The organism is Amycolatopsis sp. PSD-21, assembly GCF_055561455.1.
This window is the reverse complement of the sequence record NZ_CM145712.1, coordinates 9375205-9432875: the sequence shown is the minus strand read 5'-3', so window position 1 is coordinate 9432875 and position 57671 is coordinate 9375205. Positions and strand designations below refer to the sequence as shown.

Annotated in this window: 44 protein-coding genes (2 of these 44 only partly in view); 17 read left to right on the top strand and 27 right to left on the bottom strand. The window is 69.4% G+C overall.

The window, feature by feature from the left end; genetic code table 11:
• On the top strand, positions 1 to 600 hold the 3' portion of the coding sequence (locus ACZ1DY_RS44485; RefSeq protein ID WP_465483237.1) for an HAD family hydrolase. Its footprint begins 72 nt before the window's first position; 600 of the gene's 672 nt are visible here — the last part of the coding sequence; its start codon lies off the left edge, out of view; its stop codon occupies positions 598 to 600.
• A gap of 377 nt (positions 601 to 977) precedes the next feature.
• On the opposite strand, the gene ACZ1DY_RS44480 is transcribed toward ACZ1DY_RS44485, so the two are convergent.
• Both ACZ1DY_RS44480 and ACZ1DY_RS44475 read right to left on the bottom strand, forming a co-directional pair.
• Positions 978 to 1928: a D-alanine--D-alanine ligase family protein gene (locus ACZ1DY_RS44480; RefSeq protein ID WP_126734752.1), complete on the bottom strand. Its 951-nt coding sequence runs from the start codon at positions 1926 to 1928 to the stop codon at positions 978 to 980.
• 36 nt (positions 1929 to 1964) lie between these two features.
• The gene (locus ACZ1DY_RS44475) at positions 1965 to 3284 is read right to left on the bottom strand and encodes an aminotransferase-like domain-containing protein (RefSeq protein ID WP_126734751.1); all 1320 of its coding nucleotides are present in this window, start codon (positions 3282 to 3284) and stop codon (positions 1965 to 1967) included.
• A 195-nt stretch (positions 3285 to 3479) separates the two neighbouring features.
• On the opposite strand from ACZ1DY_RS44475, the gene ACZ1DY_RS44470 reads away from it, so the two are divergent.
• Complete coding sequence (locus tag ACZ1DY_RS44470; RefSeq protein WP_125679353.1) at positions 3480 to 4124, top strand: GNAT family N-acetyltransferase; 645 nt, start codon at positions 3480 to 3482, stop codon at positions 4122 to 4124.
• Positions 4125 to 4418: 294 nt separating this feature from the next.
• Here ACZ1DY_RS44470 and ACZ1DY_RS44465 read toward each other — a convergent pair whose 3' ends face one another.
• The 9 genes from ACZ1DY_RS44465 to ACZ1DY_RS44425 all read right to left on the bottom strand — a co-directional run bounded on the left by ACZ1DY_RS44465 (position 4419) and on the right by ACZ1DY_RS44425 (position 15592).
• Positions 4419 to 5567, bottom strand: a complete 1149-nt coding sequence (locus ACZ1DY_RS44465) for an N-acetylmuramoyl-L-alanine amidase (RefSeq protein ID WP_465483236.1) — start codon at positions 5565 to 5567, stop codon at positions 4419 to 4421.
• Between the two features lie 251 nt (positions 5568 to 5818).
• Positions 5819 to 6142: a thioredoxin gene (gene trxA / locus ACZ1DY_RS44460; protein WP_101611569.1), complete on the bottom strand. Its 324-nt coding sequence runs from the start codon at positions 6140 to 6142 to the stop codon at positions 5819 to 5821.
• 42 nt (positions 6143 to 6184) lie between these two features.
• A complete protein-coding gene (gene trxB, locus ACZ1DY_RS44455) occupies positions 6185 to 7180 on the bottom strand; it encodes a thioredoxin-disulfide reductase (RefSeq protein ID WP_465328516.1) in 996 nt (331 codons plus the stop codon).
• A 215-nt stretch (positions 7181 to 7395) separates the two neighbouring features.
• Positions 7396 to 8184, bottom strand: a complete 789-nt coding sequence (locus tag ACZ1DY_RS44450) for a hypothetical protein (RefSeq protein ID WP_465483235.1) — start codon at positions 8182 to 8184, stop codon at positions 7396 to 7398.
• Complete coding sequence (gene sigM, locus ACZ1DY_RS44445; protein ID WP_126734747.1) at positions 8181 to 8840, bottom strand: RNA polymerase sigma factor SigM; 660 nt, start codon at positions 8838 to 8840, stop codon at positions 8181 to 8183. The genes ACZ1DY_RS44450 and sigM overlap by 4 nt, the downstream gene beginning before the upstream one ends.
• 31 nt (positions 8841 to 8871) lie before the next feature.
• Positions 8872 to 10428, bottom strand: coding sequence for a protein kinase family protein (locus ACZ1DY_RS44440; protein ID WP_257489845.1), 1557 nt, complete (start codon positions 10426 to 10428; stop codon positions 8872 to 8874).
• 120 nt (positions 10429 to 10548) lie between these two features.
• On the bottom strand, positions 10549 to 12285 hold the full coding sequence (gene murJ, locus ACZ1DY_RS44435; protein WP_257489844.1) for a murein biosynthesis integral membrane protein MurJ: 1737 nt from the start codon (positions 12283 to 12285) through the stop codon (positions 10549 to 10551).
• A gap of 638 nt (positions 12286 to 12923) precedes the next feature.
• A complete protein-coding gene (locus ACZ1DY_RS44430) occupies positions 12924 to 15071 on the bottom strand; it encodes a DUF6049 family protein (RefSeq protein WP_465483234.1) in 2148 nt (715 codons plus the stop codon).
• On the bottom strand, positions 15068 to 15592 hold the full coding sequence (locus tag ACZ1DY_RS44425; RefSeq protein WP_126734742.1) for an NUDIX hydrolase: 525 nt from the start codon (positions 15590 to 15592) through the stop codon (positions 15068 to 15070). The genes ACZ1DY_RS44430 and ACZ1DY_RS44425 overlap by 4 nt, the downstream gene beginning before the upstream one ends.
• Positions 15593 to 15740: 148 nt before the next feature.
• Between ACZ1DY_RS44425 and ACZ1DY_RS44420 the strand changes: the two genes are divergently transcribed.
• The 3 genes from ACZ1DY_RS44420 to ACZ1DY_RS44410 all read left to right on the top strand — a co-directional run bounded on the left by ACZ1DY_RS44420 (position 15741) and on the right by ACZ1DY_RS44410 (position 19414).
• Entirely contained in the window at positions 15741 to 17159 is a 1419-nt protein-coding gene (locus ACZ1DY_RS44420; protein WP_257489843.1) for a CCA tRNA nucleotidyltransferase, read from the top strand.
• A gap of 79 nt (positions 17160 to 17238) precedes the next feature.
• Positions 17239 to 18546 (top strand): sensor histidine kinase, encoded by a 1308-nt coding sequence (locus ACZ1DY_RS44415; RefSeq protein ID WP_192747292.1) that lies wholly within the window; start codon positions 17239 to 17241, stop codon positions 18544 to 18546.
• 16 nt (positions 18547 to 18562) lie between these two features.
• Entirely contained in the window at positions 18563 to 19414 is an 852-nt protein-coding gene (locus tag ACZ1DY_RS44410; RefSeq protein ID WP_465483233.1) for a class I SAM-dependent methyltransferase, read from the top strand.
• Positions 19415 to 19737: 323 nt separating this feature from the next.
• Here the strand turns inward: ACZ1DY_RS44410 and ACZ1DY_RS44405 are convergent, their stop codons facing one another.
• The 10 genes from ACZ1DY_RS44405 to ACZ1DY_RS44360 are packed head-to-tail and all read right to left on the bottom strand — an operon-like array spanning position 19738 to position 38493.
• Positions 19738 to 21666 carry a TNT domain-containing protein gene (locus tag ACZ1DY_RS44405; protein WP_257483537.1) on the bottom strand — a complete coding sequence of 643 codons (1929 nt, stop codon included), beginning with the start codon at positions 21664 to 21666 and terminating at the stop codon, positions 19738 to 19740.
• A gap of 40 nt (positions 21667 to 21706) precedes the next feature.
• Entirely contained in the window at positions 21707 to 22795 is a 1089-nt protein-coding gene (locus tag ACZ1DY_RS44400; protein ID WP_465483232.1) for an ADP-ribosylglycohydrolase family protein, read from the bottom strand.
• Positions 22796 to 22799: 4 nt separating this feature from the next.
• The gene (locus tag ACZ1DY_RS44395; protein WP_465483231.1) at positions 22800 to 24824 is read right to left on the bottom strand and encodes a YrhB domain-containing protein; all 2025 of its coding nucleotides are present in this window, start codon (positions 24822 to 24824) and stop codon (positions 22800 to 22802) included.
• 17 nt (positions 24825 to 24841) lie between these two features.
• Positions 24842 to 27088 carry an ADP-ribosylglycohydrolase family protein gene (locus ACZ1DY_RS44390; protein WP_126734736.1) on the bottom strand — a complete coding sequence of 749 codons (2247 nt, stop codon included), beginning with the start codon at positions 27086 to 27088 and terminating at the stop codon, positions 24842 to 24844.
• On the bottom strand, positions 27089 to 28558 hold the full coding sequence (locus ACZ1DY_RS44385; protein WP_465483230.1) for a TNT domain-containing protein: 1470 nt from the start codon (positions 28556 to 28558) through the stop codon (positions 27089 to 27091). It abuts the gene before it with no gap.
• A gap of 5 nt (positions 28559 to 28563) precedes the next feature.
• Entirely contained in the window at positions 28564 to 29010 is a 447-nt protein-coding gene (locus tag ACZ1DY_RS44380; RefSeq protein ID WP_465483229.1) for a hypothetical protein, read from the bottom strand.
• Positions 29007 to 36170: a WXG100-like domain-containing protein gene (locus ACZ1DY_RS44375; protein ID WP_465483228.1), complete on the bottom strand. Its 7164-nt coding sequence runs from the start codon at positions 36168 to 36170 to the stop codon at positions 29007 to 29009. Before ACZ1DY_RS44375 ends, ACZ1DY_RS44380 begins: the two co-directional genes overlap by 4 nt.
• Positions 36171 to 36180: 10 nt before the next feature.
• Positions 36181 to 36510 (bottom strand): WXG100 family type VII secretion target, encoded by a 330-nt coding sequence (locus tag ACZ1DY_RS44370; RefSeq protein WP_126734733.1) that lies wholly within the window; start codon positions 36508 to 36510, stop codon positions 36181 to 36183.
• Positions 36510 to 37130, bottom strand: a complete 621-nt coding sequence (locus ACZ1DY_RS44365; protein ID WP_465483227.1) for a YbaB/EbfC family nucleoid-associated protein — start codon at positions 37128 to 37130, stop codon at positions 36510 to 36512. Before ACZ1DY_RS44365 ends, ACZ1DY_RS44370 begins: the two co-directional genes overlap by 1 nt.
• A 55-nt stretch (positions 37131 to 37185) precedes the next feature.
• Positions 37186 to 38493, bottom strand: a complete 1308-nt coding sequence (locus tag ACZ1DY_RS44360; protein WP_465483226.1) for an MFS transporter — start codon at positions 38491 to 38493, stop codon at positions 37186 to 37188.
• Positions 38494 to 38702: 209 nt separating this feature from the next.
• Between ACZ1DY_RS44360 and ACZ1DY_RS44355 the strand changes: the two genes are divergently transcribed.
• A complete protein-coding gene (locus tag ACZ1DY_RS44355) occupies positions 38703 to 39284 on the top strand; it encodes a YqgE/AlgH family protein (protein WP_007032276.1) in 582 nt (193 codons plus the stop codon).
• Here the strand turns inward: ACZ1DY_RS44355 and ACZ1DY_RS44350 are convergent.
• The gene (locus ACZ1DY_RS44350; RefSeq protein ID WP_126734731.1) at positions 39281 to 39703 is read right to left on the bottom strand and encodes an SdpI family protein; all 423 of its coding nucleotides are present in this window, start codon (positions 39701 to 39703) and stop codon (positions 39281 to 39283) included. The genes ACZ1DY_RS44355 and ACZ1DY_RS44350 overlap by 4 nt on opposite strands.
• A 65-nt stretch (positions 39704 to 39768) precedes the next feature.
• Between ACZ1DY_RS44350 and ACZ1DY_RS44345 the strand changes: the two genes are divergently transcribed.
• From ACZ1DY_RS44345 to ACZ1DY_RS44335, 3 genes are all read left to right on the top strand, one after another.
• The gene (locus ACZ1DY_RS44345) at positions 39769 to 40920 is read left to right on the top strand and encodes an esterase-like activity of phytase family protein (protein ID WP_465483225.1); all 1152 of its coding nucleotides are present in this window, start codon (positions 39769 to 39771) and stop codon (positions 40918 to 40920) included.
• 170 nt (positions 40921 to 41090) lie between these two features.
• Entirely contained in the window at positions 41091 to 43937 is a 2847-nt protein-coding gene (gene leuS, locus ACZ1DY_RS44340; protein WP_465483224.1) for a leucine--tRNA ligase, read from the top strand.
• A 90-nt stretch (positions 43938 to 44027) separates the two neighbouring features.
• Positions 44028 to 44765, top strand: a complete 738-nt coding sequence (locus tag ACZ1DY_RS44335) for an SDR family oxidoreductase (protein ID WP_457959013.1) — start codon at positions 44028 to 44030, stop codon at positions 44763 to 44765.
• Here the strand turns inward: ACZ1DY_RS44335 and ACZ1DY_RS44330 are convergent, their stop codons facing one another.
• Positions 44766 to 45485: a TetR/AcrR family transcriptional regulator gene (locus tag ACZ1DY_RS44330; protein ID WP_257483527.1), complete on the bottom strand. Its 720-nt coding sequence runs from the start codon at positions 45483 to 45485 to the stop codon at positions 44766 to 44768.
• A gap of 29 nt (positions 45486 to 45514) precedes the next feature.
• Positions 45515 to 45886 carry a hypothetical protein gene (locus ACZ1DY_RS44325; protein WP_126734726.1) on the bottom strand — a complete coding sequence of 124 codons (372 nt, stop codon included), beginning with the start codon at positions 45884 to 45886 and terminating at the stop codon, positions 45515 to 45517.
• Positions 45887 to 46076: 190 nt separating this feature from the next.
• Here ACZ1DY_RS44325 and ACZ1DY_RS44320 point away from each other — a divergent pair, with 190 nt between their 5' ends.
• The 7 genes from ACZ1DY_RS44320 to ACZ1DY_RS44290 all read left to right on the top strand — a co-directional run bounded on the left by ACZ1DY_RS44320 (position 46077) and on the right by ACZ1DY_RS44290 (position 54125).
• Positions 46077 to 46625 carry a YbaB/EbfC family nucleoid-associated protein gene (locus ACZ1DY_RS44320; protein ID WP_257483525.1) on the top strand — a complete coding sequence of 183 codons (549 nt, stop codon included), beginning with the start codon at positions 46077 to 46079 and terminating at the stop codon, positions 46623 to 46625.
• A 24-nt stretch (positions 46626 to 46649) separates the two neighbouring features.
• Entirely contained in the window at positions 46650 to 46991 is a 342-nt protein-coding gene (locus tag ACZ1DY_RS44315; protein ID WP_126734724.1) for a hypothetical protein, read from the top strand.
• Positions 46984 to 48060 (top strand): WXG100 family type VII secretion target, encoded by a 1077-nt coding sequence (locus ACZ1DY_RS44310; protein ID WP_465483223.1) that lies wholly within the window; start codon positions 46984 to 46986, stop codon positions 48058 to 48060. Before ACZ1DY_RS44315 ends, ACZ1DY_RS44310 begins: the two co-directional genes overlap by 8 nt.
• A complete protein-coding gene (locus ACZ1DY_RS44305) occupies positions 48060 to 49748 on the top strand; it encodes a DUF6346 domain-containing protein (RefSeq protein WP_465483222.1) in 1689 nt (562 codons plus the stop codon). Before ACZ1DY_RS44310 ends, ACZ1DY_RS44305 begins: the two co-directional genes overlap by 1 nt.
• A 306-nt stretch (positions 49749 to 50054) precedes the next feature.
• Positions 50055 to 50915, top strand: a complete 861-nt coding sequence (locus ACZ1DY_RS44300; protein WP_465483221.1) for a ribokinase — start codon at positions 50055 to 50057, stop codon at positions 50913 to 50915.
• Between the two features lie 68 nt (positions 50916 to 50983).
• Positions 50984 to 52618: a phosphoenolpyruvate--protein phosphotransferase gene (gene ptsP / locus ACZ1DY_RS44295; protein ID WP_465483220.1), complete on the top strand. Its 1635-nt coding sequence runs from the start codon at positions 50984 to 50986 to the stop codon at positions 52616 to 52618.
• 103 nt (positions 52619 to 52721) lie between these two features.
• The gene (locus tag ACZ1DY_RS44290; protein ID WP_465483219.1) at positions 52722 to 54125 is read left to right on the top strand and encodes an MFS transporter; all 1404 of its coding nucleotides are present in this window, start codon (positions 52722 to 52724) and stop codon (positions 54123 to 54125) included.
• Here the strand turns inward: ACZ1DY_RS44290 and ACZ1DY_RS44285 are convergent.
• Positions 54122 to 54784, bottom strand: a complete 663-nt coding sequence (locus ACZ1DY_RS44285) for a DUF1707 SHOCT-like domain-containing protein (protein ID WP_465483218.1) — start codon at positions 54782 to 54784, stop codon at positions 54122 to 54124. The two genes, ACZ1DY_RS44290 and ACZ1DY_RS44285, sit on opposite strands and share 4 nt — an antisense overlap.
• Before the next feature lie 84 nt (positions 54785 to 54868).
• On the opposite strand from ACZ1DY_RS44285, the gene ACZ1DY_RS44280 reads away from it, so the two are divergent.
• A complete protein-coding gene (locus ACZ1DY_RS44280; protein ID WP_465483217.1) occupies positions 54869 to 55900 on the top strand; it encodes a hypothetical protein in 1032 nt (343 codons plus the stop codon).
• A 1-nt stretch (position 55901) separates the two neighbouring features.
• Here the strand turns inward: ACZ1DY_RS44280 and ACZ1DY_RS44275 are convergent, their stop codons facing one another.
• Positions 55902 to 56561 (bottom strand): response regulator, encoded by a 660-nt coding sequence (locus tag ACZ1DY_RS44275; RefSeq protein ID WP_126734717.1) that lies wholly within the window; start codon positions 56559 to 56561, stop codon positions 55902 to 55904.
• A protein-coding gene (gene macS, locus ACZ1DY_RS44270) for a MacS family sensor histidine kinase (RefSeq protein ID WP_465483216.1) crosses the window boundary here: on the bottom strand, positions 56558 to 57671 show its 3' portion. It continues 53 nt past the right edge of the window; 1114 of the gene's 1167 nt are visible here — the last part of the coding sequence; the start codon falls outside the window, past its right edge; its stop codon occupies positions 56558 to 56560. The genes ACZ1DY_RS44275 and macS overlap by 4 nt, the downstream gene beginning before the upstream one ends.

Genomic DNA, 57671 nt, shown 5'->3' with positions numbered 1-57671 from the left:
GAGCCGTGTTGGTCGGTCGCCGAGACCGAGCTGTTCGCTCGGCGAGGTCTGCCCTTCGGCCCGGACGAGAAGGCGTTGGTGATCGGCAAGTCGCTCCCGGCCGCCGCCGGCGCGATGGCGGAGGCGTTCGGCGAACCCGAGGGCGGCGCGGAGATCGCGGACGAGTTGCTGAGGTTGGTGACCGAAGTCGTCACCGCGAAAGCGGAGGCGATGCCGGGCGCGCGTGAGTTGGTCGAACTGACCGCCGCCGCCGTTCCGGTCGCCGTCGCGAGCAACTCGCCCCGGGCACTGCTGGACGCCGCGCTTGTCCGCGGCGGTCTGGCGGAAATGTTTCCCGTGAAACTGGCCGCCGACGAGGTGGCCGCGCCGAAGCCCGATCCGGAGATGTACCTGACCGCTTGCGCTCTGCTCGACGTCGATCCCGCCGACGCGTTGGCGTTCGAGGACTCGATGACCGGTCTTCGGTCGGCGCGAGCGGCTGGGATGACCGTCATCGGGGTTCCCACGTTGAAGCAGCAGGACTTCCCCGCCGATGTCGTGATGGGCTCCCTGCGTGATGAAGAACTGCTCGCCTGGATCGGCGGATGGCCACGGCGGTGACCGGTCTCCCCTTCGTCCGCTTCCAGAGCCCGACCCGCGATGAGCGGGGAAACTTCACCGGCGTCTTCGGTCTCGTCAACGGGCCGGGCGCCTGACCTCCGAGCAGGAAGCCTTCCGCCGGGCGAACAACGACTGGTACGACGCGAACTTCACCAACCCGGCGAGCACCGATCCGAGCGTCTACGACGCCGAGGTCAATCCCGGGGCCGCGGCATGGTTCAAGACCGCCGCTCGTGTCTTCGTCGAGCGGGTCGACGGCTACCTGGCGATTCTCGAGACGCACGAGATCCCGTGCGTGACCGTCCGGTCGGCGGATCCGGGACGGATCGTCTACGAAGACGAATACCAGGTAGTCGTCGTCCAGAACTGAAAGAGACTCAGCTCTTGCGGGAAATCGCCCGCCCCACGAGGCCGGCGAAGACCGATCCGAGAGTGGCTCCGGACGCCTCGATCGCCACCGGGACGATCGACGTCTCGGTCAAGCCCGGCGACAGGTTCACCGCGAGGAAGTAGACCCTGCCGTCTTCGCCGACCACGGCGTCGGTGCGGGAGATGTCGCGAAGCCCGAGTTGCCGGTGTACGGCGACGGCCAGCTCGCTGACCGCCTTGGCGGCGTCGTCGGGGATCCGCGCGGGGGTGAAGAAGTCGGTCAGCCCGGCGGTGTAACGGGCGGTGTAGTCGTACACGCCGCTCTCCGGCACGATCTCGACCGCGGGCAGTGCCTCGGGGCCTTCTTCGCCTTCGATGACCGTCACGGCCACCTCGACGCCGGAAACGAACTTCTCCGCGAGAACGGTGTCGCCGTAAGCGAAGCAGCCGACCATCGCGCCGGGCATTTCGGCGGCCTCCTTGACGACCTGGGCGCCCAGCGCCGAACCGCCCTGGTCCGGCTTGAGGATCATGGGCAGGCCCAGCGTGTCGACCATCGAGTCGAGCACGGCCTGCGCGCCGAGTTCGCGGAAGGTGCTGTGCGGCAGCACGACCCAGTCCGGCGTGGTGAAACCCGCGTCGGCGACGAGCGCCTTGGCCGTCGGCTTGTCCCACGCGCGGCGGCAGCCCTGCGAACTGGTGCCGACGTAAGGCACGTCGAGCATCTCCAGCACCGTCTGCACCGCGCCGTTCTCCCCCTCACCACCGTGAAGGGCGACGATGGCCGCGTCCGGCCGCTGGGTGCGAAGGCGTTCGAGCAGGCCGGCGTCGGTGTCCCACTCCTCGACTATGAGACCTTCCGCCCGCAACGCGACCGACAGCCGGCGCCCGGAGCGGAGTGAGACATCGCGTTCGTGGGAAAGTCCGCCTGCGAGTACGGCAACGGTGCGGTCGACCACCGAGGACTCCTTTTGTGCTTGGGGACGTCCGGCCGATCAGACCGTGTCCGGAGAGGGGTTCTGTGGCCCCGAGATCGAGCGTGGGCTCACGTTACCGAAGGTACGCGCCAAGTCCATTTCGGACTCGAGCACCGCGGCGAGCCGCCGGACGCCTTCGCGGATCCGCTCGGGTGTCGGGTAACAGTAGGAAAGCCGAAGCTGTCTGCTGCCGAAACCGTCGGCGTAGAAACCGGTTCCGGAGGCGTATGCGACGCGGGCCGTGACCGCCCTCGGCAGCATCGCCTTCGTGTCCACGCCTTCGGGCACGGTCATCCAGACGTAGAAACCGCCATCGGGTTTGGTCCAGCTGCAGCCGGCGGGCATGTGCTGATCGAGCGCGGACAGGATCGCGTCCCGGCGCTCCCGATAGTTCTCGCGGAAGGTCTTGATCTGACCCATCCAGTCGTGCGTCGCGAGGTATCGCGACACGATCAACTGGTTAAGCGTCGGCGGACAAAGCGTCGCGGACTCGGCCGCGAGCACGAGTTTCTCCCGGACGGCGTGCGGCGCGAGCACCCAGCCGACCCGCAGGCCGGAAGCGAAGGTCTTCGAGAAAGAGCCCAGGTAAACGACGTTGTCGGGGTCGATCGAGCGGAGCGCCGGATACGTCTGCCCGCTGAAACCGAGCAGCCCGTACGGGTTGTCCTCGACGATGAGGATGTCGTTCTCGCGGCAGATCTCCACGATCTCCGCGCGCCGCTCGACGGCCAGCGTGACGCCGCCGGGGTTGTGGAAGTTCGGGATCGTGTAAAGGAACTTGACCCGGCGGCCCGCTTTCCGCGTTTCCGCGAGCGCGGCACGGAGCCCTTCGGGGACCAGGCCGTGGTCGTCCATCGCGACGTGGACGACGTCCGCCTGGTACGCGGCGAACGAGCCGAGCGCGCCGACGTACGACGGTCCCTCGGCGATGATGACGTCACCCGGATCGCAGAACAGCCGGGTGACCATGTCGAGCCCCATCTGGGAGCCGACCGTCACGACGACGTCGTCCGGGTGGGCCTTGATGCCTTCGAGCGCCATGATCTCGCAGATCTGCTCGCGCAGCGCCGGGACGCCGTGCGCGGAGCCGTACTGGAGCGCGACCAGGCCTTCCTTGGTGATGAGCTCGCCGACCTGCGCGGACAGCGTGTCCAACGGGAGCGCGGCGAGGTTCGGCATGCCGCCGGCGAGCGACACCACCTCGGGGCGACTGGCCACCGCGAACAAGGCCCTGATCTCGGAAGCAGTCATCCCGGCCGTACGCGCGGCGTAGCGGTCGAGATGAGGGTCGAGGTTGTGTCGGCCGGGTTCCGGCCGGACAGGGCGGTTCTCGGTCATCAGGCGCTTCACCCGGCTTCGAAGTGGACATAGTCGCTACCGACTGGTAGTTCCATCGAGTGTAACCACCCTCCCTTGAGGGGCCCTGGCCTTTCGGTGTTCATCACATCGGCCTATCCTCGGACCGGACCCCTTCGGTGAGCCCTGCTCGGGACAAGGCCGCGTCGGGTGATCTTCATTCAGGGAGGTTTGTCTGTGTCGCGTCGCGTCGTGGGCGTAACCCTGGACAACCTCGAGCACCTGCCGAAGAGCTGCCGCCGCTGCGTGTACTGGGAGCTGGCGCCGCATATGAAGGCGCAGGCCGAGGAATACGGCGCGACAGAGGTCGAGAAGGAAGCCTGGGTCTCCAGCGTGCTGCTGGAGTGGGGTTCCTGCGGCCGGATCGTCTACAGCGACACCCTCCCCGTCGGTTTCGTGCTCTACGCGCCGCCGAACGCCGTGCCGCGCTCGCTGGCCTTCCCGACGTCGCCCCCTGGTCCCGACGCGGTCCTGCTGACCGCCTTCCAGGTGCTTCCCGAATTCCAGGGCGGCGGCCTCGGCCGGATGCTGGTGCAGGCCGTCGCGAAGGACCTCACCAAACGCGGGGTCCGCGCGATCGAAGCCTTCGGGGACGCCAAGCCCGACGAGACCGATCCGGACGGCGGGCACAGTTGTGTCCTGCCCGCCGCGTTCCTGCAGAGCGTCGGGTTCAAGACCGTGCGGCCGCATCCGCGGTGGCCGCGGCTGCGACTGGAACTGCGCTCGGCGATCTCGTGGAAGGAAGACGTGGAGGCGGCCCTCGAGCGGCTGCTCGGCCAGGTCTCCATCACGACGGCCGAGCCGAGCATGGGTCGCGCCTGACCTTCTTCACCCCTTCACCGCCCGCGCTAGCAGAGTTCCAGAGCGCGCGCAGCAGCCATCCCCCGGCCTGGGGACAGCTGTGGGTAACCCGCCGAGTTATCCACAGATCGCTGATAGGAGCGGTGGAAAATCTGTGGATGGGTAGGCTGGACCTGGGGACGCCCCCCGGGAAGGGTGGGGGCTGCGCGCCGGGTGGAGCTAGGGGTGGCGTGCTCGGGCGAGGGGGCACACAACCGGTTGTGCCGACGGCGTCGGCAGTGGGATGTGCGCCCGCGTGCGGCTGTGGAGGACTGGCTACTCCGCTTTGGCGAGCTCGTGGGCCAGGACGTCCGCGAAGGTGAACGTGCCGGTCGGCTGGTCCCCTTCACCGAGGAGGTACAGGCGCTTCACGGCGACCAGGATCCCTTCGGCGACGACGTCGCGGAAAGCCGGGTCCGCCAGTTTGCGGCTGTCCTCCGGGTTGGTCAGGTAGCCGATCTCGATCCGCACCGCGGGGCAGCGGGTGCGGGTGAAGATCTCCCAGGTCTTGTAGTGCGTGCGGCAGTCGAGCATGCCGGTTCGGGCGGCCAGCTCGCGCTGGATGAAACCCGCCAGCAGCTCACCGACGGTCGACGTGGTGCCGTTGCCGGTGCCGAAGTGGAAGCTCGCGACCCCCTGCGCCTTGGGCGAGGAGTTCTTGTCGTTGTGCAGCGAAAGGAACAGGTCGGCGCCCGCCTCGTTCGCGAACTTCGCCCGCTCGCCCTCGCTCGGGCTCTGGTTCGGGCCGCGCGAGATCAGCGCCTCCATGCCCGTGGCCTGCATCCGGCCTTCGAGCCGCCGAGCCAGGTCCCAGGCGATGTCCGCCTCGCGCAGACCGCTCGCGACGACCCCGAGGTCGTCGCCGCCGTGGCCAGGGTCGATCACGATGCGCTTGCCGCGCAGCCGGGGACCCGCCTGCCGCACCTGCTCCTGCTCGCGCAGGAAGACGGGGCGGCCGCCGCGGGCGCGCGGCGAAGAGAGCCGGTGCAGCTCCCGGATGGTGGCCGGGCCGCACATACCGTCGGCAACCAGGCGCATGTCACGCTGGAAGGTCTTGAGCGCCCGCTCGGTCTGGGGACCGAAGTGCCCGTCCGGGCGGCCGGCGTCGAAGCCGAGCTCGGTCAGCCGCTCCTGGAGCGCGAAAACGTCGTCACCCTGCATGGGCGCGGAGAACATGTAGGTCAGCGGCCGGCTGCCGAGATGGAAGCCGGCGCCGCGAAGCGCCTGATAGGTGGCCGGACCCACCAGACCGTCGGTGATGAGCCCACGGCGCTGCTGGAACGCCCGCACGGCATGTTCCATCGCCGTGTCGAAGACCTCGTACTCCCCGGATTCGGTCACCGGCGGGAGCAGCTCCATCGCCGCCAGCGTGGACCTGATCTCGGCGACGTCCGGTCCGGCGTCACCGCGGCGGAGTACCCGCATGCACTCCTCGCTCTTCCCTTTGGGGCACCGATCGAGCTCGATGCACGACTATGAAAACCCTGCGGGGCGAACCCCGGTGCTCTATTGTGCCCTGTGAACTCTCGGTGAGCGCGGAGGCCCGGTCGGTGCGTCAAGTGCCCGTTCGTGGAACTCGTCCAGGCGTTCCCGTAACGGAGAGATCTACCCATTCCCCGTGACGACGAAACCCGGAGCCTGGGCAGGCCCCGGGTTTCGGCAGGTGAAACGCGAGATCAGAGGACGTCGGCGAGGTCCGACAGCAGCGCGGCCTTCGGCTTGGCGCCGACGATCTGCTTCACGGGCTTGCCGCCCTGGAACAGGATCAGCGTCGGGATCGACATCACCTGGTAGTCACGCGCAGTGTTCGGGTTGGCGTCGATGTCGAGCTTCGCGACGGTCAGCTTTTCGCCGTTCTCCGCCGCGATCTCCTCGAGCACCGGGGCGACCATCTTGCACGGACCGCACCAGGTCGCCCAGAAGTCGACCAGGACGGGCTTCTCGCTCGTCAGCACGTCGTCGACGAACGTCTTGTCGGTCACCGTCACGGTGTTGGCCATGGTGTCTCCTTCTGGGTGGTGAAACTCCGGTGATGGGATAAGTCAGTTAGTGGTGGCGCCGTAGCCGCCACCGACCAGCTCAGGGGTCTCCTGGGCGGCCTCGACACCGGCGTGCTCCGCCAGCCATCGTTCCGCGTCGATCGCCGCGGCGCAGCCCGAACCCGCGGCGGTGATCGCCTGCCGGTACGTGCGGTCGACCAGGTCGCCCGCGGCGAAAACGCCGGGAAGGTTCGTGTACGAGGTGCGGCCCTTGGTGAGCACGTAACCGTCCTCGTCGAGGTCCACCTGACCGCGCACCAGCTCGCTGCGCGGGTCGTGACCGATCGCGACGAAGAACCCGGTCACGTCCAGCTTGGACTCCTCGCCGGTGACCGTGTCCTTGAGCTTCAGGCCCTCGACCTTGCCTTCACCCTCGACCGCGGTGATCTGCTTGTTGAGCGCCCACTTGATCTTCTCGTTCTCGCGGGCGCGCTCCAGCATGATCTTGGACGCGCGGAACTCCTCGCGGCGGTGGACGATCGTGACGGACTTGGCGAACTTCGTCAGGAAGGTCGCCTCCTCCATCGCCGAGTCGCCGCCGCCGGCGACCACGATGTCGTGGTCGCGGAAGAAGAAACCGTCGCAGGTGGCACAGGCCGAAACACCGCGGCCGAGCAGCTCCTGCTCGCCGGGCACGTTCAGATAGCGGGCCGCGGCGCCCATCGAGAGCACGACCGCGCGGGCCGCGTAGCGCTTGCCGTTCGCGAAGACGTACTTGACGTCACCGGTCAGCTCGACGGACTCGACGTCCTCCTGGCGCAGGTCGGCGCCGAACCGCTTGGCCTGCTCACGCATCTCTTCCATGAGGTCGGGACCCTGGATGCCTTCGCGGAAACCGGGGAAGTTCTCGACCTCCGTCGTCGTCATCAGCGCACCGCCGAACTGAGTGCCCTCGAACACCAGCGGTTCGAGCTGCGCTCGTGCCGCGTACACAGCGGCGGTGTAACCCGCAGGACCCGATCCAATGACGATCAGGTTCCTGATCTCCTCGGCAGCCACCCGTGACCTCCGCTCGTAGTGACCTGTTCACCAGGCTCAACACGATCGTAAGGGCCGGTGTTCCCGTGGTGACCGGCGCTACTTTCTCCTGCGCTGCGCCTCGGCGGAGATCCGACCTCTAGCACTGCTAGGAAAGCTAGCGCGGTAGCAAAGGTCCCTCGCTCCCCCCGAAATGGGGCTGGTGGGGAGCGAGGGACCAGTGAGGTTTCGGCCGGCTACTTCTGTCCGATGATTTTGTCGAAGAGCACCGCCGGGTTGCCCGGGCCGCAGTCGGCACCGAAGGCGACGATGCGGAACTGGGCGAGTTTGCCTGTGGTGTAGATCACCATAACGCCGTCCTTGCCCGCGACGTTCACCGGCCGGATGCCCTCCGGTCGCACGTCGGCGTCCATTCCGGCAGCGGCGACGCAGGCGTCGAGGCGTTCTTCGGTCTTCAGTGAGCCGAAGTCCCGGACGCCGATCGCCTTGCCGACGAGGGCTTCGGCCCCGCCGCCGTCTCCGCCGACCGAAGGCCCGGAAGGAGCCGACGGCGCGGGCTGTGCGATACCGCCCGAATCGGGCTCCCGGGTGGTCGGGACGACGATCGCCACGGCGGCGATGGCCGCCGCCGCCACGGTCGCTATCCCGGCGCCCCAGCCGATCCGCTTGTTCCGCCGCCGCCGTGCGGCCGCGAGGTCCACCACCGGGGCGACCTGCTCCTGCGGCCGTTCAGATGCGCCTTGAAACGCAGGCGTCGCCCGCATTTCGGCGGCCAGCGCGGCGTCGATCCGGGCCGCGTACTCGGCCGGCATCGGCGCGACCGGCTCGTTCGCGAGTCCCGCGAGGTCGGCCGTGGTCGCTTCGAGTGCTTCGATGATCGCCAGTGCTTCGGGGTCGGCGTTCACCCGCGGCCACAGCTCGGCCGCTTCTCGCTCGTCCAGCACACCTGCGTGCAGGTCGGCGAGCACATCGACAGACCACGGCGGACCGACGGTCCCACCGATCCCCCTGCTCTCGTCTGTCATCGTCCCTCCCCGTCACCCGGCGTGCCCTGAGGACGCCTGGCACCCCGTTGCGGGGTAGCGCGCTCTCGTTTGCTTTCGTGAGTTGGGACGTTCGCAATCGCATCGGGGTTCCGTAGATGTCCGAGAACCTTCGCGAGCTTTCCGCGACCTCGGGCACATCGGCTCTTGACCGTGCCCTCGGCGATGCCGAGCATCTTCGCCGTCTCGGCGACGGAGTATCCCTCGACGTCGACCAACACGATCGGGGCACGCTGGTCTTCGGGGAGCTGGTCGAGGGCTTCCTTGACGACCAGGCTCGTCTCGCGTTCCGACATCGAGTCACGCGGCGACGCGGGCTCGTTGAACTGCCCGGTCTCGGGCAGCGGAACGGTCGGTCTTGCCTTGCCCCGCCGGATGCGGTCGAGGCACGCGTTCACGACGATACGGTGCAACCACGTCGTGACCTGCGATTCCGCTCTGAAGTTGCCCGCTGCTCGGAACGCGGAGATGAAGGCGTCCTGCAGGGCGTCCGCGGCTTCTTCCGGATCCCGCAAGGTGCGCAGGGCTACCGCCCACATGCGGTCTCGATGTCGCTGGACCAGTTCACTGAACGCGTGCGGGTCTCCGGCGGCATGCGCCGCTATGAGATCCGCGTCCGTGGGAGCTGCAGCTGTCACCCGGGAGAGCCTACTGACCCGGTGTCCGTCGTCACCCCGCAGGCAGGAACGTCAGCTCTTTCAGTTCGGTGACGAACTTTCCCTTGTCATCTTCACCCAGCTGAGTGATCCAGATGATGAAGTACTGCCCCTGCTGAGGCTGCTGCAACGCGATGGTCGACTCGCCCGCCGCGAGGTCTCCCGCCCCGACGACCTTCGTCTCGTCGAGCTTCGGGTTCTTCTTGTCGGCGGAGCGGATTTCGACCTTCGAGCCGGGGCTCGCCGCGTCGAGTTTGACCTGGGTGAGGTTGATCGGGTCCTTGAAGGTCACGACCAGCCCGACGCCGTCCTTGAGCACCGGGAACTGCTCGTCGTACTGGTCGGTCTTCCACGAGGTGACCGTGTCGCCGTCGGTGGCGTTCCTGGCCTTGCCGGGGCTGTCGCCCTTGCTGCCCGGGTTGTAGACGGCCACGGCCGACGGCTTCACCGCGGCACCCACGGCGGGAGACGGCTTCTGCTGAGCGGGCGGTGGCTGCTCACCAGAGGGCGGGGCGACCTGTGAAGAGGACGCGGCGACGTTGATCTTCGGGCCGCTGGACTTCGACTCGCCCTGGAACAGGTTGATCAGCATCATCCCGCCCCAGGCGAGGATGACCACGGTCGCGACGACCAGCACGGTCACGCCGAACGCCAGCTTCTTGCGCCGCGCGACGTCCTTGACCGGCTTCTTCGTCGTCCAGACCGTGCCGTCCGATTCGGCCACGGCCTCTTCCTCGCCGACGGCCTTGATCAGCTGGGTGCGCTCTTCGGCTTCGGCGACCTGATCCAGCACGCGCAGGATGGCCGCGCTGGTCCGGATACCGCCGTGGCCGCCGTCCTCGATGGTGCGGACGGCGAGCGAGGACAGCTCGACCGGCACCGTCGGGACCAGCGAACGCGGCGGGATGACGCGGCCGGTCGGCGCGTGCGGCGCCGCCGGGATCGCGGCCGGGCCGCCGGGAAGGGCCCAACGGCCGGTCAGCAGCAGGTACAGGACGGCGCCGAGTGCCTTGACGTCGTCGCGAAGGGTCGCTTCGGGCAAGGGGCCCGGGAAGGCGAGCTTCAGCGCGCCGTCCGGGGTGAGCCGGAGACGCTGCGGATGATCGAGGCCGAGGACGAGACCGTTCTGATGGGCGTGGTCGACGGCTTCCGCCAGCGCCTGCACCATCCTGGCCGCCGCGGCGGGCGCCACCGGGCGCTGCGCCACCAGGTCGACCAGGTCGCTGCCCTTGGTCCATTCCGCGACGACGACACCGAGCAGACCTTCGCTCGAGGTGACGCCGCTGCCGAGACTGAGCACGTCGAGGACGCGCGCGACCCCGCCGTGGCCGAACTTCGAGGCGTGCGCGGCACGCTCCAGCGTCCGGCGCGCCAGCCGGGCGGCTTCCGCGTCCGCGGGGTCGCCGACCAGCAGCGTCAGCGCCACGTCCCGCTTCAGCTGCCCGTCGCGGGCACGCCAAAGATGCGCGGCGGCCCGCTCGTCCACCCCGAACTGTGCGAGCAGGCGATACCGGCCGTCACCGACGACCCGGCCAGGGGCCAGCGACCCGCCTTGGGCCCGGATGCCCATCTGGCTGGCCTCCCCTGCCTGTTCGCTCCGTCTCGTATCCACCGCACTCTCCCGCGTAGCTCCCGCCCCGAGGGTACCCAGAATACGACCCGTGAACGCGCGCCATCCGTACGTGAATCGTTATCCGCGCTTGATCAACCGGGTGATCCTCGCCGTGGCGGGCTTCAATTCCTCGACCTTCAAGGCCATGAGCACGCCGAACGAGACCACGATCCCGACCGCCGTCTGCAGCAGAAGTTTCACCCAGGCATGGAAAGTAGGCCCGAACGAGTCGGGGACGATCTGCCCGGCGAGCCACGCCGCGCCGACCCCGAGCACACTCGCGACGACCGTGAAGAGGATCACCCCGAGAACCCGCTTGCTCCGGAGATTTCCGAGGGTCACCCACAGCCAGACCTGACCGAGGATCGCGCCGACGACGAACGTGAGGCCGTTGACCATCATCACGCCGAGCACGATGTTGTCCGGCGAGAGCAGCGCGGGGCACAGGTACAGCAGCGGCACCTTCACCACGGTCATCACGATCATGATCAGCACAGGCGTCCGCGCGTCCTTCATCGCGTAGAACACCCGCATCTGCAGCATGACCAGCGCGTACGGCAGCAGCGCGAACGCGGAGATGGCCAGCGCCTCGCCCATCCGCGACGCGTCCTCGACCGTGCCCTTGCCCAAGGTGAACAGGGCGATACCGACCGAACCGCCCACCACGGTCATCACGGCGGAAATCGGTACGAGCATCACCGTCGAGATGCGGGACGCGTACGAGAGGTCGCCGATCAGCTTCTTGTGGTCGCCGTCCGCGGCCGCGCGGCTCATCCTCGGCATGATCGCGGTCAGCAGCGACACGCCGATCACGCCGTACGGCAGCTGGAACAGCAGCCACGCGTTGCTGTACGCGGTCACACCACCCTGCGAACCGCTGGTCAGCACCCGGGTCGTGATCGTGTAACCGACCTGGCTGACCGCGACGTAGCCGACGGTCCACAGTGCCAGCCCGCCGAACTCCTTCATGCGCTTGTCGATGCCCCAGCGCCATTTGAACTTGAACCCGGACCGCAGCAGCGGCGGGATCAGCAGCACCGACTGCGCCACGATGCCCGACGTCACGCCGATGCCCAGGGTCAGCAGCTTCGGGTCGGTGATCGACACCGGATCGGTGGAGATGTTCCCCGGCATGATCCACACGACGAGGATCGTGAAGATGACGACGAGGTTGTTGATCACCGGCGCCCACGCCGTCGGGCCGAAGATGTTCTTCGCGTTCAGCACCGCGGAGAGCAGGGCGAACACGCCATAGAAGAAGATCTGCGGCAGCAGCAGGTACGCGAACGCGGTGACCAGCTCGGGATTCGCCTGGCCCTTGTCGTCGACGTAGAGCTTGGTGATCAACGGCGCCGCGAAGACGGCGATCGTCGTCCCGACCACGAGCAGCGTGCCAGCCACCGTGACCAGCCGCTGCGTGTACGCCTCGCCGCCGTCCTTGTCGTCCTGCGACCGCACGAGCAGCGGGACCACGAGGCTCGACAGCACGCCGCCCATCAGCAGCTCGAAGATGATGTTCGGCATCGTGTTGGCGACGTTGAACGAGTCGTTCTCCACCTGGGCGCCGATGGCCGCGACCAGCAGCAGCTTCCACGCGAAACCGGTGATGCGGCTGATCAGCGAGGCGATCGCCATCCGGCCGCTGGACTTCGCGATCGACGGCGCCTTCGCCGGAGCGGCGACATCCTGCTCGCCGGTGTCCCCCGGCCGCGGTTTGACCAGCGGCGCGTCCTTGATCGCCGGCATGACCTGCGTGGCGAGCTGGTCGTACGGGCGGAGGACGTCAGGGTCGGCGACCGGCCAGCGCGATCCCATCGGGACACCGGGGGTGCGCGGGATGAACCGGGTCGCGTCGGGTTCGTCGCGCCGGTCGACCTGCCACGGGCGGACCGGTGGCGGCTGACGGCGCCCGCGATGCGGCGGCGGCGGTGTCTGGTGGAGCGCCTGAGGCGGCTGGGCCGGAGGTGCCGCCGGACGCCGCGGCGGCGGGTTCTGTGACGGCTGCGGCAGCGGCGGCCCCTGCGGCGGCGGAACCGGCTGACGGCGGGTCGGCGGCGGAGGCGTCCCCTGGGCAGGGGGCGCCTTCCGCGGCGGTGCCTGGTTCGGCGGCGGGGTCTGCGGTGGCCTCAGCCGCCGTGTCTCGTCGTCGGGACGGCCCGCCACCCGCTGGCGGCGGCCGTCGACCGGCGGCGGGGGCGGCGGCGTGGCCCGCCGCGGCCGCTCACCGCGTTCGGGCGGGGGCTGCTGCGGGGGCGGCTGACGACGCTCCGGACGGCGTGCTGGTCCATCGGTGCGGCGGGGCGGTGGCGGAGTACCTTCGCGCCGGGGACGGCCTGCACGCTCGGGCGGTACACCCGGCTCTCTTTCCAACGCGTGCCCAATCCTCGGTGCTCGGCTACGTGATGCCCGGCGGCATCGTTCGACCCAGGGTAATCGGCAACGGCCGGAAACACTTAAACCTGTGCGTCCTCGGTCACACGCGGGGCGGTTTCGTTCGCCCGATCGGCTCGCGAGTCCTTGATCCTCCGGTAGATCCGCCGGGACGACAGGAGCAGCAGCGCACCGGCCGCGGTGATGGTGATGATGATGGTGATCGCGCCGTATTCCGTGGACGTCAGCTCGAAGCGCGCGGCCGAACCGAGCGGGGTGCCGTCGGGCGTGGTCAGCGAGACGTCGACGCTGAACCGGCCCGCCCGCAGCGCCTCGACCGGGAGCAGCCGGTTACGGGCGCTGTTGGCCGGGACCATCTGCGCCTGCAACAGGGTGTCGTCGGTCGGGCGCAGGCCGACGTTGTTCTTCAGGGCGACCTTGACGGCGACGCCGACCGGCAGGTTGTTGGTGATGAACACCGGCAGTGGCGCCGCGCCGGAAGCCAGCGCGATCGTCTGCTTCGGCCGCTCGACGGTGACCTGGCTGCGGATCGCCTCCAGATCGCCGCGGGCGTTGCCGGTGACGGTCGAGGCGTCCGCGCCGCGCCACGACGTCGACGCGGCCCGGATGAGGGCGAGCCGCACCGGGGCGATCACGTCGGCCGGATTCACTCGTTTGGTGGCGTCCATCGTCATCGCGGACGACAGGCCCAGGGTCTCGTTGTCCAGCTGGGACATCTTCGCGGTGACGTCGCCGCTGGTCGCGGCCGTCAGATCCCGCGGGTCGTAGTTGACGGACGCCGTCCCGGACGGGCTTTCGCCGAGCAGCTCGGGCAACGGCGCCGACTTGAGGAGACCGGCGTCGTAGAAGTCGCCCATCCTCTCCAGGAACGTGGTGAGTTCGGTGCCGCTCGCGGCCCAGTGCCGCGGGGGCGCGATCAGCAGCCGTGAACGGCCCGGCCCCTCGTTCTGCCCGCCGAGCCCGGCACGGAAGGCGATGGCGCCGAGCCCGTTCTGGGTCGACTCCGAGCCGTTCAGCGCGGACGAGATCAGCGCGTCGATCGGCTGGGCGCGCAGGTCCGTCCCCTCGATCGACACCCCGCTCGAAAGCGGCGTACGGGACTGGAGCTTGCCGGAATCGGTTAGCACGGTCTTGACGCCGGCCTTGCCGATCGCTTCGAGGGTCTGCGAGTCGAGGGCGCCGCCGGGCCACAGGACGCCGTCCTGCGGCTGGATGCCGAGCAGGTTCTTGATCGTCCCCGCGCCGCCGAGCGCGGTGGTCATGAGCGCGGTGTCGGTGGCGTCACCGGCGCGGACCTTCGTCAGCGCGGTGAGGTCGGCGTCGGCGAACGGGAGGGTGACCACGCACCGCCCCGCGACCAGCGCCTTCAGCCTGCCGAGCCAGTTCTTCGCGGTCTCGACGCCCTTGCCGGGGGCGCCGCCGGCGATCTGGTAGCCGCGGGTCATCCCGTCGACGGTCGCGACCAGGTCGGGGTCGATGGCCAGGCACAACGACGACGAGACCTTCGTGTCGGCCTCGGCCGCGCGCGCCGCCTCGACCAGCGAGTCCAGCCGTCCACCGGCGGCCAGCTCGTCGGCCAGCCGTTCGTCCGCCAGGGTCAGCGGGCCGCCGAGCGGGGCGGAGACGACGTGCACGGCGCTGTTCGCGATCGGCCAGAGCAGGCTCGTGGAAGGCGCGGACGGCGGACGTGACCCGGGGGCCTTGCCTGGAACACCCAGCACCGGCATCAGCAGGGTGACCGCGGCCAGCCGTTCCGGACCGCCGAAATCCGGGGTGCCGTTGACGTTGACCAGCAGCGGGTACACGCCGGGCCTGGGGAACTGCAGCTTGGCGGACTGACCGAGCGGGACGGACAGGTTCAGCGCCGCGCTCTGTCCTGGCTCCAGTTGGTCCGGTTCGAGGTCGACGAACTCGGTCGCGGCGAGATCCTTGAACTTGTCGCCGGCGAGGACGTCACCGATCTGCTGCTCGGTCTGGAGCCGGGTGCCCAGCTGCAGCCGGACGCCCAGTTTGCTGATCCGCCGGTCGCCGATGTTGGTGACCCGGCCGGTGACGGCGAGCGAAGCGGAGGTCGAGGTGATCGCGCGGGGGTTCAGCTGGTCGAGGTCCACGCGCAGCCGGGGCTGCTCCTGGGCCTGCGCGCCCGCGACGGGCAACACGGTGAAGACCAGGAACAGGATCGACAGGACAGTGGCGGCAAGCCGCTTCACTCAGGTGCTCCCTCGGCGGTGTGCTGTTGCTGCGCGAAGAGTTCTTTGGCCTTCCGGACCAGCTTGCGCTCGTCGGAGTAGGCGAGTTTGGTCTCCAGGTCGGCGAGCGGGACCCAGGCGACCTCGGTCACCTCTACATCCTCGTCCGAAAGTTCGCCGCCGGTGGATTCCAGGATGAAATGGTGCACCGTCTTGTGCACGCGCCGTCGCTCGGCCACGAACCAGTAGTCGATGGTGCCGAGGGGCTGCAGGACCTGCGCGGAGATGCCCGTCTCCTCTTTCACCTCGCGCACAGCCGTCTGCTCCACCGTCTCACCGTCCTCGATGTGGCCCTTCGGCAGCGACCACAGCAGTCTGCCGTGCCGGTCGAGCCGCCCGATCAGCGCGGCGTTCGCCCGTTCGGCGTCGACGACGAGTCCGCCGGCCGAGGTTTCGTCGACCGTGGTCAGCCGCCTTCCCCGCCTGCGCCTCCGCCGGCGGCCCGGCTTCGAAGCGCCGGAGCGCCCGGCTGATCCAGACATGCTGCGATGCTAGAGCAAACGGCGGTACAGGTACGCTGGCTCTCCGTGCCCATGGTGGGCCGGGCCGTAGTAAGTACATCCAAATCGTGGTGGGATTGTCGTGAACAAGGTGGTCGCCGGGCAGGCGATTGCGGGGAAGAGCACTGCGATGCAGAACGCCGTGACCGAGCTGATGCGCATCTCCCCGCTGGCGGACGAGCTCGCGAAGCTCTTCGCGAAGGCGGGACACAGCCTGTACCTGGTCGGCGGCAGCGTCCGGGACATGATGCTCCGCCGGCTGTCGAACGACCTCGACTTCACCACCGACGCCCGTCCGGACCAGGTGCTCAAGATCGTCAGCGCCTGGGGCGACGCGGTGTGGGACGTCGGTATCGCGTTCGGCACCGTCGGCGTGACCAAACAGGGCATGACCCTCGAGATCACCACGTTCCGCGCCGACAGCTACGACCGCGTCGGCCGCAACCCCGAGGTCACCTTCGGCGACAGCATCGAGGGAGATCTGCTCCGCCGCGACTTCACGGTCAACGCGATGGCGATCGACCTCGCCAACAAGACCTTCGTCGACCCGCACGACGGGCTCCAGGCACTGCAGGACAAGGTGCTCGACACGCCCGCGACCCCGCAGGAGTCCTTCGCCGACGACCCGCTGCGCATGCTGCGGGCCGCGCGGTTCTCCGCGCAGCTCGGGTTCACCGCGGCTCCGCGCGTGGTCGACGCGATGTCGTCGATGGCCGAGGAGATCGACCGGATCACCGCCGAGCGCGTGCAGGCCGAGCTGTCGAAGCTGCTGCTGGCGGACGACCCCCGGCCCGGTATCGAGCTGCTCGTCGACACCCGCCTCGCCGACCGCGTGCTGCCCGAGGTGCCGGGGATGCGGCTGGCGATCGACGAGCACCACCAGCACAAGGACGTCTACCAGCACTCGCTGACCGTGCTCGCGCAGGCGATCGACCTGGAGAAAACGCACGAGCCGACCTCCGAGCCGGATCTGATCCTGCGGCTCGCGGCGCTCCTGCACGACATCGGCAAGCCCGCGACGCGCGAGTTCCAGCCCGGGGGCGGTGTGAGCTTCCACCACCACGAGGTCGTCGGCGCGAAAATGGCACGCAAGCGTTTGCGCGCGCTGAAGTTCTCGAAGGAGATCGTCCAGGACGTCAGCCAGCTCGTGTTCCTCCACCTGCGGTTCCACGGCTACGGTAAGGGCGAGTGGACGGATTCGGCGGTGCGGCGCTACGTCACCGACGCCGGAGATCTGCTGCCCCGGCTGCACAAGCTGGTGCGCGCCGACTGCACCACGCGTAACCGCAAGAAGGCGGCCGCGCTGCAGGCGACCTACGACGACCTCGAGCGGAGGATCGAAGCCATCCAGGCGCAGGAGGACCTCGACCGGGTCCGCCCGGACCTCAACGGCGAGGAGATCATGCGGATCCTCGGCCTCCAGCCCGGGCCGGACGTCGGCAAGGCGTGGAAGCATCTGAAGGAACTGCGGCTCGACCGCGGTCCGCTGGAGCACGACGAGGCGGTGGCCGAACTGCGGAAATGGGCCGCCGAGAACGGCATAGGCTGAGATAAACCCCGTTGGTCTCTGGATCCACGTGGCGTAACCCGAGATACTCCTGCCGGTGCTCCGGGCAGGGGGAAGATCCATGGCGAAGCGGCCGCCCAGTTTTCTGGTGACGTTGCTGCGTCGGGGCGCGCCCGCGCTGGCGACGGCGACGAGCGAGCTGTCGGACGAGGTCGGCGACCCGACGCCGATGCGCGCGCTCCGGCGGATCCAGCACATGTCGGGTCCCATCGACACGGCCCATCGCGACAACCTGCTGCTCAGAGCCGCCCGCTACGTCGCCCTCGTCCCGCTGGTGTACCGGCTCTTCGCGGTGCCCGGCGCGTTCGGCGTGTACGTCTCCACCCACGGCATGATCGGGATCGGGCCGGTCGGGCTGGTGGCCCTCGGCTCGGCTGCGCTCTCGCTGTACGGCATCCGGTGGATGCTGCGTTCGGCACCGTTCCGCCCCCAGCACGCCGTCCGGCTGCTGGCGATCGACCTCGTGTTCACGCTGCTCGCGCCGCTCGCGGTCGGGGCGCTGGTGCCGGCTTCGGTGTTCACCGAGGCGATGGCGATCCCCGGCAAGCACCTGCTCGGCGAGGTCGCCCTGCTGGCGCTCGCGCTGGGCATGCCCGCCGCGGCGGCGCTCGCCGTCGGCAGCTTCCCGGTGCGGATGCTCGCGTCCCTGCTCGGCACCGGCCAAGCCGCGCCCGGCGACGCCATGGCCACCTTCCCGTCGATCCTCGGCGTCCTCTTCACCGCCAGCGGCGCCCTGGTCCTGATCGGGCTCGGCACGCGGCTCGCCCTCGCGTACGGCATCCGCAACGGCCGCATCGCCGAACGCGCCCGCCAGCACCGGATGCTCCACGACTCCGTGCTGCAGACCCTCGAAGCGATCGCGCTGGCCAACAAGGGCGACCCGGCCACGCGCCTCGACGAGGTACAGCGGCTGGCGCGGGCGCAGTCGCTGGAGCTGCGGCGGACGATCGAGACCGAGGCTTCGGAACGGTCGGAGGCCGGTTCGCGGCCGCTGGGCGAGAAGCTCGCGTCGCTGGCGGCGGAGATGGCGCGGGACGGGTTACGCGCCCAGCTGGTGATCGCCGAACTCGACGACGACACGCTTTCGGAGGTCCGGCAGATCGCCATCCGCGACGCCGTCCGCGAGTCACTCCGCAACACCCTCAAACACGCCGGGACGGACAAAGTCGTCGTCCGGGTCGAGGAGCAGGAAGGCGGCGTCGCGGTGATCACCCGCGATCACGGCGCCGGGTTCAGCCCCGACTCCCGGCCCGCCGGTTTCGGGATCAGCGAGTCCATCACCGCCCGGCTGAACGAGGTCGGCGGGACCGCGAGGGTGGAGTCGGCTCCGGGCAATGGCACCAGAGTCACCCTTTGGGTGCCTTTCTGACGGTAAACAGGAGAACATGAAGAAAACGGACGTCCTGGCCGAAGCGCTCACCGCGTACCGCGACGGTGACCGGGCCACGGCAGCGGACCTCGCCGAGCGTGCCGGATCCACGCTCGGCATCGAACTGCACCGGTACCTGACCGAGGGCGGCGGCGGTGACGTGTACGACCAGCCCGCCGCGTTCACGGCGTTCATCCGCGGTGGCGGGAACGTCAAGCTCTACCGGCAGCTCAGCGCCATGCTCGCCCGGCGCTACGGCAGTGTCGGTTCGCTGCTCGACCTCGGCTGCGGCGACGGGCTCGCCGTCGTCCCCGCGCTCGAACAGGCGGACCGGCAGCCGGGCCGGATCGACCTGGTCGAGCCGTCGAGCGCGCTGCTCGCGGAAACGCGGAAACATCTCGCCGGCACGCACGGCCTGCACACCTGGGACGCCACCGCGCAGGAGTTCCTCGCCCGCGACGACGACCGGCAGTGGCAGCTGACGCAGTCGACCTTCGCGCTCCAGTCGATCCCGACCGGCGAGCGCACCGAGGTCCTGCGTGCGCTCCGGCCGCGTACGTCGTGTCTGGTGCTCGCCGAGTTCGACGTGCCCGAATACGACGAGGGCTCCCCCGAGTACCTGCTTTCGCTGGTCACCCGCTACGAACGCGGGATCGCGGAGTACGGCAAGGAGGCGTCGCTGGTGGCGCAGGGGTTCCTGCTGCCGATCCTGCTCGGCCTGGTCAAACCCGGCGCGGACCGCACGAACTGGGAGCAGCCCGCCACCGATTGGGCTTCGCAGCTGAAGGAAGCGGGCTTCACCGGCATCCGGATCGAGCCGCTCGCGGACTACTGGTGGTCGCCCGCGGTGCTGATCACGGCTTCCTGAGCCGGATCACGCCGGATCTCGCGAGTTACGCCCCCAAACACGCGAGTTACGCCTCCAGTCACGTGAGTTCCGGCTTCAGTCACGTGCGTCTCAGGTACCCACCGCGGTGCGTGGACGGCGGTCACGCGTGATCAGACGGACGGCTCGCGTGACGGGATGGACGACACGCGTGATCAGACGGACGGCTCGTCCTGGAACCCCGGATCACACGTGATCGAAGGCGACACACGCGTGATTGAAGGCGTAACTCGCGTGATCAGAGCCGGATCACCTTCAAGCACGCGAGTTACGCCTCCGGACACGCATGTTCCGCCTCGGCGCGGCTACTGGACGCGGGAAAGCGCACCGGTTTCGAGGTGCTGGGCGAGCGGCCGGGGCAGCACGTAGGCCACGGCCCCGCCCGGCGTCCCGTTCCACGGCGCGGTGATGCCGGTGACCACGCGCAGCGGCCGCACGACGCGGTAGAGCCGGCGTTCCCGCTCGCGGTCCGCGGCCAGCGACGTCTCGATGAACCGCGCCGATTCGGCGTGCACGAGGTTGCCGGTCTCGTTGCCGAACCGCTGCACCGTGGTGCCCGACGGCAGGACGACGATCCGCTTGCGGCGGAAGAAGTTCAGCGGCGGTTCGCCGCGCAGCGGCAGGATCGGCCAGTCGGCCGGGTTGTCGGACTCCTCGTTCGCGCCCACCGCGCCCCGCGCCGGGTACAGCAGCAGGGTGCCGAGGAAGAAGCGCGCCGCCTCTTCGAGTTTCGCGAACACCACCGGCTCGTCCGTCGGCGGACGCGAGACCTCCCAGCCGCTCTCGGTGCGGCGCAGGGTCCACAGCCCCGGCTCCGGTACCGCGTTCGCGCCGATCCGGTACGACGTCGGCGCCACCCCGTGCTCGGCCAGCCGCTGGTACAGGACGTCCAGCACCTCGACGGCCCGGATGTCGCGTGTGGGTTCGCCGTCGCGTTCGACGCGGGTGCGGGCACTTTCGTCCGGCAGGTCCGCGGCGGTCTGCGGCGGCCGCGGCTTGCCGACGATCTCCGCCTCCGCGGTCGCCCGCACCAGCTCGCCGATCAGCGGCGGCCGGAATCCGGCGGCCCGGATGTGCTCGATCAGCTCCGGCTCCGGCGGCACCCCGTACTTGCGCAGGTAGTGCGGGACCGCCGCGGGCCAGATCCACACGCCGTCGGTGTGGAAGGCGTTCGGCACGTCCGGCGGGCCGTTCGGGGTGAAGATGTCGGGCTGCGGACCCGGCCGGGTGAGCGCCACCGGCGAGCGGAAGAGGTAGTCGAGGACGCCGCGCATCATCTCCGGCGGCACTGGCGGCCGGTTGACGACCGGGCGTTCGCCCTCGTTGTGCGCGTCGACGACCTTCGCGTGCCGGAACACGACGTCCAGCGGCAGTCCCGCCTTGGCGGAAAGCCAGGCCGGGACGTGTTTGGTGTCGCGCGGGAAGATCGCGAGCTCGGTCGCGTACGCGCGCGGCGACGGCTTCCCGCCCTCGTTCGGCGCGAGCCGCCAGGTCGGTTCCTGCTCGGCGTCGAAGTCGAAGTCGAAATGCGATTCCGAGTCGAGCGTGAAGGTGCCCTGGAACCAGGTGCCGGTCTCGGGCTGGTGCATCGCCGCACGCAGCCGCGCGAAGAGCGAACCGAGCTCCGGCGGGGCCGCGATCGACACCGACACCGGGCCGTTGCCCTCGTCGCCGACCGAGCGGACCTCGAGTTCGGAGTAGTCGCCGACCTGCCGGAACTGGGCGCCGACGCGCTGCCAGCCCGGCGGCAGCACCCGCAGCAGGGTCCGGCCGATGGCCCGCAGCAGCGCGCCCTGGTCACCCGTGCCGATCGCCGGACGGGCGTCCGGCGTCTCGACGAAGTCGTGCCTGGTCTGCCACAACGCCGTCAGCCGCGACGGCGAGACGGTGGTCGAGAAATCCGTCAGGCCCAGTTCGGCCGCGCGGGCCGCGTCCTCGCCCGCCCAGCGCAAGGTCAGGTCGCCGCCGCCGGTGTTCGGCGCGATCTGGAAGTGCTCGTCGTCGAACCGGCCGTACGACTGGAGGCTGAAGGTCGCGCCGACCTCGCCGTTCAGCACGACCCGGGCCGGGCGGCCGTTCCAGTCGCGATCGAAACCCTCGGGCGCCGCTTCCCCCGGCGGCGCGATGAGCAGCAGCGTGCCGTCTTCGGTCGACCGCTGGGCCGCGAAGACGGTGTCCCCCCAGACGGCGTACAGGCCATCCGGCCGCTCCGCCGCTTGAACCCGGTAACGCACTGTTTGTCCCCTCCCCGAATACCCCAAACCGGAGGTAAATCTAGTGGGCCGGATAGCGGGCGTACCACCGGTCGTCACCCGGTGCGTTCCCGCCGAACTCCGCGAGCGCGTCGTCCGCCAGCCGTCCGATCACCTCGGCCAGTTCCAGCTTCTCGAGCCAGTCCGTCCGCAAGGCCTGTTCGCCGTACATCGCGCCGACGAGGTTCCCGCAGACCGACCCCGTCGAGTCGCTGTCGCCGCTGTGGTTCACCGACGCGAGCAGGGCGGTGTTCGCGTCCGTGGTGGTCAGGGCGACGTAAACCGACATGGAGAGCGCGGTTTCGCCGATGTTCCCCTGCCCGAGCGATTCGAGCTTCTCCGGCGTCGGGGCGCCTTGTCCGGCCAGCGCGAGCGCCTGGTCCAGCGCGACGCTCTGCTCTTCGTGCCCCTGGTACTTCTCCAGCTCGGCGCGAGCGGTCGCGACGGCGTCGAGCAGCGGTTTCCCGACCAGCAGTTCGCGCACGATCACCGCGAAAGCACCCGACGAGAGATACCCACTCGGGTGACCGTGCGTCAGGGCCGCGCTCTCGGCGCCGAGGCGGAACACCTCGGCCAGGTCGTCCGACCACAACGCGACCGGCGCGGCGCGCATGATGCCGCCGCAGCCCTTCGAGTTGTTGACCGGCTTGGCCATGCCGGCGCGTACTCCGGTCTTTCCGTACGCCTCCAGCTCGCTGAAGCAGGTGAGGCCGGGCGCGCGGCGGCTGAACAGCTCACGGTTCGTGATCAGCCAGCCGTCCGGCTCCGCGCTCGTGTCCTTCGGACCGCGGGCGCGCTCCCACGAGACGCCCTGGGTGTGCAGCCAGCGCTGGTAGGCCAGCTGCAAGGACTGCTCGACCGGTTCGGTGCCATGGTGGGCCCTGATCAGGCCTTCCAGGGTGAACAGCGTCATCTGGGTGTCGTCGGTGATCCGGCCGACCCCGCCGTACGCGGGGATGAGGTCGGTGATCCCGGCTGGTCCGGCGATCTCCCGGATACGGTCGATCGAGTCGAACTCGGTCTTCGCGCCGAGCGCGTCGCCGATCGCGCCGGCGAACAGGCTGCCGCGCAACCGCGACCTGGTCGCCGGATCTTGAAGCCACTCGCGCATTTCTCTACTGATCTCCTCGTGGATACCGGTTCGCTTCCCAGCGCCGCCGCTCTTCGGGCTCGCGGGGCAGGCCGAAGCGGTTGAAGTAGTAATACGCGTCGCCCGCCATGGCGTCGACGACGCCGAGATCGGCGAACGCGGCGAGCCAGGACTCCGGCAGTCCGGGCACGGTGAGCCTGGCGCCCACCATCGCCCCGGTCAGCGCCGCGGTCACGGTGCCCCCGCGCGCGGCCAGCGCCAGCGCCGCTTCGGCGTCGTAACCCCGTTTCGCGGCGGCGAACAGCGCCCGGCCGAGCACCGAAAGCGGCGTCCGGCCGTCGCCGATGCTGTCGAACTGCTCGACGTCAGCGGCGCTGCTCCCGTCGATGTCGTTCCGGAGGTCGAGCACGGTCTTGACCAGCTCACCGACCTCGCCGCTGTACTCGTCGAAGCCTTCGAGGAAGTTCGCGACCGCCGGTTCACCGTTCTGGGCGGCGAGCTGGGCGCGGAAGACGTTCACCAGCAGTTCCGCGCCGTGGACGACCTCGTGACCCGCGGCGGATCCGACCAGCTCGCGGACGACCTTCATCGCGTAGAACGTGCTGTCGGCGGGACCCTGCACGCCGCCGGTCACCGTGGCGGCGAGCGCGGTCGCCAGCATGGCCGAGAACTCCGCGGGGGCCGGTCCGGCGGCCGCGGTGGCCTTGGCGACCCAGCCGTCCGGCCGTCCGCCCGCGGGCAGCGACGCCGGGATCTCGGGCTTGTCCGGCGTCGGATCCAGGCCGCGGATCACCGACTCGGTGTGGAACAGCAGCTGCCGGGTCAGCCCGCCGAGCGGCAAACCGTCGGCGGGATCGGCACCCGAGCCCAGGGCGTCTCCGAGCGCGAAGCCGACGTACGCGCCGAGAAGCCGCGGGTACGCGAAGCTGCCGACAGGGAGCGTCGGGTCGTAGAACTTCCCGAAGGTCCAGGCGCTCGGGCGCGGTTCGCCGTTGTCGTAGAAGTGCGTCACGAGGCCGTTGGCGAACAGATCCTCGGGCAGTTCCGGCAGCGGGCGGCCGTCGTACTTCGCCCGGGAGCGCTCGAACGACAGCGTCGAGGCGCGGACGAAGCGGGTGAGCTCGTCGCTGCTCAGCGGGTAGCCGTTGTCCCTGGCCTGGTCGACGAGGCTCCGCAGGTTCGCGACGGCGGGCCCGTCGTACTCACCACTGAAGTACGCGGGACGCTCGACGGACTCGGGGCGTTCGGTGCCCGACGGAAGGCCGAGATCGGCGACCTGCCGCAGCGTCTCCGGATAGACGTTGAAGGTCTCCGGACGCCCGGGGTTGACCAGCAGGCCGACCCCGGGATTGTCCTTGGCCCGGCGAAGGAGCACACGGGGCTGCACCCGCTGCCATGCCGTGTACTCCGACGGCACCTGCGCTTCGGAGGTGTAGACGACGAACCGCGCACCCGCGTCACCGAAGTCGCGGGCCTGCAGGTGGCCGTCCTTGATCGGGGCGAGGACGTCGAGGTCGAGCATCCAGTGGACGAACTCCTCCGGCGTGATCCACTCGACGCGCAGGTAGCCGAGCAGCGTCTCGACCGGGCTTTCCGGTGCCGGGCGGCCGGAGAACCGGGGCCCCGGCCGGTGGTCGGGGTTCGCGCGGACCGCGCCGGTCGGCTCGCCGTACAGCGTGTGCTGCTCCCAGCGCAGGATCGCCGCCTTCGGCACGGGAAGGCCGGGCACCGCGTCCGGGTCGAACTCGGGGTCGACGATCTCCGCCCACCGGGTGAAGGCGTCGGTGTCTTCGCCTGCCGCCGAAACGGCCATCAGCTCCAGGTCGAGGCGGATCTCGCCGCCGTCGTCCGGGACGAAGGCGACCGGGCTGGGGAACAGACCGGCGCCGGGATCGGTCCCGTCGAGCCAGCCGACGGTGTTGTACGTGACGTTCCAGCCGTCGGTCGCGCGCACGACGTAGTCTCGGCGCACCCGCAGCGCGCCGGTGCCCTCCCCGCCTCGGCCCGCCAGCCACTCCTCGACGCGGCTGACGGCTTCCTCTTCGTTCATCGTCCCCATTCCCGATTTCACCAGCGCGGATACCGCTGGGCCCAGCCGTCGACCTCGTGCAGCGCCGAGTGGCGGTCGAAATGCCAGAACGCGTCCGTGGCGATGTTCTCCACCAGGTAGCGCAGTTCCAGCTGCTCGACCCACTTCTGCGGCAGGCCCGGGATGCCGGTGCGGGCGCCGAGCAGGGCGCCGGCGATGGCACCGGTGATCGCGCTGCGGCCGGAGTGGTTGACCGCCCGCAGCAGCGCCTGCTCCGGGTAGTTCTCGAACCCGGACAGCGCCGCGAACGCGCGGCCCAGCACCGAAAGCGTGCCCTTGCCGTCGCCGATCAGCTCCGGGACCCGCAGATCGGGCAGGCCGTGCTTGCCGAAGAACGGCACCGATTCCGCGACCATCGCCTTGAGATCCGCCCAGACCGGCCCGCGCTGGTGCGGGTTCTGGTCGCTGAAGATCTCCCGGGAGGTGTTCCAGACCGGGTAGCTGAACGCCTCCGCGGTCAGCGCGGGTTCGAACAGCCACGTCAGGTAGGTGGCCGCTTCGACGTCGACCTCACCCGGATGGGTCACCGCGACGAGGTCGCGCACCGCCTGGCGGACGCCGCCGCTCATCGCGGTCCCGGGCCCGGCCGCGGTCATCGCCGCGGGCAGCGCCGCGACCAGCGCGTCCGGTCCGCTCATCGGCATCGCGGTCGGCGAGATGGTCGCCAGCGCGTGATAGGCGTTCAGTTCGGCGTCGTCGGGGGTGCGGCGGACGCGGAGCTCCGGCACCTTCACGAGCCAGCCGTCGGCGTTGTCCAGCGGCGCGCCCTGGGTGTGCAGCCAGCGCATCAGCGAGTTGCGCGCGACCGTCCCGAGCGCCTTTTCGGCGTCGCGGTTCTCCGGCTGCTCGCGATGCGGGCTGCGGATCACGGCCTCGGTGTAGAACAGCAGCCGCTGGGTGAGCGGCCCGATCCGGCCGGGCAGGTCGAACGCGACCGGCAGATCGGTGACGCCGTCCGGGCCGTAGGTGCTGTGGATCTCGTCGAGCCGCATCCGGTCCACGGCCGCGCCGAGCGCCTCGCCGAGCGCGAAGCCGACGTACGCGCCCGTGACACGCTGCCAGCCGTAACGCGAGCTGGAGCGGTCTCGCTCGAAGTACTTGCCGAAGGTGTCCAGGCGCGGCTGGATCTGGCCTTCGTTGTCGTAGCCCGGCGCCAGCCCGTTGGCCCGCAGGTCGTTCGGACGGCTACGGGGTGGTTCCGGCTGCCGCAGCCGCGCCAGCCACGACTGCCCGAGGACGGTCTTCTGGCATTCCTCGGCGCTCAGCTCGAACCCGCGGCGGCGGGCCCGTTCGGCGGCGGCCAGCGGCGGCTTGACCGGCTCGGACAGACCCATCTTCGCGGCGGTGTCGACGGCGAGCGCCTCGAGCTCCGGGTCGGCCTCCGGGCAGCGCTCGTTGACGTCGACGCCGGGGCCCCGGCGCGGGAACCGGAGCGCGGTCTCGGCGAGTTCGGCGCCGCTGACGTCCTCGAACGTCGCGGGACCGCCGTTGATCACCAGGTTCGGCGGGCTCTCGTAACCCGCGAGGGTGGCGATGTCGACCTTCCAGTACCCGTGCTCACGGGACGGGAGGTTCCTGGTCGAGCTGAACACCCGCAGCTCGGCGCGTTCCTCGTTGAAGTAGAACCGTTCCGTCTTGCCCGACGCCAGGTCGAGCGGGACGTAGACCTCGCAGCGCAGCAGCCCGATGAGCAGCTGTTCCCTGGTCAGCCAGCCGACGCTGGCGAACGACAGCAGCGTTTCGAGCTTGTTCTCCGGCTTGGGGTAGCCACGGCGGATCGGACCGGCCTTGTACTCCGGGTTCTCCCGTTCCTCCCCGGTCTGCACGCCTTCCGCGTTGACCTTGACCCAGCCCGCGACGACCGGCGGCGGGACACCGAGGTCACCGAGCCCGGCCTTGGCGTACTCCGGGTCGACGACCTCGCGCCACGCCTCCTGTCCAGGGAACGCGACCGGGACGCTGAGGCCGCCGGGCTGCGGATGCGCCTGGCGCAGCTCGCCGTCCGGTTCGCGGACGATCACCGACGGCGGCGGGAAGATCTCCTTCTCGGCATGACCCTCGTCGAGGAAGGCGATCGTGTTGTAGGGGACCGACCAGCCCTCGGGGATGCGCAGGACCTTCTCGTGGTCGACGCGCAGGCCGGCGCCGCCCGGTTCGGACACGTCCGGACCGTGGACCGCGCGCAGCCACTCTTCGACCTTGGCTACCGCTTCCGCCGATTCCACCTACTCGATCCTCTCCAGGCTGCCGTCGGACACGTGCTCGGCGATGGTCCTCGGGAGCACGTAGGCCACCGCCCCGCCGGGCATGTTCGCCCAGGGGACGGTGACACCGATGATCACGTGGAGCGGGCGGCGCAGCCGGTAGGTCCCACCGACGCGCTCCCGTTCCAGCGGCAGGGACGTCGTGGCGAACCGTACCCCTCCGTGATGAACCAGATTGCCGGTCTCCTCGCCGAACCGCAGTACGACCGTACCGGCGACCATCCGGCTCACGCGCTTGTTGCGGAGCAAGGTGAGGGGAGGCTCACCCGGCGCCGCTTGCACCGGCCAGTCGGCGAGTTCCTTCGCCGTCTCCAGTGGTGTCTCGTGTCCGGCGGTCATCCTCGCCGGATGCAGGAGGAGCGCGCCGAGAAGCTGATGCGACGCGTCTTCGAGCTTGTCGAAGTACTTCGGCGACACCGGGGCGCCGTCCGAATAGGCCGCGACCTCCCAGCCCTTCTCGGTGAAGTTGAGGCACCAGGCGCCGTCCGCGCGGTCGCCGATGCGGTAGGCCTCCGGCCAGACGGCGTGCTCGCCGAGCCTGCTCACCAGCACGACCAGGAGTTCTTCGTCGGTCAGCACCGGATTCGGCGACGTCTCCAGCTCCGCGGCGATGTCGCCCTCGGTCTTCTTGACGTCGGAGCGGCCCGGCTTCGGCCGCGGTTTGCCGAGCAGGTCCGCTTCCGCGGTCCGCCGCACGAGGTGCTCGACGTACGGCGGCTGGAACCGTTGGCCGCGGATGTGCGCGACCAGGTCCGGCTCCGGCGGGATCCCGTATTTCCGCAGGTAGTGCGGCACGGACGCGTGCCAGATCCAGGTGCCGTCGGTGTGGTAGCTCTCCGGGACGTCGCCGTCGGCCTCCGGATCGAAGATGTCCTTCCCGAGCCCGCTGCCGGAGAGGATCGCCGGTTCACGCTCCAGGTACTGCGCGATCAGCGGAGCTTCGGACTCGTCGAGCTCCGGTCTGTCCACCACGGGCGGCTCGCCCTCGGTGTACGCGTCGACGATCCGGGCGTGCCGGAACTCGACGCGCAACGGCAGCTGCGCGCGCAGGCGCCACCAGTCGGGGACGTGCTCGTCGTCGCGCGGGAACGCGGCCAGCTCGTCCGGGTACGCCGAAGCCCCCGGAGGCCGGGTCCACGACGGTTCGTCGTCGAGGGTGAAGTCGAAGTCGAAGGTGCCGTCGGGTTTCAGCGTGAACCGCGACTGGAGCCACGTCCCCCGGCCGATCGCGTACATGCCGGTGCGCAGCCTGCCGAAGAGTTCGGTCAGCTCGGGCGCGGGCGTGCAGTTGTGGCCCTCTAGTTCGGTGTGGTCCCCGGCCTGCCGGAAATCGGCGACGGCCGGATGCGCCGCGTCGGCGGCACCCGAGCGGATGAGCTTGCCGATCTCGACCAGCAGCCCGCGTTGCTGTCCCGGAGTGAGTTGTTCCACGTGAATCATCGCGCCCGGTTCGGGAAACGTGGTTCCGCCCGGAAGGTCGGCGGCTCCCCGGCGGCGCGGCGGGCCAGCTCGTCCTCCCACATCTTGAAGGTGCGTTTGCGCAGCGACTGGATCAGCGCCGATTCCTGCGGTTCCACGCGGCGGTTCTCCCGCTTCGCCTGCGCGTACAAGCCGTCGATGGTCTCGTAGAGCGCGAAGATCGGTCCGCCGCCCTTGAGCTCGTACGCCCGGGCGCGCTCGGTCTCCTGGACGAACTTCTCTTCGGACACCTTGCTGATGTCCGAACTCGCCATCGCCCACATGACCTCACGCACGTGCTCCGGCTTTTCGTCGAACTCGCCGGTGCTCAGGTTGAGGAGGAAACCGGTCAGGCCCCCGTCGGGGGTCGGCTCGACGCGGTAGGTCTTCCCGAAGTACGTGTAGAAGGACGGCGTCTGGCTCACGTGTTCTCCTCAGGAGGCAGGCCCTTGCGGAGACCGGCCATGAACTTCTCCCGGACCCGGTCCATCAACGCGGCTTCCAGCAGGGCCTGTTCCGGGGACAACCTCTTCTTGTTGTTCTCGTCCAGTGTCCGGTTGTACGTCGGGAAGTCGCGGCGGACCTCGTACAAGGCGTGCTCGTAGGCCGACACGGTGTCGATGTGTTTCAGGTGCAGCCGCAGTTCGGCGACGTGCCCGTTCGGCAGCCGGACGTTCATCTGCAGATCGCGGTACCCGCTGTCCTGCGGATTCGCGAAGCGGTCGTCGAAGCTGACGATCTCCAGGTCCGGATCGTCCATCACCGCGTTCAGCGCGTTGTAGACGTCGGCCAGCGTGTCGAACTGGATCTTCACGCCGACCAGGTCGGTCAGTTTCGACGCGTCGCCGTCGTAGCCCGCGATCTTCGCCTTGGCGCGGTCGTCGTCCTTCGGACCGGGCCTGCCCGACGCGTCGCCGTTGTTCTCGTCCGCGATCCGTTCCGCGATCCGGTTCAGGTCGCCCTGGTTCTGGGGCCACGCCTGCCGCTCGGCGTCCAGGAACTCCTGGATCTTCGCGTCGTCGCCCTTGTCCGCGCGGTCGAAGCCGGCGTGGTACTGATCGCCGGGCTCCACGTCGGCGGCGATGGCCGCCGCCGCGTTCGCGAGGTCCCGCTGCTCCTGCGTCAGCGGAGTGTCGCCGGGACCGTCCTCACGGACGTCGTCGATCATCTGGTAGCCGCGTTCCTCGACGTCGCGCAGGGCGTCTTCGAGGATCGGGATGGCTTCCGGGTGCAGCAGCAGGCTGCCGATGGTCATCGGGTTGTTCAGCAGCGAAGCCCGCAGGTACGCGTTGTCCGGGTGCTCCATCAGCCGGACGAGTTCCGGATGCGCGGGCAGATGCTCGCGGATGAAGTCCCGCATGGGACCGACGTCGTGCTTGACCCCGTTCTCGTCCTCGTGGACGGCCCGCTTCTTGTCCGGGTCCAGCCCGTCCACCGCGGCCGCGACCTCGGGATCGTTCAGGAACCGCTCGCCATCGGCCCGGTCACCCTGGGCCGGCTCGTCGTGAGCCATGCCGTAACCCGCGTCTTGCGGCGGCGTCACGATCGGACGGCCGTCCGGCCCGATCCGCGACGGCTGCACGTCGGGTGTGTCTTCCATGGCGTAAGCGATCCGCGGGTCGACGTGCTGCGCGGCCGGGCCCTCCGGGACACCGACGTGCATCAGCTTCACGCCCAGCGGCGGATGCGGCAGGTTCATCAGCGCGCCGGACTGCGGGTCGATGAACGCGACGCCGTCCCGCGTGTTCGCCACCATCGCGACGTGCCCGCGCTCGACCCCGTTCTCGTCGAGGTACTTCACCGCGACCACCGCGTGGTGATCGGTCGGCATCCCCCGCATCTCGCGGATGACGGTGTCGTAGTCGGCGCGGTCGGAGAACTGCCCGCCGAACCGCCCCTCGACGTGCTCCAGCGTGCCGCGGCTGTCCATCTCGTGCACGAGCAGCGGGTCGGCGGTCGAGTCGATGCCGTTCAGCCGGTCCATGTACGCGCCCGGTGTGCGGGTGCAGTTGGAGCGGTAGCCGTTCGCCAGCGCGTCGGGGTCGTTGAAATGCGGGTTGACCTCGCCGAGCCGCGGATGCCGGTCGGCGATGTACGCGGCCTGCTGCGCGGGGCTCGCCGAACCGGCGTGGATCGCCGGTTCGCTCGGCGGGTTCGTCGCGACCGCCATCGACGAGTAGTCCCGCTCGGGCGTGGGCAGCTCGATCGTGTCGTCGGTGACGGGCTGCTCGCCGTACTCGGGTCCCTTTTCGACGTCCGCGACGCCGTGGTCCGCCGGGTTCTCCGTCGTGACGTGCGGAGTCTGCGGCTCGTCGAAGCCGCCGAGGCGCGCCATCGACTGCGCCTGGGCCAGACGCGCGAGTTCCGGCGCCTCCGCGGCGTGCCGGGCCCGCCGCTCGTCCATCTTCTGCTTGGCGGTCTCGGGGTCGAGGTAGCGCGGGTCGCCGGGAGTGACCTCTTCGGCGTGGATGACCCACTTCGGCCGGTCGACCAGCGGCGGAGTCTTGAACTCCTTGCTGTGCACGTAAAGCTGGGTGGCAGGCTTGTTGATGGCCTCGTTCTCGCGCGGGTTCTCGGCGAGCGACGAGACGTCCTTGCCCGTCTTCGAGACGATGTGGATCTCGACGTCTTCGCCGAACTTCGACTTCGTGTCCGGCGAGGTCTTGATGGTCGAGCTGGTCATCGTCGGCTCGGGGACGGTCTGGCCGGGTTCGTAGTGCGCCGCCATGATCGCCGCGGCCCGCATGTCGCCCTTGGTGTCGATGCCGCGGATGGCCTCGCCGTGGAAGTCCGGCAGCTCGTTGAGCGCGCCGACGATCGCCCGGGTGCTGCGCTGGGCGTTCTCGAAGTCGGGGTGCGCTTCACCCTTGCGGTTGGCTTCGTTGATCGCGTAGGCGTGTTCGCGCGAGTACGAGTAGATCGCTTCGGCGGCTTCGGGCGAGACGCGGTCCTTCAGCGGGCTGGCTTCGAGCCGCTTGAGCGCCTTCTCGCGAGCCTGCTCGGCGAGTTCGGCGCTGTCGTAGCGGTCCCGGAGGCTCTTGTGATCCTCGGGCGTGCCACGGAATCCGTCGTCGGAGAGGTAGCTCTCGTCGATTCGCGCGGGGGTTTCCTCCGGGCCCTTGAGCCGGTCGGCGATGTCGAGTTCGGTCTTGGGCGCCTCCTGGACCGGCGTTTCGGTCTCGGGGGTCCTGTCGACGTGCGGAGCGTCGCCGCCGCCCATCGGCATCGCCTTGATCGACGTCGGATCGTCGGGCAGCGTCGCGAGCCGCCCGGTCATCGGGTCGGCGAAGACCACGCCGTGCGGCGTGTTCACCGCGGCGACGATCCGGGTCTCGATCCGGTCCTTGGACCGCGGCGAGCCTTCCGGCGCGTTCGGATCGCCGGCGGCGTGATGCTCGAACGCCACCGCGGTCCGCGCGCCGACCGGACGTTCGCCCAGCTCACGGGCGATGTCGGCGAAACCGTTGCGGTCGGACCACTGCCCGCCGAGCCGGTCGCTGACGTGCTGCAGCGGTGAACCGCCCGCCGACGGCGAGGCGACCGAGTCGCCGCCGTTCATCCGGTCTTCGAACGCGACCAGCGCCTCGGCCGAGTTCGTCTGGTAGCCGTTCTTCCACGATTCGGGCGCGTAGTAGTTGCGGGTGTTGGCCTCGCCGATCGCGGGGACCTCGTCCATGAGCAGCCGGACCTGCTGGTGCGGCGTCTCGGTCGAACCGGCGTGGATGACCGGCGTCCCGCCCTCTTCGAGCGGCTTCGCCAGCTCGGACCAGCCACCGTCGGGAACGTGTTCTCTCGGCGGCTTCGGAAGCTCCCGGACCGGGGCGTCGGTGACGTCGATCCAGCCGCCCTTGCCGTCGGCCACCTTGGTTTCGAGCCCCGCGAGGCCCTGGCCCTGGAACAGCTCCGGGTGATCACGGCGGAGCTGGGCCTCCTGGTCGGCGGCCTCCTGCGCCAGCCGCTCCTGCACGGCGTTGTTGTAGTCGCGCCGCTCGGCGACCTTCTGGTGGACCTCGTCCGGGCTCAGGTGGCCGTCGTCACCGGCGACGACCTCTTCGCATTCGACGATCCACTTCGGCAGGTCGTTGGGCGACCCGTCGGCGAGGCGCTTCTGGTAGTCCGGGTGGTCGGGATGACCCGGGCCCATCTTGACGTCGGTGACGCGCAGCTGCGTCGCCGACTTCATCAGCACCTCGCGTTCTTCCTTCTTCGAAGCGAGGTCTTCGATGTGGCGTCCGGTCTTCGACTGGATGCGCATCTCGACTTCGCCGGGGAAGGTGCTGCGCGGATGCTCCGGCGTGACCCGCGACGTGCTCAGCATCTGCGGGTCGACGATGACCTGGCCCTTGGCGTGCGCTTCGAGGAAGGCCCGGATCGCGCTCTCGTTGCCGCCGAAGTTCACCCGCCGCGAGACGAGACCCTCGTAGGCGGGCATCTCGTTGAGGCCGGAGGTGATCGCCTCGATATGCGGGCGCAGCGCCTCCAGCTCCGCGCCACCGTGACGCTGGGCGTGCGTGATCCGCTCGGCCATGTCGGTGCGCGTGTAGCTGTGCACCGCGTAGGCGCCCTGATCCGACATCTCCCTGACGCGCGGATCTTCGTGGGCGTCGCGTTTGGCGAGACCTTCGCGGCGGACCTGTTCGCTCCGCGCTTCCCCGGTGTCCTTGTCGAAACCGCGCTTGTCGATCTGCGTCTCGGCGAGCGCGCGGTAGGCGGCGGGATCGTCCGTGTGGAAGTCCGGATCCGTCAGGTACGGCTCGTCGACCGTGGTCCGGTCGTCGGACGTGACGTCCTGGGGCGCCTCGGCGTCCTTGGGGACGTCCGTGTCCTTGGGGGTCTCGGTGTCCTTGGGAGCTTCGACGTCCTTGGGGGTCTCGGCGTCCTTGGGAGCTTCGGTGTCTTTCGGAGCCTCGGTGTCCTTGGGAGCTTCGACGTCCTTGGGAGCCTCGGTGTCCTTCGGGACCCCGGTGTCCTTCGGGAGCTCGGTGTCCTTGGGCAGGTTGCTCTGGCCGCGGTCCTGAGGTGCCTGCTGCGGCGCGTGCTCCACCGGCCGCACCGGCGGCGGCTGCTGCTGCGGCGGACGCTGCGGTTGCTGAGGGCCCGCGTTCGGGTCGTGGCCAGGACGCGGTGCAGGCACCTGCGGCGGACGCTGCGGACCACCGAACCGCGGCGGCTCGGCACCAGGCGGCATCGGCCTGCCGGGCTGTCCCGGATGCCCCGGCTGTCCGGGGTGGTGACCGGGTGGCGGCGGCATGGGGCCGCGGTTGCCCGGGAACGGACCGTTGCCCGGGTGCTGGGGCCGCGGCGGAGGTGGCGGATAGCCGGCCGGACCGCGGTTGCCCGGAGGCGGACCGGGCGGAGGCGTCTGCGGACGCGGCGGGACCCCGCCGTTCGGGCCCGGACCAGGTCCAGGCCTGCCCTGATAGCCCTGAGGCGGCCTCGGCGGACCCTGCGGTCCGGGCGGCTGCGGCGGTTGCTGAGGACGCTGACGCGGCCCGCGGTCCTGCGGATACCCACCCTGACCGGGGTGCTGCTGCGGCGGGCGAGGGCCCATCGGACCGGGCTGACCCTGCGGTCCTCGCGGTGGCATGGGGCCACCACCACCGGGAGGCGGCGGAGGCGGCGGCGCGAAACCACCCGGAGGTGGCGGCTGCATCGGCTGCTGGCCCTGGAAGGGCATCGGGGCAGGCGGCTGGTCGAACCGCGGCTGCTGGGGCCCGCCGTTGCCCGCGAAACCCGCGGCCTGGACGCTGTCGTTCGGGCGGACCGGGCGAGCCGGATCATGCCCGGGAGGCGGGAAACCGCCGCCGGGAGTGGGCCCGTTGCCGCCGGGTGCCATGCCGTAGCCACCCGACGGAGCGGGCGAGCCCGAACCCGGGTTCGACGCCATGCCGTACCCACCCGAACTCGACGGCGCACCCGTGGAAGCGGCGGGCGGCATCGCGCTGGACTGCGAAGGACTCGGCGACGGGCCCGGTGCCGGACCGGGCGCGGGGCCCTGTGACGGGCTCGGCGCTGGGCCCGAAGCGGGCGCCGGACCACCCGCCGGTGTCTGGGCCGGTGCCTGCTGCTGACCGGCAGCGGCTTGCTGCTGCTGACCGGAACCGTTGTCGGCGGCGGCCGCCGGAGCGTTCTGGTGGGTCTGCGCCGCACGCTGACCGTCACCGGTGTTCGCCGGGGTGTCGGCCGGACGTTCCGGGGCCTGCGTCGAGGACTGGCTGATCCGGTCGCTGTCCGCCGCCCGCTGCGGGCCGCTTTCGGAGCGCGGCTGCGGGTCGGCGGAGCCGTCCGAACCGCGGCTCGAAGCCGCCTGACCGTCCGAAGTGGACCGTGGCGCCGGATCCGGCGAAGAGTCCGACCGCGAAGAGGAACCGGAATCCGAAGAAGAACGCGGTTCCGATGAAGTGCCCGAATCCGAAGAAGAACGCGAATCCGAAGAGGAACGCGAGTCCGAAGAAGAAGAGTCCGAGCCCGACGAAGAACGCGAGTCGGAAGAAGAGCCCGAGTCCGAGGACGACCGCGAGTCCGAAGAAGAGCCGGAATCCGAAGACCCCGGAGTACGCGAAGGCGTCCCCTCATCCCCGGTATCCACATCCGGCGTGGGAGGACCCGAGTCGCCGGGCGTGTTCGCGGCCTTGATGTCGCCGATCTGGTTCTTCGCCCCGTCGACACCACCGCCGACGGCCCCGCCGGACGCGCCCATCAGCACGTCCTTGGCCGAAAGCTTGTCCAGGTCGCCGGTGACGGCGGCCTGCCCGACCGTGCTGGCGACCCCTTCCGCCGCGCCGCGCACCGCACCCCGCGCCGCGCTGTCGACGATCTGGCCGCCGACGCTGTCGGAAAGTCCCTTGGTGGCGCCCTTGCCGATACTGCTGCTGCCCGCGCCGACCACGCCGTCGACGGCGCCGCTGATCGCGGAATCCTTGGTCTTGCTGAAATCCCAGCTCTCGCGGTCGCCCTTGGCCATCTGGAGACCCTGGATACCCGCGTCCATGGCGAGGTTCATCGCCGTGTTCTGCAGGACCTCCTTGCCGATCTTCTTCAGGCCCTCCTTGAGAAGTTTCTCCAGGAGTTCCTTCGCGACCTTCTTGAAGCCTTCCTGCGCGAGCTTCTGCATCAGCTGCCGGAAGATCATCTGGACGGTCATCCGGGTGGCGATCTGCGCCGGCGCGATCCCGGCGGTCGACCCGCCGAACGTCACCGCCGCGGCCGCGATCATCGCGACGATCTGCGCGGCGAGGATCACCAGCGAGATGATGATCATGTACTTCGTGTATTCGACGTCCAGCGCGGTCGCGTTGCACGAGTCGCCGAGTGCCTTCGAGGAATCGGCCAGCGATTTGAAGTACGCCTCGTCGCCCTCGACGAATTTCTTCCACGCCTCGGCGAACTTCTCCGCGCCCTCGCCGCTCCAGCCGCCGAGGACCTCGGTGGCGCCCTTGGTCGCGGTGTCGGCGATCGGCTGGATCGCCTTCGACGCGTTGTGCCAGGCGTCGCGCAGTTCGCGGAGCTTGTCTTCGTCGCCTTCGGGCCAGCTTTCCCCGACGACGATCGGCAACAGCCACTTGACCGCGTCGGGCATCTCCATACCCACGGCGCTAGACCTTCTTGTCCAGCGTCGACTTGATCTCTTCCTCGGCGTTCGTGTACGCGGTCATCGACCGCTCGACGTTGTGCTGCATGCCCCGCAGCGCCTCGACGACGTTCGCGAATCCTTCGGACGAGCCCTGCGCGCCGGGCTCGTAGTCCTTCGCGAACTCCTTGCCCGCGTCGTCGTTGCCCCAGCACTGGCCGAGCGAGTTCATCGCGGCCAGCAGTTCCTTGCCCGCTTCGTCCAGCTGGTCGGCCGCGATCCCCAGTTTCGCCGCGGCCGTCTTCACCGCTTCCGGATCCGCGGTGAACCCGGCGCCACCCCCACCGTTCGGCATCAGACTCCCCTGGTCAGCCAGCTCGAGGGCGGCTCTTCCTCATCGTCGTCCTGCTGACGCACCCGTTTCGGCACCGGTTTCGGTGCCGGCGGAGCGGGAGGTGCGGGCGGCGGAGGAGGCGGCGGGACGTCGTCCTTGATCATCAGCGGGGCATCGAAGTCCTCGTCGGACTTCGCGGGTGCGGCCGTCTCCTCCTCTTCCGCGAGGAAGTCCGGGATCACCGGCATCAGCCCTTGCAGGGAGGGAGCGCCCTCGATGAGGTCCGACAGGTCCGGCAACCCCTCGGTGATCGGGGCCATCAGCTCGGCGACCTGCTGCTTGACCTGCAGCGATCCCTGGCGGACCAGCGTCAGCACGGTGTTGGCCAGCTGCGCGGGATTGGTGCGCTCGAAGGCGTTCGGCTGGATTTCGAGTTTGGCGAGGGTGCCGGTCGCGTCGATGGTGGCGCGGACGAGGCCGTCCTGCGAGACCACCGTCGCCGACGTCTGCGAAGCGGCTTCCTGCGCGTCCCGGAGCTGGGCCGTCTGCCGCTCGAACTGTTCGAGCAGCGTGTCGACCTGGTCCTTCATGGCGGCATTGCGCGCTTCGAGGCGTGCGCTGTCGTCGCCGGCCGTCGTCACTTGAGCCCCCGCGAGTGCTTGATCCCGGGCATACGCCACCCGGTGTCGGTAAGCGTCACCCTAATGCCAACGGGGGAGCCTTATCAGCCGTTCTCCTTTTTCGCACCGCGAGCAGGTACCCGGCGGCGCCCACCAGGTACAGGACGGCCGCCGTGACCAGGAGTCCCGGCGAACGGCCGTCGGCCGGGATCACCGTCGCGGCCAGGGAGACCGCGGCGACCTGGGTGATGTTGAAAAGCGTGTCGTAGAGCGCGAAGACCCGGCCGCGCGTTTCGTCGGCGACGTCGAGCTGGACCGAGGAGTCGACGCAGAGTTTGAGCACCTGCCCGGCGCCGGTCACCAGGAACGCCGCGAGCAACGCGGCCGGGACCACCATCGGCAGGCCGAGCGCGAGCTGAGCGACCGCCGCCAGCACCAGCGCGCCCACCACGACCCGGACCCTGCCGAACAGCTTGATCAGCCAGGCGGTCAGCAGCCCGGCGACCAGGATCCCCGCCCCGGCGAACGCCGCCATCTGGCCGAGCCCAGCCATCCCGGCGCGGAAGATGCCCGCGTCGGTGAAGTGGTTCCGCATCAGCAGCACGGTCACCAGCAGCGAGATGCCGTACGACGCGCGATGAGCGAACAGCGCGACGAACCCGGCAATCACGCTGGGCGTCCGCCAGGCCGCCTTCGCGCCGTCCGCCAGGCCTCGGGCGACGGCGAGTGCCGGGTTCGACGGCTCGTCGACCGTGGACGGCCCGAGCAGCCCGCGCGCGAACCCGGAGGCCAGGACGGCGGCGCCGATCCCGCCTAGCGCGGCGACGGCGGTGACCCACGCGGAACCGGCGTCGTCGGCGCCGGTCAGCGCACGGAGGCCGATCGCGCAGCCGCCACCGACGACGGCGAGCACCGAACCCCAGGTCGCGGCGAAGGCGTTCGCGGCGACCACGGACTTCTCCTCGACGACGTGCGGAAGCGACGCGGACAGCCCCGAGCCGATGAACCGCGAGATGCCTTCGGACGCCAGAGCCAGGGAGAACAGCCCGATCCCGGCCGCTCCCGTGCCGACGGCGGCGGCCGTCGCGAGGATGGTGAAGGACCGCAGAAGGCTCGCGAAGATCAGGACCTTCCGCCGGTCCCAGCGGTCGAGCAGCGCGCCCGCGAACGGGCCGACGATCGAATACGGCAGCAGCAACGCCGCGAACCCGCCCGCCATGGCGAGCGCGTCGGCGGCGCGTTCGGGGTTGAAGAGCACGGCTCCGGCCAGCCCGGCCTGGTACATGCCGTTGCCCCAGTGCGCGGAGAACCGCGTGAACAGCAGCCGGCGGAAGTCACGGTCGCGGACGAACGCCCTGGTGGGCGCCGTGGCGGTGGTCGTCACGGGAGGAGCCTATTAAAGGTGGCCGATGCGCTTTGAGGTCGCCTCTCGGCGGCTATGCGCAGTGTGGCTCCAGCCGGACGGTATTCCACAAAGGCGGTTCTTCAGTGAGCCCGGGGGACACGGAAAGCGCACCGACCGTTGTGTCCAACGGTGCTCGTGATGCTGTTGTTCCCAGAGCCGGACGATTTGTCTCCGCTCGAAGTGGGATCATGGCGGACGTGCCAGCGGACGCCGAGGTCGAACCGGGAACGCTCCTGGTCGCCGCCCCCACGATGTTCGATCCCAACTTCAGGCGGACCGTCGTGTTCGTCATCGATCACCGGGACGAGGGAACGCTCGGCGTCGTGCTCAACCGGCCGAGTGACGTCCCGGTGTACGACGTGCTCCCCAACTGGGGCGGGCACGTCGCCGAACCGCAGTCGGTGTTCGTCGGCGGTCCGGTCGAGAAGAAGACCGCGTTGTGCCTGGCCGCGCTGCGGACCGGCGAGACGGCGTCGAGCGTGCCCGGCGTGATCGCCGTCCGCGGCCCGGTCGCGCTGGTCGACCTCGACACCGATCCCGAGATCCTGGTGCCGAAGGTCCGCGGCGTGCGGGTCTTCGCCGGCTACGCGGGCTGGGACTCCGGCCAGCTGGCGAACGAGATCGAACGCGACGACTGGGTGATCGTCCCGGCGCTGCCCAGCGACGTCCTCGCTTCGCCGCACCATGACCTCTGGGGTCAGGTGCTGCGTCGTCAGGGCATCCCGCTGGCGCTGCTGGCCACCCATCCGGGAGACCTCCAGCGCAATTAGGCGGTGGCGGTGTCGGCCTTCTTGAAGACGCCGCAGGTGCCGCAGGCGCAGCCGCTGCAGCCGGCGGGCCGCTCCGGCTCGGGCTCCGGCACCGTCGCGGCGGCGCGGTTGCCGAGCACTCCCCCGGCCGCGACCAGCGCGATCATCCCGATCACGCCCACGAACGAGGCGAGCAGCAGTCCGAACGTCGTCGGCATGACCAGCGCGGCGATCCCCGCGAGCACGGCGATCACGCCGCCCGCCAGCGTCGGGACCCCGGCGACCTTGTTGCCGAGCCGGAAGGCGTCCTCACTGCGCATCGTGGCGGCGGTGCGCACGCCGGCGCCGCGGTCACGCGGCAGCTTCTCGCGCAGGCCGAGGAACCCACCCCAGCCGACGAGGACACCCAGCACGATCGGGACCAGCGCTATGACGAACACTCCACGAGGATAAGCGTGACGTTCCGGCAACCTGCCGGATACCCTGATCGACTGTGCTACAGGCCATGTCACGCCGAGCTCTTGTCACCGCCCTGATCGGGGCCGTCCCCCTCACCCTGATGGCCGCACCGGCCGCCGAAGCGGGTCACCGTCCGCTTCGCCTGATCGGGGAACAGATCGTCCCGAACGCCCTGTCCTACGAGGGCACCGTCGTCGGCGGCCTGTCCAGCATCGATTACGACCCCCGCACCGGCGAGTACGCGCTGATCTGCGACGACCGGTCCGCCCTCAACCCGGCGCGGTTCTACACGGCGAAGTTCTCCCTCGACGCCAAGGGACTCGGCCCGGTCACCTTCACCGGCACCAAGCCACTCCTGCGTCCCGATGGCACGCCGTACCCGCCGCTCGCGAAGAACGACCCCGCGCAGCCGCCGAACATGCAGACCATCGACCCCGAAGAGCTGCGTGTCGACCCGTGGACCGGTCAGTACCTCTGGTCGCAGGAGGGCGAGCGGTCGGCCGCGGCCCGGATCGATCCGTCGATCCGCGAGGCGAAGCGCGACGGCGCCTACGTCCGTGACCTGCCGATTCCCGCCAACGAGAAGATGACCGAGACGACCGGGCCGAGGCAGAACCTCGCCCTCGAAGGCCTCACCTTCGCGGGCTTCGGGTCGCTGGTCGCCAGCTCGGCCGAGGGGCCGCTGCTGCAGGACGGCCCGGAGGCGAACACCACGTCGGGCGCCCTTTCCCGGATCACCCTCCAGTCGCGGTTCGGGCCGGTCTTCGCGCAGTACGCGTACCCGCAGGAGAAGGTCTTCGCGTCGCCGAACCCGCCCGGCGGGTTCGCGACCACGGGCATCTCGTCGCTGCTGGCCGTCGACCAGGCCGATCCGACGCGCTACCTGGTGATGGAGCGTTCGTTCGTCACCGGCGTCGGCAACAAGGTCCGTATCTACGAGATCGACACCAAGGGCGCCACGAACATCCTGAAAACGCCCTCGCTGGCCGACGCGAAGAAGGTCAAGCCGGTGAAGAAGCGCCTGCTGGCGGACCTCGCGGACTTCAAGTTGTCCACTGTGGACAACGTCGAGGGGATGACCTGGGGGCCGCGCCTCCCGAACGGCGAGCGCAGCCTGGTGCTGGTCAGCGACAACAACTTCTCCGCGACGCAGGTGACCCAGTTCATCGCTCTGGCGGTCCCCTCGGAACGCCTTTGACCAGCGGGTTAGACTGGACCCATGAACACGGCTCGGCTGCTCCTTAGCCTGCCGCGCTGAACTCGGCCCCACGGCCGGGACCAGCGCGGCGACCCCTCATGCCCTCCGGGCTGGGGGGTCGAGTTGTTTCTGGAGTGGCTTGACGTGGATGAGCACGGAGGATTTCGGCGATGAACCAGGCGAGCGAAGGCGCCGACGCGGCACCTCAGCACCGCTACACCGCGGAGCTGGCGGGCCAGATCGAGCAGCGCTGGCAGGACTACTGGTCCGACCACGGCACCTACCACGCACCGAACCCGGTGGGCCCGCTCGCGGACGAGAGCGGGGAGGTCCCGTCGGACAAGCTGTTCGTCCAGGACATGTTCCCGTACCCGTCGGGCGCCGGCCTGCACGTCGGGCACCCGCTGGGCTTCATCGCGACCGACGTCTTCGCGCGGTACCACCGCATGATCGGCCGCAACGTGCTGCACACGATGGGCTTCGACGCCTTCGGTCTGCCGGCGGAGCAGTACGCGGTACAGACGGGGCAGCACCCGCGCAAGACGACCGAAGAGAACATGGAGACCTACCTGCGCCAGATCCGGCGCCTGGGCCTGGGTCACGACGAACGTCGCCGGATTTCGACGATCGATCCGGACTACTACAAGTGGACCCAGTGGATCTTCCTGCAGATCTACAACTCCTGGTACGACGAGAAGGCGGGCAAGGCCCGGCCGATCGTCGAGCTGGAGACCGAGTACGCGCAGGACAAGCGTCGAACTCCCGACGGTCGCAACTGGTGCGAGCTGACCCGCGCCGAGCAGCTGAAGATCATCGACTCGCATCGCCTGGTCTACCTGTCCGAGGCGCCGGTGAACTGGTGCCCCGGCCTGGGCACGGTGCTGTCGAACGAAGAGGTCACCTCCGAGGGCCGCAGTGAGCGCGGCAACTTCCCGGTCTTCCGCCGCAACCTGCGTCAGTGGATGATGCGGATCACCGCGTACGCCGACCGCCTGGTCGACGACCTGGACCTGCTGGACTGGCCCGAAAAGGTCAAGTCCATGCAGCGCAACTGGATCGGCCGCTCGCACGGTGCGCGCGTGTCGTTCGAGGCCGGCGAGCAGCGCATCGAGGTCTTCACCACCCGCCCAGACACCCTGTTCGGCGCCACGTACCTGGTGGTCGCGCCCGAGCACCCGCTGGTCGACGAACTGACCGCCGCCACCTGGCCGGAAGGCGTCGACGCCCGCTGGACCGGCGACGCGGCGACGCCCGCCGAAGCGATCGCCGCCTACCGTGCGGCGGCGGCGCGGAAGTCCGAATTGGACCGTCAGGAGAACAAGGAGAAGACCGGCGTCTTCACCGGCTCCTACGCGGTGAATCCGGCCGACGGCAAGGAGATCCCGGTCTTCGTCGCCGACTACGTCCTGATGGGCTACGGCACCGGCGCGATCATGGCGGTCCCCGGCCAGGACACCCGTGACTGGGAGTTCGCCGAGAAGTTCGGCCTGGAGATCATCCGCACGGTTCAGCCCACGGAAGGCTTTGACGGCAAGGCGTTCACCGGCGACGGGCCCGCGATCAACTCCGGGTTCTTGGACGGCATGGGCGTCGACGAGGCCAAGAAGACGATGATCGGCTGGCTGGAGGAGAACGGCCACGGCCGCGGCACCGTCCAGTACAAGCTGCGCGATTGGCTGTTCTCGCGCCAGCGCTACTGGGGCGAGCCGTTCCCCGTCGTCTACGACGAGGACGGCCAGGTCCACCCGCTGCCGGACAGCATGCTGCCGGTCGAACTGCCCGACGTCGCCGACTACTCGCCGGTGACGTTCGACCCGGAGGACAAGGACAGCACGCCGTCGTCGCCGCTGGCGCGCGCGACCGACTGGGTCGAGGTCGAACTGGACCTGGGGCAGGGCAAGAAGACCTACCGCCGCGACATCAACACGATGCCGAACTGGGCGGGTTCCTGCTGGTACCAGCTGCGGTATCTGGACCCGACCAACCCGGACGTGTTCGTCGCGCCGGAGAACGAGTCCTACTGGGTCGGCCCGCGTCCCGCCGAACACGGCGTCGACGACCCCGGCGGCACGGACCTGTACGTCGGCGGTGTCGAGCACGCGGTGCTGCACCTGCTGTACTCGCGGTTCTGGCACAAGGTGCTGTTCGACCTGGGCCACGTGTCGTCCAAGGAGCCGTACCGGAAGCTGTTCAACCAGGGCTACGTCCAGGCCTACGCCTACACGGACGCGCGCGGTGTCTACGTCCAGGCCGACCAGGTCGAGGAGCGGGACGGCAAGTTCTTCTTCGGCGACGAAGAGGTCAAGCAGGAATACGGCAAGATGGGCAAGAGCCTGAAGAATGTCGTGACGCCTGACCAGATGGCCGCCGACTACGGTGCCGACACCTTCCGCTTCTACGAGATGTCGATGGGCCCGCTGGACGTCTCGCGGCCGTGGGCGACCAAGGACGTCGTGGGCGCGCAGCGGTTCCTGCAGCGGCTGTGGCGCCTGGTCGTCGACGAGGAGACCGGCGAACTGCGTGTGTCCACTGTGGACGCCACGGACGCCGATCGCAAGCAGTTGCACAAGGCGATCGCCGGAGTCCGCGAGGACTACGCGGAACTGCGGTTCAACACCGCCGGCGCGAAGCTGATCGAGCTGAACAACTACGTCACCAAGACCTACGGTTCGGCCGAGGCCACGCCGCGTGAACTGGTGGAGCCGCTGGTGCTGATGCTGGCGCCGCTGGCCCCGCACCTGGCCGAGGAGCTGTGGAAGCGGCTGGGCCACGCGGATTCCCTGGTGCACGGGCCGTTCCCGGTCGTCGACGAGAAGTACCTGGTCGAAGACTCCGTGGAGTACCCGATCCAGGTCAACGGCAAGGTGCGCTCGCGGGTCACCGTGCCCGCCGACGCGGGCAAGGACGCCGTGCAGGCGGCCGCGCTGGCCGACGAGAAGGTCGCCGCGCTGGTCGGCGACGGCACGCCGCGCAAGGTGATCGTCGTGCCCGGACGGTTGGTCAACATCGTGCTGTAACGCCGTGGCCGATAGCCGCCAGCGTCGAGGGTCGTGAGGCGATTCGATGGAGTTGTTCAAGGACAACGAAATCGAACGGAGAACACCCTCATGACCCTCGACGGCAAGGTGGCTTTGGTGACCGGCGGCAGCCGCGGGATCGGTGCCGCCACGGCGATCCGGCTCGCCGAGGACGGCGCCGACGTCGCACTCACCTACCAGAACAACGCCGAACTCGCGGCCGGTGTCGTGGACAAGATCAAGGCGCTCGGCCGTCGCGCGCTGGCGATCCAGGCCGACAGCGCCGACGCCGCGGCCGTGGTCTCCGCGGTCGACACGGCGGTCGCCGAGTTCGGCAGGCTCGACGTGCTGGTCAACAACGGGGGCGTCGGCTTCGTCGGCCCGCTCGACCAGACGAGCCTGGAGGACATCGACCGCGTGCTCGCGATCAACGTCCGCGGTGTCTACGTGGCCACGCAGGCCGCGGCCCGGCACCTCGGCGACGGCGGGCGCGTGATCAGCATCGGCAGCTGTGTCTCGGATCGGGTGCCCGGCCCCGGGATGTCGCTGTACGCGGTGAGCAAGACCGCGCTGCTGGGCATGACTAAGGGCCTGGCCAGGGAACTGGGGCCGCGCGGCATCACCGTGAACATCGTCCACCCCGGCCCGACCGACACCGACATGAACCCGGCCGACGGCCCGTACGCCGCCGACCAGCGGAGCCTGACGGCGTTCGACCGCTACGGCTCCCCGTCGGAGGTCGCCGCGACCGTGTCGTTCCTGGCGCGGCCGGAAAGCAAGTACGTGACCGGCTCGACCGTCTCGGTCGACGGCGGGCACGCGGCGTAGCTAGTCGGTGGACAGGCCGATCTCGCGCGCGAGATCGGCCAGCATCGCCTCGAAGAGGACGTCCGGTTTCGAGAACGGGATCGGATAGTTGCCGAAGACCTCGAGCGTGACGTGCCCGTAGAGCCGGGCCCAGAACTGGATCATCAGGTACGTCACGCCGAGGTCGAGCTTTTCGAGCGGGAACGTCGCCCCGGACTCCTTCAGCACGGCGAGCAGTTCCTCTTGGAAGGATGTGAGATCGTCTCGCAGCTCGGCCGGGACCACGTCGTTCGACGGCGTCACCAGATCGTGTGTCGCGAGCACCTGCCCCGCCGCCGCCAGGAAGATCCGCCCGAACGGCTCGTCCAGCCTGCTCAACGTGTCGTCGCCCGCGGGCGACGCGAAGACGAGCGTGAACTCCTTGGTGTGCGTGAGCGCCCACCGCCGGAATCCCTTGCAGATGGCGAAAAGTTGCAGCGCGCCCTCGTCCGGCAGCTGCGCGATGTCCTCGGCGAGCCCGGCCGCCAGATCCGCGACGACGTCCGCGCGCAGATGCTCGACCAGATCGTCACGGGAACCGTAGTAGCGGTACAACGCCGGCGCCGTGATGCCGAGCTCGCGCGCGATCGCCCGCAGGGTCACGGCCTCCGGGCCATGCTCGACCAGAAGCGTCCGCGCGGTCCGGCGGATGTCCTGATCCGTCGCCGCCCGCTCCCGGACCCTGCGGCTGGGGTTGGTCATCCGGGCATTCTAGGTGGTCAGTACGGGGATCACCCCAGAAGGCGAGCCTGAAGCCTCGTGAGCGGCCGGAGCGCGAGGAAGATCGGAACGGCCATTCCGGCGGCGATGAGGAAGTGCACGATCCACGCCCCCGCCAGCGTCGGCCCGCCCCAAGTGCCTTCGGGGTCGCTCCCCGTCCAGAAGAGCCCGTAGGTCGCGATGCGCCCGACGAGGTAGAAGAGCAGCAACGCGAGCAGGAACGCGACCGCGCTTGGACCGAAGGCCGCCACGAACCGCGGCCGAGCTCCGCCCTCCTGCCCGAGCCAGCGCCGCGCGAGCCCGCGCTGGACCTTCGCGCCACCGAGATACCCCGGCAGCACGAGAAGCGCGTAGATCGCGCGTTTCCAGTCCGAAATCGTCATATCCGACACGCTAGGGTGCCCTGACCTGCGAAAACATGGGGTAAGCCGTCGGATCGGGTAGGGAAAACCGGAGGTCGCTGTGGTGATCCACACGACCGGGCTGCGGATATGCGCCAAACGTTCCCCGATGTCAGACGGGTATGCCACACTCGGTCGCCGAACGGCTACGACGTGAACAGGGGAGGTTCGCGTGTCGAACCCTGAGCAGCTCTTCGCTGATTTCGAGGCCAAGCTGGCCGACGCCCAGCGAAAGGCGAATCAGATGCGCACCGAGATCGAAAGCGTCTCGGTGTCCGAACGCAGCAAGGACGGCCAGATCTCGGTCAAGGTCAACCACGCGGGGAACCTCGTCGGCCTGGAGATCGGCCCGTCCGTGCGCGACAACCCCGCGCTCGCGCAGGAGATTCTCCGCGTCGTCCAGAGCGCGCAGAGCAAACTCGCGGGCGCGATGCAGACCGGCGTGCCGTCCATCGCGGGCACCGAGACCATGAACGAACTGGTCAACCAGCTGCACAACGAGTACCCGGAACCCGAACCGACGGGCTACGTCGAGGGCGGCCACCAGGAGGCGGACGAGGACGACCGCTTCGTCGCCGAAGACGAGCTCGACGCGCCTCCTCCCCCGCCCGCTCCGAAGCCGCCCGCTCCTCCGACTCCGCCCGCGCCGCCGCGCGCCGCGCGCAGGCAGCAGACGGACCACGAGGACGACTACTTCACCGGCGGCGACTTCCTGCGCTGAGCGGGTTCTTGAGGGAGGGAAACCATGGTGCAGCCACAAGGTAAGCAGGGTTTCAACGTCGATCCGGTCCGGATCGACGAGCACGCCAAGCAGGTCGAGAAAACTCTGGAGCTGCTTCAGACCGCATTGAGCGCTGACCAGACGAGCCGGATCAAGTCCGAGGACTTCGGTCTGATCGGTGACCTCGTCCAGCTCGACGCATGGTGCAACACCGCCGCGGACAAGGCGGTCGAAGCTCTCAAGGCCGCTGTCGATGCCGGGAATCACCACGTGGACACGGTCCGAGCGTGGGCTCAGGCGCGCCGGGTCGACGATGAATCCGCCCAGGATCTGGTCAACCGTGCGGGGCAGGTGAAGCATGGCTGAGCCGGGCTCGAACCAGATCCTCCAGGACGCCACGAAGGAAACGGACTCGGAGAAGTACGTCGTCGACAGCGCCCTGGAAGGTGCGGGCGCAATCCAGGACACCATCGGCGGCATCGAGAAACTCGTCCACGGTGACTGGACGGAAGGCCTGCTCAGCCTGGGTAGTGCGGGCGTCGACATCGGCATGATCGCCGCCGGCGGCAACCCATTCGAGTCTCTTCTGAGCTGGGGGTTCGGCTGGGTCATCGAGCATGTCGACTTTCTGAAGGAACCGCTCGACTACGTCACCGGTGATCAGGACGCGCTGGATCTCGAAGCGCAGAAGTGGACCACCATCAGCAAAGACGTCCAGAAGATGGCGGAGGAACTCACGGGCGAGGTCCGTAAGAACACCATGGACTGGACCGGTCAGGTGGCAGACCGGTACCGCGAGTACGTCCAGGAACAGCTGGACACCTATCGTGCGCTTTCCGACGCCGCGAGCAACGCGGGTGCCGTCGTGGAGATCTGCAAGACGATCCTCGACGTCGTCCGCACACTCATCCGCGACCTCATCACCGATACCCTCGCCAAGATCATCTTCATTCTGCTCAGGTACCCGCCGCCCGGCTATCCCGGAGCCCTTGCGGGTGAAGGTGTTCCGTTCGCCGTGAAGCAGGCGCGGAAGGCGATGGGGCAGGTTCAGCGCCTGATGAAGGCCTTTTCGAACGCCAAGAGCATTCTCAAACTCCTTGGCGAGGCGCTGGAATCCATCGCGAAGGGGTTCGGCAAGTACGCGAAGGGTGTTGGTCAGGGGCTCAGCCACATGGCCAAGGAAGTCGTTCCAGGTCTCGGTGGCGCGGCGATCAAGGAAGCCGTGAAAGGCGTTCTCGACGTCGGTGTCGGAAGTGACAACAACCAGAGCGACCTGGATAAACAGCGCGACAAGACGAACACCACCATCGAGCCCAAGGACAGTGGAGTGGTCGGCAGCGGTAGCGGAAGGACGGCTGCTTCGCCGGTTCGCAAGGATGGCGTCGAGCCGGTATTCGACCAGCCTGGTGAGCAGCGGATCTCCGGTTCGCTGTAATGAAGAGGGCAAGCCGGACGGAGGCGATCGGCGCGGGTGCGCTCGCCGCGGCAGTGGCGACCGCACTGGTGATCGGGCCTTTGCTCTTCTTCGTCTGCCTGACGATGTTCCGCTTGGCAGGGGCGCCGGAGAACAACACCGGACCGACGGTGGTCGACGACGCTTCGGCGGTGATCGAGACCTGTGATCGCCGAGGTCCCGTTTCTTCTGAAGGCTTCGGCTACTTCTGGGAGTGTGATGCCGAGGTCACGGTGAACGGCCACTCGATCGGCGTCGTCAAGTTCGACCCCGACGAACTGACACCGGTCGATGGGACGAATGTGGTCGGGGTTCAGCGAAATGGCGAACACTGGCAACGCGACGTCGCACATCCCTATCGCCTGCTGCATGTGGCCGGGCTCGTGATCCTGGTGGTCGACTTCCTCGCGGTACTGGCTGCCTTGATTCCGCTGCTCGTCTCCGTCTTGTGGGTGTTGGCCCGGCTCCGGCGTCGAAAAGCACCCGAAATCGTTGCCTCGCGGGAGGAGCAGCAGCAGGTAAGCATCCGGCTCAAGGCTCCTCCGAAGCCGAAGCGCCGCTCGCCCACCGGAGCCACCGTGCTTGGCTTCAGCGGCCTTTTCTCACTGATGATCGGCGTGTGGATGTTCTACGTCCACGGCCGTCTGAGCGGCGATCTTTGGGGATTCGCCGCGGCTCTCTCGATCGTGCTGCTCGGAATCGGATTCATAGCCGCTGCGGCTTGGTGGGCTTTCGCGCCGGACAAACCCGGCGATGTAAGGACGATCGAATTCACGGAAGCGGGGATCAGGCAGCAGGGCGGTTCGTCGGAAGCGTTGGTGTTGCCGTGGGAGGACCTGCGTTCTGTCGTGTTCGACGAACGCGCGAGCCCAGGACGGATCAGCGTCCACTTGGCCTTGGCCGACGAGGCGTCAAGGGAGAAGCTTCTCGAGGAGTACAGACGGCCCTCGAAACACGGTGTCCTCCTGACTCCGGAAATCGCGATGGAGGAGGCGGAGTCGGCGTCGGAAGCGATCGAAGGTTTTCGCCCTGGCTTGGTGCATTGGCGCTCGCGCGAACTTTCGCGCAGTGGTTTCGGTCCCGGCAGGAGCCACGAGCCGCGTCTGGTGAGGTGGAAAGACGGGCGATCCGTCTCGCAGAGGGGGGACGTGGAAACCTCGCGAGCGGAGGAGCCGGTCAAGATCCGGTCAGGCCGGATGCCAGGAGCGAGAATCCTCGGTTTCGCCGGGCTCTACGCTCTGATCGTCTTGCTGTTCGTTCTTCGGCAATCCGCTGATTCCGTGCCCGTCTGGCTGTCGCCTGCAGTCGTGCTCGCGACTGTGGCTTGGGGGGTCGTTCTCTACAGGACCCGATTCCGGGGAACACCCGGTCTTCTAGAGGTGGACGAAGACTCTCTGACCTGGTTCGAGCGCGACGCGCCCGCAAGGCATGTCGTACCGCGTGAGATTCCACCGGTCGATGTGCTTCTCTCGAACCTCCAGCAGATCCAGCTCGAGCGTGTTCCGTCGGAACACGGCCGGAGGTACGTCAGGGTTTCGGTACGGACCGATGGCGTCCGGTCGGTTCTCGCGGAGAAGATCACGACAGCCGCCGCAGCGCGGCTGAAAGAGACGCTGAAAGCAAGATCCGCCTTCGCGGGCGACGTGGTGCTCGATCAAACAGCAGCCTGAAGCCGGGGCGCCGCCGGCGCCGATCACTCGGGGGGCTACGTGATCGACGCCGGCGACCCGATGCCCTCTTCCCGGCACCGGCCGGGATCGGGGCAACGTCACCGCTTGGAAGCGGCAACGCATCTCAAGAGCGGGCGTGATCGCCGAAGTGACGCCCGGGGGAAGGTTATCCCCCGAAAGAGTGACGGCGTTCCGCTGCTCGCCTGATTGTCGCACTACCCGCCGAGAAAGTTACAAAGTTCTTCACATCTTCGCCCGGAGAAGGGGCATGACCGGACAACTGCTGGTCATGGCATCGTTTCCGCCATGACTTCTCAGGTGCTGGTCATCGGGTCCGCCAATGCCGATCTCGTCGTCCCGGTCGACCGGCGGCCGGGTGGTGGCGAAACCGTACTGGGTGGCGACACGGTCTTGTCGCCGGGTGGCAAAGGCGCCAACACCGCGGTCGCCGCGGCCAGGCTCGGCGCCGACGTCGCGTTGCTCGGGGCGGTCGGCGACGATCCGTACGGCGAGCTGCTCAAACGGTCGCTGGCCGAGTCCGGGGTGAACACGGACTCGCTGCGCACGAGCGAGCGTCCGACGGGGATCGCGTACATCACGGTCACGCCCGACGGAGAGAACTCCATTCTCGTCTCGCCCGGCGCGAATTCCAGCCTGCGGCCCGAGGACGTCGATCTCGGCGGTGCCGAGATCGTGGTGTTGTCGCTGGAGATCCCGCTCGAAACCGTCGAGCACGCCGTCGCGCGGGCCGCTGAACACCAAGTGAAGACGCTACTGAACCTGTCGCCGGCGGCCGAGCTTTCCGCGAAGACGCTCCAGGGGCTCGATGTGCTGTTGGTCAATGAGCACGAGGCCGCCTTCCTCCTCGGTGGCGAGGCGGACTTCCCCAAGCTGCTCGACCTCGGGCCGAAGGCCGCGGTCGTGACGCTCGGAGCGAAGGGGGCGGCGGTGGTGACCGCGGACGGGGTGACGGAGGTGCCGTCGCCGAAGGTCGAGGCCGTCGACACGACGGGCGCCGGTGACGCCTTCGCCGGGGCGCTCGCCACCTCGCTCGCGAAGGGCGACGAGCTGGCCGACGCGGCGCGCAAGGCGGTGAAGGTGGCGGCGATCACCGTGACCCGCCAGGGTGCTCAGCCCTCGTATCCGACGGCGTCCGAACTGGAATGATGCCCTCTTCTGTGTTCTGCTGGTGGCTATGAGCCAGGTCACTCCGCCTATGAGATATGGTCTAGACCATGCCGTCTGAGTCACTGTCCGGGGTCGCCGTCAGTCCCGGCCGCGCGAGCGGTCCTGTCGTCCGGGTCGCCGAGCCGCTCGGTGAACCCGCGAGCACGCCGGCGCCTGCCGACCCCGCCGCCGAGGCCGCCCGGATCGACCCGGCCGCGCAGATCGTGGCCAGCAGGCTCGAGAAGCTCGCCGAGACGGCGACTGGCGAGGCGGCGACGATCCTCATCACCACCGCGGCGATGGCGGCCGACCCGGCGCTCGTCTCCTCGGCGGAGCAACTCGTCAAGGACCAGAACCTGCCCGCGCCGCGTGCGGTGCACCAGGCGGCGGGCAAGTTCGCCGACGCGCTCGCGGCCGCGGGCGGCTACATGGCCGAGCGGGCCCGCGACGTCCTCGACGTGCGTGACCGGCTCATCGCCGAGCTGCTCGGCATCGCGCCTCCCGGCGTTCCCGACCTCGACTCGCCGAGCGTGCTCGTCGCCCGTGACCTCGCGCCCGCCGACACGGCGGGCCTCGACCCGGACAAGGTGCTCGCGCTCGTCACCGAAGAGGGCGGCCCCACCAGCCACACCGCGATCCTCGCCCGCGCGCTCGGCATTCCCGCCGTCGTCGCGGTCCGCGGCGTCCTCGCGCTCGACGCGCAAGCGCTTGCGGTGGACGGTGACACCGGCGTCGTCGAGGTCGCGGACCCGGACGCCGAGATCGTCACGGCCACCAAGACCGGTGCGATCGAATGGGACGGCACCGGCGCGACCGCCGACGGCCACCGGGTGAAGGTGCTCGGCAACGTCGGCTCCGCCACCGACGCCCAGGCCGCCGCCGAGGCGGGCGCGGAAGGCGTCGGCCTCTTCCGCACCGAGTTCTGCTATCTCGACGCCGCCGCCGAGCCGAGCGTCGAAGAGCAGCGCAAGGCCTACACCGCCGTGCTCACGCCGTTCCGCGGCAAGCCGGTCGTCGTCCGCACTCTCGACGCGGGCGCCGACAAGCCGCTCGCGTTCCTGGAGCCCGAGGACGAGCCCAACCCGGCGCTCGGCGTACGCGGGCTTCGCGTCGCATTCGACCGGCCTGAGATCCTCGACCGCCAGCTCAAGGCCATCGCGGGTGCCGCGCAGGACTCCGGAGCCGAGGTTTCGGTGATGGCCCCGATGGTCGCCACCGCCGACGAGGCCGCCTGGTTCGCCGAGCGCGCCCGCGCCGCCGGAATCGCCCGCGTGGGCGTGATGATCGAGATCCCGGCCGCCGCGCTGACCGCCCGCGAGATCCTCGACGCGGTCGACTTCGTCTCCGTCGGCACCAACGACCTCGCGCAGTACACCTTCGCCGCGGATCGCCAGCTCGGCGCGGTCGCCAAGCTCAACGACCCGTGGCAGCCCGGGCTGCTGCGCCTGCTGAAGGTCATCGGCCAGGCCGCGAAGGACACCGGCAAGCCCGCCGGCGTCTGCGGCGAGGCCGCCGCCGACCCGAGGCTCGCGCTGGTGCTGGCCGGGCTCGGCCTCACCAGCCTGTCGATGAACGCGCCGGCCGTGCGCGCGGTCGGCGCGAGCTTGGCGGCGACGACGCTGGCCGAATGCGAGGGACTGGTCGAGGCCGTCCTGGCCACCTCGGACCCGCTCGCCGCGAGGCAGGCCGCGGCCAAGCGGTAGCAAAGGTCCCCCGCTCCCCGAAAAGGATCGGGGGGCATGTCGAAATCCGGTCCACCGCTTCGACGCCTAGGTGAAGACACCGAAGCGACGAAAGGACCGGACCATGACGACCACCATGACCCCGACGCGGGCTGGACGCCGGGAATGGGTCGGGCTGGCCGTGCTGGCCCTCCCGACCTTCCTGGTCTCCCTCGACGTCTTCGTACTGATCCTCGCGTTGCCGAAGCTCAGCCAGAGCCTCGGCGCCGACAGCACGCAGCAGCTGTGGATCATGGACGTCTACGGCTTCATGATCGCCGGGTTCATGGTCACCATGGGCACCCTCGGCGACCGCATCGGACGCCGGAAACTGCTGCTCATCGGCGCCACGGCGTTCGGAGCGGCCTCGGTGCTCGCCGCGTTCTCGACGAGCGCGCTGATGCTCATCGCCGCCCGCGCGCTGCTCGGGATCGCCGGTGCGACGCTGGCGCCGTCGACGCTCGCCCTGATCAGCAACCTGTTCACCGACAGCCGCCAGCGTTCCCTCGCGATCGGCATCTGGGCGGGCTGCTTCACCGTCGGCGCGATCGTCGGGCCGATGGTCGGCGGCGTGATGCTGGAGCACTTCTGGTGGGGTTCGGTGTTCCTGCTCGGCGTCCCGGCGATGGTCCTGCTGCTCGTGGTCGGCCCGAAGCTGCTGCCCGAGTACCGCAACGAGAACGCGGGCCGCCTCGACCTCGCCAGTGTCGCGCTTTCGCTGGTCACGATCCTGCCCGCGGTCTACGGCATCAAGGAACTCGCCCGCGAGGGTGTGCACGTGGTGCCGGTGGCCTCGCTCCTGATCGGTCTCGGCTTCGGCGTGGTGTTCGTGCGGCGCCAGCGAATCCTCCAGGACCCGCTGATCGACCTGACGCTGTTCCGCGGCCGTGCGTTCTCGACGGCGTTGGGTGGGATGTGCGCGTTCTCCATGCTGGGCGGCACGACCATGCTCTTCGTCGCGCAGTTCTTCCAGATCGTGCTGGAGCTTTCGCCGGTCGGCGCCGCGCTGGCGTTGCTGCCGGGCATGCTCGCCTCGACCGTCAGCTTCCTCGGCGCGCCGATCCTGGCCCGCCGCATCCGCCCCGCGACGCTGATCGCCACCGGCCTGGCCGGCGCGATCGCCGGATTCCTGCTGCTGACGCAGGTCGAGGCGGGCGCCGGTCCGGTGATCCCGTCGATCGCCTTCGCCATCACCTGCCTGTGCGGCGGCCCGCTGATCACCCTGGGCACGGATCTGGTCGTCGGGTCCGTGCCGCCGGAGAAGGCCGGTTCGGCGGCCTCGCTTTCGCAGACCGGCAACGAGCTCGGCTACGCGCTGGGCATCGCGACCGTCGGGACGCTGGGCAACGCGGTCACGCGGTCACGGCTCGCCGACGCGGTCCCCGCGCACGACGCGTTCGCCAGCGGGATGCACGCGGTGTCCGGGCTGGCCGCGGTGGTGCTGGCCGCGGTCGCGTACTTCGTGCTCCGGCACCTGCGCCACATCTAGCCGAAGAAACCCCGCCGCGGGTACTTGATGATCAGCGACCCCCCGTGCACGCGCCCGGTGATGACGAACCGGGGCGTGCCGGGGCGGCCGTTCGATCGCGTCCGGTCGTCGAGGTTGCCGAACTTGATGTCGGTGATCGAGTTGGTGTCGACGGCGCCGTTCTCGGGGATGGTGATCTCCACCGGACCCCATTTGGCCTGCAGTTCGATATGCACCACCGGGTGCCGGATCTCGGCCTGGGAGAAGTCCAGTTTCGTGGCGCCGTACTTGTTCCGGATCACCATCGACTCGGGGACCAGCCAGTTCCCGTTGCGCTGCAACGCCGAGTACTTGCCGTTGAGCTCCATGACCTGGCCGGACGCCCGCGCGTACGCGTGCTGAGCGGGCGGCGCCCACGGGTTCTGCTGCTGCCGCGGCACCATCCCCGCCTCGGGGTGCACCAGGCCGGGCAGATCCGTGAGTACCGCGTTCAGCTCACCGCGGGTCTTCGAGGCGAGGGCGCGGTCGGTCCGCTCGGTGAACTCGTCCAGGTTCAGCATCCCGAGGCCGATCGCCTTCTGGAGCACCTCGACGACGTGTTCGCGCTCCGCGTCGGAGACCCGGATGTCCCGTCCGCTCAACGGCTTGGTCTCGGTCGTCGACTGCTCTTCCTCGCCCATGCCAGGAATGGTAGAACCGATTCTCACGCGCGAGATCGGGGAAATACCCTGAACAGACCCGCATTTCTTCCCTGTGCCGCCCTGGTGGCGGTCGTCCTCCTGCTGACCGGTTGCACCGTCGAAGCGGATCCGCCGGACGCAGTCCCGGTGCCGACGGCCCCACCGGCGTCGAAACTCGACGGCGTACCGGTGGACTACAGCGGGTTCCGGCTCGTCATGACGACGTCGCCGCCGTCGGTGCTCGACCCCGCCACCGGCGCCACCACCCCGCTTCCCGGCGCTCCGGGCGGAGACCGGGTCAACGACGTCCTCCGCGTCGGCAAGTTCCCGGTCGTGCTGTCGGCCGCCCGCTGCGGGCCGTCGTGCCTGGAGCCGTCCGAAGTGCTCGTCTACGGCGACCCCAAGAACCAGCCGTGGAGGCTGGGCAAGGCCCGCAGCGTCGCCCCTTCAGCTGACGAAACCGGCGTCTGGCTGATCCGCGACGAAGGCAACGACCTCTGCCGTCTCCAGTACGTCTCCCTGCTCGGCGCGGAACGCGATCGCGGCCGTCCGGCGAGCTGCACGACAGCCGTGCGCCAGGAGGTGCCGAAGGGGCTGCTGATCACGGTGAACAGCGGGACCGCGAGCGCCGAGGACGTGCTGATCGATCCCGCCACCGGCCGCGCCGTCCACCAGTTCCCCCGGGTGCTGGCGATCACCAAGGAGCGGATGCTGCTCGCCGAGCTGACCGAGTTCTCCGTGCTCGACCTGCGGAACGATCAGCGCACGCCGGTCCGGTGGCCGGTGGCCAACGGCAAACCGGGCCAGGTGGTGCCGAGCCGTGACGGCTACAAGGTCGCCGTGCTGTTCGGCGACCCCGCCTGGGCGGGCACGGCGACGCAGACGGCCGACGTCTGGGTGCTCGCCCTCGACACGCTGACCTGGACGCACGCGCCCGCGATGCCGATCGCGACCGAGCTCAAACGGGTCGCGATCGAGTGGACCGAGAGCGACGACCTGGTGATCGCGGCCGACGTCGTCGCGAACTGGCGCCTCGACCGGCCACAGTGGACGATCGTCAAGACCCCGCTGCCCGCCGAGCGGAACCAGCGGGTGGTGGCGATCGCCCAGGGGTGAGCTACTCCTCGTCCAGCCCGTGCTCGATGGCGTAGCGGGCGAGCTCGACGCGGTTGTGCAGCTGGAGTTTCCGCAGCGTCGACTGGACGTGGTTCTCCACCGTCCGATGCGACAGCACGAGCTTCTCGGCGATCTGCCGCGCCGTCATCCCCTTCGCGACCAGGCGCAGGACGTCGGTCTCGCGTTCGGTCAGCCGCGGCGGCGCGGGCCCGTCGTCCGGCGCGTCGGCCATGCGGCGGTACTCGCCGAGGACGAGTCCGGCGAGTCCGGCGGTGAACACCGGGTCACCCGCGGCGGTCCGCTTGACCGCGTCCACCAGTTCGCTCGCCGAAGCCGATTTCACCAGGTAGCCGGACGCCCCGGCCTTGACCGCCTCGAGGACGTCGCTGTGCTCGCCGCTCGCGGACAGCACCAGCACCTTGGTCGACGGCAGTTCCGAGGTGATCTCGCGGGTGGCGTCGACCCCCGAGGTCTCGCCGAGGTTGAGGTCCATCAGCACGACGTCGGGCCGGACCGTACGCGCGATCCGCACCGCGGCGGGCGCGTCCGGCGCGGTGGCCCGCACGTCGAATCCGTGCTCGGCCAGGTCGCGCGCGACCCCGTCCCGCCACATCGGATGATCGTCGACCACCATCACCGAGACCCGAGCCTCACCGGTCATCGCTTTCCCCTCGCCGCGACTGGAACCTTGACTTCCCATTCCGTGCCCTGGCCGGGCGCGGTGTCCAGGGCGGCACTTCCGCCCAGATCCCGCACGCGTCCCTTGATGGACTCCGCGATACCTAGATGTCCCTCGGCCGCCGCTCGTTCCAAGACGCCGGGCGCGATTCCCGGGCCGTCGTCGCGGACGCTGACGACGACCTCGGTGCCGAGGTCCTCCAGCAGCACCCAGGCGTGCGCGTCTTCGCCCGCGTGTTTCTCGACGTTCGACAGCGCCTCGCGCGCCACGGCAACCAGCTCCGAGGTCACGTGCTCGGGCAGCTGGACCTCGCCCGCGGGCGTCGAGACCTGCACCGAGGGCGTCGCGAGCAGCTGCAGCGCGGCACGGAGGTCGGTGGTCCCGTTCTCGCTCGGATGCGTCGGCTCGGTGGTGACCAGCGCGCGCAGCGCGATCTCCTGCTCACCGGCGAGTTTCGCCAGCTCGGCGGCCTCCCCGCCGAATTCGGCGCCGCGTTTGCGCACCCGCGCGAGCACCTGGAGGACGCTGTCGTGGATCGAGCGGGCGAGCCGCTCACGCTCGGCCGTCGCGGCTTCCATGCGCAACGCCCTGGTCAGCGCGTCGGCCGACCGGCGGGCCATGGTCGCGGCGAGGCCGATCACGAACCCGCTCGCGGTCAGCAGGAAGCCGTCCCGCGCGACGTCGACGTCGAACCGCCAGCGCACCAGCCCGGTGACCACCGAGACCACGAGCCCGGCGAGCACCCCGCCGACCGCGCCGAACCGGGTGCCGGCGGCCGCGGGCGGGACCGCCGCCCACACCGTCGTGATGAGCGGGACGTTGGCGTCGAACTGCGCGGTGGTCAGGATCCACGCCGACGTGAACATGAGGGCGACGGTGAGCACGAGATCGACGCCGACCAGCCACGGCCAGCGGCTCGACGGCCGCGCGTAGAACACGCTGCTGACGATCGTCCACACCGTCATCAGGCCGAACGACGTCCACGCCAGCCACTTGTTCGCGTAGCCGTCGTAATGGACGACGAAGGAGCCGAGCGCGAAGAGCAGCGTCGTCACGCGGAGCACGATCACGCCGCGCCACAGCGGAGTGGCC

Coding starts and splice junctions, on each gene's coding strand:
- trxA (WP_101611569.1), bottom strand. CDS start 6,142: ATGGCCAACACCGTGACGGTGACCGACAAGACGTTCGTCGACGACGTG.
- ACZ1DY_RS44475 (WP_126734751.1), bottom strand. CDS start 3,284: ATGACCGAGAACCGCCCTGTCCGGCCGGAACCCGGCCGACACAACCTC.
- ACZ1DY_RS44415 (WP_192747292.1), top strand. CDS start 17,239: ATGGCGAAGCGGCCGCCCAGTTTTCTGGTGACGTTGCTGCGTCGGGGC.
- ACZ1DY_RS44420 (WP_257489843.1), top strand. CDS start 15,741: ATGCAGAACGCCGTGACCGAGCTGATGCGCATCTCCCCGCTGGCGGAC.
- ACZ1DY_RS44305 (WP_465483222.1), top strand. CDS start 48,060: ATGAAGAGGGCAAGCCGGACGGAGGCGATCGGCGCGGGTGCGCTCGCC.
- ACZ1DY_RS44310 (WP_465483223.1), top strand. CDS start 46,984: ATGGCTGAGCCGGGCTCGAACCAGATCCTCCAGGACGCCACGAAGGAA.
- ACZ1DY_RS44395 (WP_465483231.1), bottom strand. CDS start 24,824: ATGAACGAAGAGGAAGCCGTCAGCCGCGTCGAGGAGTGGCTGGCGGGC.
- ACZ1DY_RS44465 (WP_465483236.1), bottom strand. CDS start 5,567: ATGCGGGTACTCCGCCGCGGTGACGCCGGACCGGACGTCGCCGAGATC.
- ACZ1DY_RS44315 (WP_126734724.1), top strand. CDS start 46,650: ATGGTGCAGCCACAAGGTAAGCAGGGTTTCAACGTCGATCCGGTCCGG.
- ACZ1DY_RS44345 (WP_465483225.1), top strand. CDS start 39,769: ATGTCACGCCGAGCTCTTGTCACCGCCCTGATCGGGGCCGTCCCCCTC.
- ACZ1DY_RS44290 (WP_465483219.1), top strand. CDS start 52,722: ATGACGACCACCATGACCCCGACGCGGGCTGGACGCCGGGAATGGGTC.
- ACZ1DY_RS44300 (WP_465483221.1), top strand. CDS start 50,055: ATGACTTCTCAGGTGCTGGTCATCGGGTCCGCCAATGCCGATCTCGTC.
- ACZ1DY_RS44400 (WP_465483232.1), bottom strand. CDS start 22,795: ATGCGCGAGTGGCTTCAAGATCCGGCGACCAGGTCGCGGTTGCGCGGC.
- ACZ1DY_RS44285 (WP_465483218.1), bottom strand. CDS start 54,784: ATGGGCGAGGAAGAGCAGTCGACGACCGAGACCAAGCCGTTGAGCGGA.
- murJ (WP_257489844.1), bottom strand. CDS start 12,285: ATGGGATCGCGCTGGCCGGTCGCCGACCCTGACGTCCTCCGCCCGTAC.
- ACZ1DY_RS44450 (WP_465483235.1), bottom strand. CDS start 8,184: ATGACAGACGAGAGCAGGGGGATCGGTGGGACCGTCGGTCCGCCGTGG.
- ACZ1DY_RS44410 (WP_465483233.1), top strand. CDS start 18,563: ATGAAGAAAACGGACGTCCTGGCCGAAGCGCTCACCGCGTACCGCGAC.
- ACZ1DY_RS44330 (WP_257483527.1), bottom strand. CDS start 45,485: ATGACCAACCCCAGCCGCAGGGTCCGGGAGCGGGCGGCGACGGATCAG.
- ptsP (WP_465483220.1), top strand. CDS start 50,984: ATGCCGTCTGAGTCACTGTCCGGGGTCGCCGTCAGTCCCGGCCGCGCG.
- ACZ1DY_RS44425 (WP_126734742.1), bottom strand. CDS start 15,592: ATGTCTGGATCAGCCGGGCGCTCCGGCGCTTCGAAGCCGGGCCGCCGG.
- ACZ1DY_RS44325 (WP_126734726.1), bottom strand. CDS start 45,886: ATGACGATTTCGGACTGGAAACGCGCGATCTACGCGCTTCTCGTGCTG.
- ACZ1DY_RS44375 (WP_465483228.1), bottom strand. CDS start 36,170: ATGGAGATGCCCGACGCGGTCAAGTGGCTGTTGCCGATCGTCGTCGGG.
- leuS (WP_465483224.1), top strand. CDS start 41,091: ATGAACCAGGCGAGCGAAGGCGCCGACGCGGCACCTCAGCACCGCTAC.
- ACZ1DY_RS44370 (WP_126734733.1), bottom strand. CDS start 36,510: ATGCCGAACGGTGGGGGTGGCGCCGGGTTCACCGCGGATCCGGAAGCG.
- ACZ1DY_RS44335 (WP_457959013.1), top strand. CDS start 44,028: ATGACCCTCGACGGCAAGGTGGCTTTGGTGACCGGCGGCAGCCGCGGG.
- ACZ1DY_RS44440 (WP_257489845.1), bottom strand. CDS start 10,428: ATGGGCATCCGGGCCCAAGGCGGGTCGCTGGCCCCTGGCCGGGTCGTC.
- ACZ1DY_RS44275 (WP_126734717.1), bottom strand. CDS start 56,561: ATGACCGGTGAGGCTCGGGTCTCGGTGATGGTGGTCGACGATCATCCG.
- ACZ1DY_RS44355 (WP_007032276.1), top strand. CDS start 38,703: ATGGCGGACGTGCCAGCGGACGCCGAGGTCGAACCGGGAACGCTCCTG.